Annotated in this window: 43 protein-coding genes and 1 pseudogene (2 of these 44 only partly in view); 32 read left to right on the forward strand and 12 right to left on the reverse strand. The window is 63.9% G+C overall.

The window, feature by feature from the left end; genetic code table 11:
* The 14 genes from BXE_RS07165 to rfbC all read left to right on the forward strand — a co-directional run.
* Positions 1-622: the 3' portion of a tetratricopeptide repeat protein gene (locus BXE_RS07165; protein ID WP_011487697.1), read on the forward strand. It extends 563 nt beyond the left edge of the window; the window shows 622 of its 1,185 coding nt (coding positions 564-1,185); its start codon lies beyond the left edge, outside the window; it ends in the stop codon at positions 620-622.
* A gap of 266 nt (positions 623-888) precedes the next feature.
* Positions 889-1,464, forward strand: coding sequence for a helix-turn-helix domain-containing protein (locus BXE_RS07170; protein WP_011487698.1), 576 nt, complete (start codon positions 889-891; stop codon positions 1,462-1,464).
* A 305-nt stretch (positions 1,465-1,769) separates the two neighbouring features.
* A complete protein-coding gene (locus tag BXE_RS07175) occupies positions 1,770-4,511 on the forward strand; it encodes a TonB-dependent receptor plug domain-containing protein (protein ID WP_011487699.1) in 2,742 nt (913 codons plus the stop codon).
* 282 nt (positions 4,512-4,793) lie between these two features.
* Entirely contained in the window at positions 4,794-6,671 is a 1,878-nt protein-coding gene (locus BXE_RS07180; protein ID WP_011487700.1) for an extracellular solute-binding protein, read from the forward strand.
* A gap of 8 nt (positions 6,672-6,679) precedes the next feature.
* Positions 6,680-7,732, forward strand: coding sequence for a microcin C ABC transporter permease YejB (locus tag BXE_RS07185; RefSeq protein ID WP_011487701.1), 1,053 nt, complete (start codon positions 6,680-6,682; stop codon positions 7,730-7,732).
* On the forward strand, positions 7,686-8,801 hold the full coding sequence (locus BXE_RS07190; RefSeq protein ID WP_007182466.1) for an ABC transporter permease: 1,116 nt from the start codon (positions 7,686-7,688) through the stop codon (positions 8,799-8,801). Before BXE_RS07185 ends, BXE_RS07190 begins: the two co-directional genes overlap by 47 nt.
* Entirely contained in the window at positions 8,798-10,477 is a 1,680-nt protein-coding gene (locus tag BXE_RS07195; protein WP_011487702.1) for an ABC transporter ATP-binding protein, read from the forward strand. The genes BXE_RS07190 and BXE_RS07195 overlap by 4 nt, the downstream gene beginning before the upstream one ends.
* The gene (locus BXE_RS07200; protein WP_011487703.1) at positions 10,470-11,906 is read left to right on the forward strand and encodes a TldD/PmbA family protein; all 1,437 of its coding nucleotides are present in this window, start codon (positions 10,470-10,472) and stop codon (positions 11,904-11,906) included. The genes BXE_RS07195 and BXE_RS07200 overlap by 8 nt, the downstream gene beginning before the upstream one ends.
* Entirely contained in the window at positions 11,906-13,267 is a 1,362-nt protein-coding gene (locus tag BXE_RS07205; protein ID WP_011487704.1) for a TldD/PmbA family protein, read from the forward strand. Before BXE_RS07200 ends, BXE_RS07205 begins: the two co-directional genes overlap by 1 nt.
* 7 nt (positions 13,268-13,274) lie before the next feature.
* A complete protein-coding gene (locus BXE_RS07210; protein WP_011487705.1) occupies positions 13,275-13,856 on the forward strand; it encodes a GNAT family N-acetyltransferase in 582 nt (193 codons plus the stop codon).
* Positions 13,857-13,860: 4 nt separating this feature from the next.
* Positions 13,861-14,409: a GNAT family N-acetyltransferase gene (locus tag BXE_RS07215; protein WP_011487706.1), complete on the forward strand. Its 549-nt coding sequence runs from the start codon at positions 13,861-13,863 to the stop codon at positions 14,407-14,409.
* A gap of 13 nt (positions 14,410-14,422) precedes the next feature.
* The gene (locus BXE_RS07220) at positions 14,423-17,629 is read left to right on the forward strand and encodes a multidrug efflux RND transporter permease subunit (RefSeq protein ID WP_011487707.1); all 3,207 of its coding nucleotides are present in this window, start codon (positions 14,423-14,425) and stop codon (positions 17,627-17,629) included.
* A gap of 678 nt (positions 17,630-18,307) precedes the next feature.
* Positions 18,308-19,303 (forward strand): GlxA family transcriptional regulator, encoded by a 996-nt coding sequence (locus tag BXE_RS07225; RefSeq protein ID WP_011487709.1) that lies wholly within the window; start codon positions 18,308-18,310, stop codon positions 19,301-19,303.
* Positions 19,304-19,413: 110 nt separating this feature from the next.
* On the forward strand, positions 19,414-19,965 hold the full coding sequence (gene rfbC / locus BXE_RS07230) for a dTDP-4-dehydrorhamnose 3,5-epimerase (protein ID WP_011487710.1): 552 nt from the start codon (positions 19,414-19,416) through the stop codon (positions 19,963-19,965).
* A 59-nt stretch (positions 19,966-20,024) separates the two neighbouring features.
* Here rfbC and BXE_RS07235 read toward each other — a convergent pair whose 3' ends face one another.
* The gene (locus tag BXE_RS07235) at positions 20,025-20,915 is read right to left on the reverse strand and encodes an EamA family transporter (RefSeq protein WP_011487711.1); all 891 of its coding nucleotides are present in this window, start codon (positions 20,913-20,915) and stop codon (positions 20,025-20,027) included.
* A 102-nt stretch (positions 20,916-21,017) separates the two neighbouring features.
* On the opposite strand from BXE_RS07235, the gene BXE_RS07240 reads away from it, so the two are divergent.
* Both BXE_RS07240 and BXE_RS07245 read left to right on the forward strand, forming a co-directional pair.
* Positions 21,018-21,932, forward strand: coding sequence for a LysR substrate-binding domain-containing protein (locus BXE_RS07240; protein WP_038456519.1), 915 nt, complete (start codon positions 21,018-21,020; stop codon positions 21,930-21,932).
* Between the two features lie 104 nt (positions 21,933-22,036).
* Positions 22,037-22,549 (forward strand): hypothetical protein, encoded by a 513-nt coding sequence (locus tag BXE_RS07245; protein ID WP_011487713.1) that lies wholly within the window; start codon positions 22,037-22,039, stop codon positions 22,547-22,549.
* A gap of 298 nt (positions 22,550-22,847) precedes the next feature.
* Here the strand turns inward: BXE_RS07245 and BXE_RS43960 are convergent, their stop codons facing one another.
* Entirely contained in the window at positions 22,848-23,009 is a 162-nt protein-coding gene (locus tag BXE_RS43960; RefSeq protein WP_007182451.1) for a DUF1328 domain-containing protein, read from the reverse strand.
* Positions 23,010-23,207: 198 nt separating this feature from the next.
* Positions 23,208-23,330, reverse strand: a complete 123-nt coding sequence (locus BXE_RS43965) for a spherulation-specific family 4 protein (protein ID WP_233518804.1) — start codon at positions 23,328-23,330, stop codon at positions 23,208-23,210.
* Between the two features lie 865 nt (positions 23,331-24,195).
* On the opposite strand from BXE_RS43965, the gene BXE_RS07255 reads away from it, so the two are divergent.
* From BXE_RS07255 to BXE_RS07305, 11 genes and pseudogenes are all read left to right on the forward strand, one after another.
* The gene (locus BXE_RS07255) at positions 24,196-26,967 is read left to right on the forward strand and encodes a sugar ABC transporter (protein WP_011487716.1); all 2,772 of its coding nucleotides are present in this window, start codon (positions 24,196-24,198) and stop codon (positions 26,965-26,967) included.
* A complete protein-coding gene (locus BXE_RS07260) occupies positions 26,960-30,958 on the forward strand; it encodes a tetratricopeptide repeat protein (protein ID WP_011487717.1) in 3,999 nt (1,332 codons plus the stop codon). The genes BXE_RS07255 and BXE_RS07260 overlap by 8 nt, the downstream gene beginning before the upstream one ends.
* Positions 30,959-30,995: 37 nt before the next feature.
* The gene (locus BXE_RS07265) at positions 30,996-31,547 is read left to right on the forward strand and encodes a hypothetical protein (RefSeq protein ID WP_011487718.1); all 552 of its coding nucleotides are present in this window, start codon (positions 30,996-30,998) and stop codon (positions 31,545-31,547) included.
* Between the two features lie 78 nt (positions 31,548-31,625).
* Positions 31,626-33,038: a PelD GGDEF domain-containing protein gene (locus BXE_RS07270; protein ID WP_038458112.1), complete on the forward strand. Its 1,413-nt coding sequence runs from the start codon at positions 31,626-31,628 to the stop codon at positions 33,036-33,038.
* Complete coding sequence (locus tag BXE_RS07275) at positions 33,031-34,041, forward strand: hypothetical protein (protein ID WP_011487720.1); 1,011 nt, start codon at positions 33,031-33,033, stop codon at positions 34,039-34,041. The genes BXE_RS07270 and BXE_RS07275 overlap by 8 nt, the downstream gene beginning before the upstream one ends.
* On the forward strand, positions 34,038-35,690 hold the full coding sequence (gene pelF, locus BXE_RS07280; protein ID WP_011487721.1) for a GT4 family glycosyltransferase PelF: 1,653 nt from the start codon (positions 34,038-34,040) through the stop codon (positions 35,688-35,690). The genes BXE_RS07275 and pelF overlap by 4 nt, the downstream gene beginning before the upstream one ends.
* A complete protein-coding gene (pelG, locus tag BXE_RS07285; protein ID WP_011487722.1) occupies positions 35,690-37,063 on the forward strand; it encodes an exopolysaccharide Pel transporter PelG in 1,374 nt (457 codons plus the stop codon). The genes pelF and pelG overlap by 1 nt, the downstream gene beginning before the upstream one ends.
* Before the next feature lie 135 nt (positions 37,064-37,198).
* Positions 37,199-38,386: an endo alpha-1,4 polygalactosaminidase gene (locus tag BXE_RS07290; RefSeq protein WP_011487723.1), complete on the forward strand. Its 1,188-nt coding sequence runs from the start codon at positions 37,199-37,201 to the stop codon at positions 38,384-38,386.
* Between the two features lie 56 nt (positions 38,387-38,442).
* Positions 38,443-39,348 carry an endo alpha-1,4 polygalactosaminidase gene (locus tag BXE_RS07295; RefSeq protein WP_322787370.1) on the forward strand — a complete coding sequence of 302 codons (906 nt, stop codon included), beginning with the start codon at positions 38,443-38,445 and terminating at the stop codon, positions 39,346-39,348.
* An 83-nt stretch (positions 39,349-39,431) separates the two neighbouring features.
* Positions 39,432-39,767: pseudogene (locus BXE_RS07300) on the forward strand (SIS domain-containing protein); the annotation flags it as partial.
* Positions 39,768-40,079: 312 nt separating this feature from the next.
* Entirely contained in the window at positions 40,080-42,341 is a 2,262-nt protein-coding gene (locus BXE_RS07305; protein ID WP_011487725.1) for a copper-transporting P-type ATPase, read from the forward strand.
* Between the two features lie 60 nt (positions 42,342-42,401).
* Here BXE_RS07305 and BXE_RS07310 read toward each other — a convergent pair whose 3' ends face one another.
* The gene (locus tag BXE_RS07310) at positions 42,402-43,019 is read right to left on the reverse strand and encodes a LysE/ArgO family amino acid transporter (protein WP_011487726.1); all 618 of its coding nucleotides are present in this window, start codon (positions 43,017-43,019) and stop codon (positions 42,402-42,404) included.
* A gap of 97 nt (positions 43,020-43,116) precedes the next feature.
* Here BXE_RS07310 and BXE_RS07315 point away from each other — a divergent pair, with 97 nt between their 5' ends.
* Positions 43,117-44,010: a LysR family transcriptional regulator ArgP gene (locus tag BXE_RS07315; RefSeq protein ID WP_011487727.1), complete on the forward strand. Its 894-nt coding sequence runs from the start codon at positions 43,117-43,119 to the stop codon at positions 44,008-44,010.
* Between the two features lie 64 nt (positions 44,011-44,074).
* Here the strand turns inward: BXE_RS07315 and BXE_RS07320 are convergent, their stop codons facing one another.
* The 4 genes from BXE_RS07320 to BXE_RS07335 all read right to left on the reverse strand — a co-directional run bounded on the left by BXE_RS07320 (position 44,075) and on the right by BXE_RS07335 (position 48,232).
* Positions 44,075-45,481: a heavy metal sensor histidine kinase gene (locus BXE_RS07320; RefSeq protein WP_011487728.1), complete on the reverse strand. Its 1,407-nt coding sequence runs from the start codon at positions 45,479-45,481 to the stop codon at positions 44,075-44,077.
* 47 nt (positions 45,482-45,528) lie between these two features.
* A complete protein-coding gene (irlR, locus tag BXE_RS07325; RefSeq protein WP_011487729.1) occupies positions 45,529-46,212 on the reverse strand; it encodes a heavy metal response regulator transcription factor IrlR in 684 nt (227 codons plus the stop codon).
* A gap of 22 nt (positions 46,213-46,234) precedes the next feature.
* On the reverse strand, positions 46,235-46,615 hold the full coding sequence (locus tag BXE_RS07330) for a hypothetical protein (protein WP_011487730.1): 381 nt from the start codon (positions 46,613-46,615) through the stop codon (positions 46,235-46,237).
* Positions 46,616-46,843: 228 nt separating this feature from the next.
* Positions 46,844-48,232: an NAD(P)/FAD-dependent oxidoreductase gene (locus tag BXE_RS07335; protein WP_011487731.1), complete on the reverse strand. Its 1,389-nt coding sequence runs from the start codon at positions 48,230-48,232 to the stop codon at positions 46,844-46,846.
* Positions 48,233-48,390: 158 nt separating this feature from the next.
* On the opposite strand from BXE_RS07335, the gene BXE_RS07340 reads away from it, so the two are divergent.
* Positions 48,391-49,362, forward strand: a complete 972-nt coding sequence (locus BXE_RS07340; protein ID WP_011487732.1) for a LysR family transcriptional regulator — start codon at positions 48,391-48,393, stop codon at positions 49,360-49,362.
* A 306-nt stretch (positions 49,363-49,668) separates the two neighbouring features.
* On the opposite strand, the gene BXE_RS07345 is transcribed toward BXE_RS07340, so the two are convergent.
* A complete protein-coding gene (locus BXE_RS07345; RefSeq protein WP_011487733.1) occupies positions 49,669-50,619 on the reverse strand; it encodes a LysR family transcriptional regulator in 951 nt (316 codons plus the stop codon).
* Positions 50,620-50,737: 118 nt separating this feature from the next.
* Here BXE_RS07345 and BXE_RS07350 point away from each other — a divergent pair, with 118 nt between their 5' ends.
* Together BXE_RS07350 and BXE_RS07355 are read left to right on the forward strand one after the other, a co-directional pair.
* The gene (locus BXE_RS07350; RefSeq protein ID WP_038456509.1) at positions 50,738-51,910 is read left to right on the forward strand and encodes a M20 aminoacylase family protein; all 1,173 of its coding nucleotides are present in this window, start codon (positions 50,738-50,740) and stop codon (positions 51,908-51,910) included.
* Positions 51,911-51,981: 71 nt separating this feature from the next.
* A complete protein-coding gene (locus BXE_RS07355; RefSeq protein WP_011487735.1) occupies positions 51,982-53,382 on the forward strand; it encodes an MFS transporter in 1,401 nt (466 codons plus the stop codon).
* A 59-nt stretch (positions 53,383-53,441) separates the two neighbouring features.
* Here BXE_RS07355 and BXE_RS07360 read toward each other — a convergent pair whose 3' ends face one another.
* Together BXE_RS07360 and BXE_RS07365 are read right to left on the reverse strand one after the other, a co-directional pair.
* Positions 53,442-54,695 carry an MFS transporter gene (locus BXE_RS07360; protein WP_011487736.1) on the reverse strand — a complete coding sequence of 418 codons (1,254 nt, stop codon included), beginning with the start codon at positions 54,693-54,695 and terminating at the stop codon, positions 53,442-53,444.
* Complete coding sequence (locus BXE_RS07365) at positions 54,692-55,687, reverse strand: PRC-barrel domain-containing protein (protein WP_011487737.1); 996 nt, start codon at positions 55,685-55,687, stop codon at positions 54,692-54,694. Before BXE_RS07365 ends, BXE_RS07360 begins: the two co-directional genes overlap by 4 nt.
* 455 nt (positions 55,688-56,142) lie before the next feature.
* On the opposite strand from BXE_RS07365, the gene BXE_RS07370 reads away from it, so the two are divergent.
* Positions 56,143-57,525: an NCS2 family permease gene (locus BXE_RS07370; RefSeq protein ID WP_011487738.1), complete on the forward strand. Its 1,383-nt coding sequence runs from the start codon at positions 56,143-56,145 to the stop codon at positions 57,523-57,525.
* A gap of 126 nt (positions 57,526-57,651) precedes the next feature.
* On the opposite strand, the gene BXE_RS07375 is transcribed toward BXE_RS07370, so the two are convergent.
* A protein-coding gene (locus tag BXE_RS07375; protein WP_011487739.1) for a hypothetical protein crosses the window boundary here: on the reverse strand, positions 57,652-57,671 show its final stretch. It continues 163 nt past the right edge of the window; only the last 20 of its 183 coding nucleotides appear in the window; its start codon lies off the right edge, out of view; its stop codon occupies positions 57,652-57,654.

Raw genomic sequence — 57,671 nt, forward strand, 5'->3', positions numbered from 1 at the left:
CGGCACGTGCGCGCAACGTGTGAAGGACGACGCCACGTATCGCAGCACGCTTGAAAAGCTGGTTGCTTACCATCCGAAACAGTCGTACTGGGACGATCTGTTCTCGGCGATTCGCAATAAACCCGGCTATTCGTCGAAACTCGATATCGACACGTATCGGTTGCGCCGTGCAACGGGCTCACTGTCCACCGCCGACGACTACATGGAAATGACCCAGCTTGCAATCGTGGCGGGCACCACCGCCGAAGGCAAACAGGTCATCGATCAGGGTTTTGCTTCGGGCGTTCTGGGACACGACGCGCAGGCGGACCGCGAGAAGCGTCTGCAGGCACTCGCGGCAAAACGCGCGCAGGCGGCGGCCGATCCGGCGAACCCTGTCGCACCGGTCGATCTGGGCTTCAACCAGGTTTTTGCCGGACAGGTAAAGCAGGGTTTGGCCGCGATGGATAGCGCGATCGCCAGGGGAGGACTCGACCATCCGGACCAGGCGCAGCTTCATCTCGGCGAGGCGTACTACGTGGCCGGCGACAAGGCCCGTGCGGTGCAAGCCTTCCGCGCCGTGAAGGGTACCGACGGTTCGGCGGATCTCGCCCGCTTGTGGGTGCTGGTGGCGTCGAAATAGAAGCACGCTGTTCCGTTATGTTCCATCAGACGAGGCGCGCTCGTCGCGGCGAAGGTGGGCCGCTTCCAATGCCGGAACGTGGTTGCATTCGCAACTATCGCCCGGCATCAGGAAGAGGCGGACATCTTCCGGAAAACACATTGATCGAGCTATCCACGGCGGCGTCCCGGCAGGCGTACCAGGGAGGCTTGAGGAGGGTTGCAGCGTTTGATGAAACTTAATTTGCTTATATCAAACTATTTTTGACTACGGGATTCTGTCTTGCTATGGTTTTGCCACTCAATAACAAGGCACACGTTGCAGTCGCTATAGGAAGCAAAATCCGCGCGCTTCGCCAACGGCTCAAGCGCACGCTGGATGAAGTGGCAAAGACTGCGGGCATTTCCAAGCCCTTTCTGTCGCAGGTGGAACGGGGTCACGCAACCCCTTCGATTACATCGCTGGTTGGTATTGCCCGAGCTTTAGGTGTCACGGTGCAGTACTTCGTCGACACGCCGACCGAAGACAAGTCGGTGTTGAGAGGGAGTGATCTGAAGTACTTCGGTTTTGACGGAAGCGCCAATCTGTTTGGGCGGCTCACGAATCTGTCGGTCGGCAGCAAGCTGGAGGTCATCCTCGTCAGAATGCCGGTGGGACAGAATCCGTCGGAGGTCACGACGCACGCAGGCGAAGAGTTTCTGTATGTAATGAGCGGCCAGATCTCGCTCACGCTGGAAGGTACGACGTTCGTGTTGCAGGCGGGTGACACCGCGCATTACGAGTCTACTGTGCCGCACTCCTGGTCCAATACCGCACGTGAAGAAGCGGTGATCGTGTGGGTGGGTACACCAAGATTGTTCTGATGCCGTAGGCCATGCTTCTGAAAAAAGCAGGCATTCTGTATTTGTAAGCATTACTTAAGTCTATATCCGCGATTTGGGAAAAACAGGCCGGCCAATGGCGGAATCCACTCGCGTGGCGGTAGGGATGACAAGAATTGGAAAAGCGCTGCGCGCTTCGATTGCAATAAATTAGTAGTCCGACACTGAGTTATTTGATGTTGCTTTAACGGAGCGCGGCGCAAGATCGCCGTATATCGAGTGGAGAGGTTCACAAGACCTCTCATCACATACTGCTGTGGCCTTACTGACGAGCGAGAAGGGGAAAAATGAAACAAAGGGCATTGGCGCTGGCCATTAGAAGAATAGTCTGGGCTGAACTGGCATTGTCGGCCGCAATCGCCGTTCCGGCGTTTGCGCAAAGCCAGCCGGCCACTACCGGCACCGCGGCGGGCGCGACGACGGAAAGCGCACCGGCAACGGGCGCTGCTGCCACACCGTCCACGGATAACAACACCGCGACGGCTGCCGGCAAAGGGGTTCAGCAACTCAAGAAATTTGAAGTGACCGGTTCGCTGATCCGCACGTCGGACAAGGTCGGCAACACGGAAGTGCAGACCATCACGCCCAAGGAAATCCAGCAAAGCGGTTATACGACCGTGGCCGACTTCCTGCGCGGCACATCCGCCAACTCGGGGAGCAGCTGGGGCCAAACGACGATGAACAGCTCCGCGCAAGGCGGCGGCGGCATTGCCTTGCGCGGTCTGAGCGAGAAATACACGCTGGTGCTGGTGGACGGGCAACGGGTGGCGAATTACGGCAAGGCGGTGAACTTCACCGACACGTTCTTCGACGTGAATTCGATCCCGCTCAACATGATCGACCACATCGACATCGTGAAGACCGGTGCGGTGTCGGTGTATGGTTCGGATGCAATTGCAGGCGTTGTCAACATCATCACGAAGAAGGACTTCCAGGGCTTGCAGATCGACGGCCAGCTCGGCAAGGCGCAGCATCCGGGCGACGCACAGGGCAACTTCAGCGTGCTCGGCGGTATCGGCGACCTGAATGGCGACCGCTTCAACGTGACGGCCGCCGCGAGCTATTACCGCGACACCGGCTCGTCGCTCGGCGATCGCGACATGACCGCGAATCAGGACTTCAGCCAGTTCCCGGGCGGCCTTGCTGGCCCGCTCGGTCCGAACCAGCAGTCGTACTGGACCACGGCCGACGGCACCAACATGGCGCTCAGCCCCTGTCCTCCGGGCAGCGTGTCGGCGAACGGCGCATCCACGTGTAAATCGAATCCGGCCAGCACCACCTCGCTGGTACCGGCGATCACGCGCCTGAACGCGAAAGTGCGAGGCACCTTCAAAGTCAACGACGATGTGCAGGCTTACGCCGACCTCTGGGTGAGCCGCAACGAAACCGTGCAGAACGAAGGCCCGGCTGTGCTGAGCAGCCAGACCAACGCGTTCAACCCGGCTACCGGTTCGGCGTTGCCGCTCTCGCGCACGGTCTCGGGCACCAACCCGTACAACCCGTTCGGCGTGCCCACGCTGATCAACTACACGTTCCCGAATACCGTGTCGGCGGATACGGTGTCGACGTTCTGGCGTGCGATGACCGGTGTGAAGGGCTCGTTCACCACCGCCAAATTCGGCGATTGGGATTGGTCCGCGGATTACGGCCATTCGCAGAGCACGGTCGACACGACTTACGGCAACGCGCTGAATGTGGCAGGCGTCGAGAACATTCTGCAGAACGGCGTGTTCAACTTCTCGAACCCGTCGGCCACGCCGAATGGTTTGAACGGCGTCTTCCAGAACGACTATGAGCAGGCGATCTCGAAGCTGGACAGCGTGACGGCGAAAACTTCGACGGGCAACCTGTTCAATCTGCCGGGCGGCCCAGTCGGCGTCGGCTTCGGTACGGAATTCCGTCACGAGAGCAACCTGATCAACTCGCGCACGGATAGCGCGCTGGGGATTACGGCGCCGGCCAACGTGCAGACGGTCGACGGCGAGCGCAACGTAGCCGCCGTGTACTACCAGGTCGATATTCCGATCATCCACAACCTGACGTTCACGCAAGCGGGCCGTTACGACCACTACAGCGATTTCGGCGGCGCCTTCTCGCCGAGCTTCGCGTTGCGCTTCCAGCCGGTCAAGATGCTCACGACGTATGCGTCGTACAGCCGTGGCTTCCGCGCGCCGACGCTGGTCGAAAACTCGCAGGCAACGTATCTGGCGCACCAGAACCTGGTGGACCCGAACGATCCGAGCGGCACGCCGACCAAGCACTTCACGACGGAACAGGTCAACGGCAATCCGGCACTGCAGCCTGAGCATACGAAGAACTACAACATCGGCTTCGAGCTCTCGCCGGATTCGTCGACGGATATCGGCGCGGCGTTCTACAAGATTCACATCGACGGCGTGATCGGCACGAACGATCCGAATGCGGTGATGGATGCGAACAACCCGTCGAACGTGATCCGCAATCCGGACGGCACGGTGGCTTACATCAAGGAACAGTTCGTCAACCTCGGTTCGCTCGATACCGACGGCTTCGACATGAACTTCCGCAAGTCGGTCGGCACGAAGTACGGTACGTTCACGCTGGCAGGCGACTGGGCCTACGTGTGGCACTTCAAGCTGAACAGCCCGGGTGCGCCCACGCAGGATTTCGCCGGCAACAACCTCGCGCTGCTGCAGCCGTTCGGTGCATCCAATCCGCGCTGGAAGGGTAATACCAGCCTCTCGTGGGATTACCGCAAGCTGACCACCACGCTGACATGGCAGTACACTGGTCCGTACACGAACGCGGTGGCGTCCGAGTTCGGCGACGGCGGCACGCTGTCGGTGGCGTCGTACAGCCAGTTCAACCTGATGGCCACGTATCGCGGCTTCAAGAACTGGACGATCTACGGCGGCATCAACAACATCTTCGATCGCAAGCCGCCGTTCGACGTGGAGTGGCAGGCCACCCCGGATATCACGGGCTACGACCAGTCGCTTTACACCAACATCGGCCGCTTCTTCCAGGTCGGTGCGTCGTACCGCTTCTGAAGTCTTTGAGGTTTGTGGTTCACCGGCGGTCTGTCCAGTCGGTCGGCCGCTCCGGTTTCCGTTCAACGGTACCGGAGCGGCGCAGTTTTGTCAGGGACGTACCTGGGAATTCCCCGTGCACAATGCCCGTTCGGAACTACTGCGAGCGGCGGCAGCCAGTCAGCGGCAGCGCAGCGCTAGCGGGGAAAGCTACGGGAGCGACGGCGTCATGCCGTCACTCGCGCCGATTCGACTTACCGCGCTCCGGCTTGAGGCCGGCGCGCGTCCTTACGCATTCCGAAGATGAGACTTGTGAAGTTTCGCTGGCCACGCGCCGCGCGAATCGCGCTGTGCACCGGTGCGTGTCTGGCATTGAGCACGGTCTGCGCGCAGGCCCGGCCCTCGATTGCGCAATACGACGAGCCTAAATATCCCGCCGATTTCACGCATTTCGATTACGCGAATCCCGACGCACCGGCCAATGGCACGCTCAGTTTCGAGAACTACAACGAACTGCAGACTTACGATTCGCTGAATCCGTTTCTGGTGCGCGGCGCGCCCGCACCGGACATTCTGAATCTGATGTTCGACACGCTGATGCAGCGGAGTTGGGACGAACTCGCGTCCGAGTACCCATTGATTGCGAACGACGTCGAGGTTGCGCCCGACCTGAGCTCGGCGACGTTCCATATCAATCCTGCCGCACGCTTTTCTAACGGCGATCCGATCACCGCTGCCGACGTCAAATACTCGTTCGACACATTGACGGGTCCGAAAGCGTCGCCGCTCTTCAATGCGCAGTTTTCGGTCATCAAGAATGCGATCGTGATCGACAGAAGCACAATCCGTTTCGACTTCAAACACGCGGAGCGAGACGCCCCGTTGATTGCCGGCGATTTACCAATCTTCTCGCCGAAGTGGGGCATGCAGCCCGACGGTAAACGTCCGCCATTCGACCAGATCGCGGTCGCCCCGCCGATCAGCAGCGGCGCGTATCTGATCGAAGCCCGCAAGAACGACAAGGAGATCGTGTATCGCCGCAATCCGGACTATTGGGCTGCCAATTTGCCCTCGCGGCGCGGCATGTTCCGTTTCGAGCGCATCACCTTCAAGCTGTATCGCGACCACTACACGCAACTCGAAGCATTCAAGGCGGGTGATGCCGACGCCGTCGTCGAATACAGCGCAACGCAGTGGGCACGCAAATACGTCGGCAAGAACTTTGACAATGGACTGTTGAAGAAGGGCGAATTCGCCGATGGTCCCGCGCAGATGCAAGGCATGCTCATGAACCTGCGCAAGCCGATGTTCCAGGATCCGCGCGTGCGGCACGCGCTGACGATGGCCTTCGACTACGACTGGATGAACCGCATGATGTTCTACGGTCAATACCGTCGCACGAGCAGCTATTTCGAAGCGAGTCCGTTCGGCGCGACCGGCATGCCCGGCCCGAAGGAACTGGCTTTGCTTGAACCGTTGAGGGCGAGCGTACCGCCGGAAGTGTTCGGTCCCATGCTGAAGCAGCCCGACACCATCGCGCCAAACTCCTTGCGCGGCAATCTGCGAGTCGCGCGCGATCTGCTGGCGCAGGCCGGCTGGCACTATCGCGACGGCGCACTGCGCGACGCCAGCGGCACGCCCATGACGATCGAAATCATGGACGACCAGCCCGGCATGGACCGCCTGATCCTGCCTTATATGCAGGCGCTCGGCATGCTCGGCATTCAGGCGCATATGCGCGAGATCGACAGCGCGTTGTACCAGAAGCGGCTGGATAACTTCGAGTACGACATGACCACCTTCATCTATCCGCCGGTGACGATTCCGGGTGCCGAACTGACGCGCCGTTTCGGCAGCGCTGCCGCGTCGGAAATCGGTTCGGAAAACTATCCGGGCATCCGCTCCAAAGCGGTCGACTCACTCATTCATTCGGCCCTTTCCGCCGACAACCTCGACGATCTGGAAGCAGCCACGCGCGCACTGGATCGCGTGCTGATCTATTCGTTCTACCTCGTGCCGGAGTACTACGCGCCTGGCGCGCGAATCGGCTACAAGGCGACGCTGGGTCATCCGGACAAGGTGCCCATGTCGTATCAATACGAAGACTGGGTGATCGATTACTGGTACAACAAGGCGCCTGCCGCCCAGGGCGCATCTTCCACCACGGCTACGGCCCACTGAGGCACCGCATGCTCGCCTACATTCTCAGACGATTACTGTTGATGGTGCCGACCCTGCTCGGCGTAGTCACACTGACCTTTGTCGTCACGCAGTTCGTGCCGGGTGGGCCGGTCGAACAGGTGATGACGCAACTCCGCCACGGCGCCGGCCGTGGCGGAGAGGCGGGGGCGGGTGGCGGCGGCTATCACGGCAGCCAGGGCGTCGATCCGCAGCAGATCGAGCAGATCAAGAAGCAGTTCGGCTTCGACAAGCCACCGCTCGAACGCTATCTGCTGATGCTCAGGCGCTACGCGACGTTCGATCTCGGCCAGTCCTACTATCAGCACGACAGCGTGTGGGACGTCATCAAATCGAAGCTGCCCGTATCGATCACGCTCGGCTTATGGACGGTACTGCTCACCTATCTGATATCGGTGCCGTTGGGGATCGCGAAAGCGGTGCGCAACGGCTCGCGTTTCGATACCGTCACGAGCGTGCTGGTACTCGCCGGCTACGCAATTCCCGGTTTCGTGCTCGGCGTCTTGCTGCTGATGTTATTCGGCGGCGGCACGTTCTGGCAGGTGTTTCCCATGCGCGGTCTCACATCGGATAACTTCAACGATCTCAGCGCATTCGGCAAGATACTCGACTATCTCTGGCATATCGTGCTGCCGGTCACGGCTTCGGTGGTCGGCAACTTCGCGATCGTCACGATTCTGACCAAGAACACGTTTCTGGAAGAGATCGGCCGTCAGTATGTGTTGACGGCACGAGCCAAGGGTGCCCCGGAGCGCGACGTGCTGTGGAAACACGTGCTGCGCAACGCCGCGATTCCATTGCTCACGGGCTTGCCCGCGGCCTTCGTCGGGGCGTTTCTGAACGGCAATCTGCTGATCGAAACGCTGTTCTCGCTCGACGGCATGGGCCAACTGTCGTACGACTCGGTGATTCGCCGTGATTATCCGGTCGTGCTCGGATCGCTCTTTCTCTTCACGCTGATTGCCCTCGTAACCAAACTCATTGCTGACGTCTGCTATGTCCTCGTCGACCCCCGCATCCAATTCAACCGCCTGGACCGCTGACGCGGCCGGCGCGGCGCACGCGGCGTCGCCGTCTCCGTGGCGGCGTACGTGGCTGCGCTTCAGGCAGCAGCGTCTGGGCTACTGGAGCCTCGTGATCTTCGTGTCGCTGTTCGCGATCAGCCTGCTTGGCGAGGTGCTGTCCAACGACCGTCCGTTGATCGTCCGTTACGACGGGCACTATTACTTTCCCATCGTGAAGGACTATCCGGAGACGCTGTTCGGCGGCGACTTTCCGGCGCGTGCGAACTACCTCGATCCGTATATCCGTTCGCGGCTCGAATCGAACGGCAACTTCGCGATCTATCCGCCGAATCATTTCCACTACGACACGATCGACTATTTCGCCGCGCATCCTTATCCTGCGCCGCCCACCACGAGTAACTGGCTCGGCACGGATCAGTTCGGGCGCGACGTGCTGGCGCGACTGCTCTACGGCTTTCGTTTGTCGGTGTTGATGGCGCTCGCGCTCACGGTGTCTGGAGTCGTGGTCGGCGTGTTGACCGGTGCGATACAGGGCTTTTATGGCGGACGTACCGATCTGATCGGCCAGCGGTTGATCGAAATCTGGAGTTCGATGCCGGACCTGTATCTGCTGATCATCTTTGCGTCGATCTTCGAGCCCACGCTGTGGCTGCTATTCATCCTGCTGTCGATGTTCGGCTGGCTCGTTCTGTCGGACTACGTGCGCGCCGAATTCCTGCGCAATCGTTCGCTCGATTACGTGAAGGCGGCGCGCACGATGGGGCTGAGCAACTGGCAGATCATGTGGCGCCACGTTCTGCCGAACAGCCTGACACCGGTGATCACCTTTCTGCCGTTCCGCATGAGCGCCGCGATCCTGTCGCTGACCAGTCTCGACTTTCTCGGCCTCGGTGTGCCGCCGCCCACCCCGAGCCTCGGCGAGTTGTTGCAGGAAGGCAAGAACAATCTCGACGCGTGGTGGATCTCGATGTCGGCGTTTGCCGCACTGGTGATCACGCTGCTGTTGCTGACTTTCATGGGCGACGCTTTGCGCAACGCGCTGGACACACGCTCGCGCGGTTCGGCTTTCGGCGGAGGTCCGCGATGACGACCATTCAGGCACCTACCCAGGCACCTACCGGCCGGCCGCTACTGGAAATCGACCGTTTCTCCGTGCGTTTCGGCGACAAAGTGGCCGTGCATGAACTCAGCCTTTCCATTGCTCGCGGCGAGCGCGTTGCGCTGGTCGGCGAATCGGGTTCGGGCAAGAGCGTCACCGCGTTGTCGATTTTGCGGCTCGTGGAGCACGCCGAATTGAGCGGCCGCATGCTGCTCGACGGTGAAGACCTGCTGCAGAAAACCGAGCAGCAGATGCGTGGCCTGCGCGGCGCGGACGTGGCGATGGTGTTTCAGGAACCCATGACCGCGCTCAATCCGCTCTTCACGATCGGCAAGCAGATTGCCGAGAGTTTGCGTCTGCATGAAGGTTTGCGGCCAAACGCGGCGCGCGAGCGCGGCATCGAGTTGCTCAGGCGCACCGGTATTCCCGAACCGGAGCGGCGTATCGACAGCTTTCCGCACCAACTGTCCGGCGGCCAGCGGCAGCGCGCGATGATCGCAATGGCGCTCGCTTGCCGTCCGCGTTTGCTGCTTGCCGACGAACCCACCACGGCGCTCGACGTCACCGTTCGCCAGCAGATCGTCGATCTGTTGATCTCATTGCAGGAGCAGGAAGCGGCCGAACGCGGCATGGCCGTGCTGCTGATCACGCACGATCTGAATCTGGTAAAGCGCTTTGCGCAGCGCGTCGCGGTGATGGAAAAGGGCGTACTGGTCGAAACCAATACGACCGGGGCGCTGTTCGCGAACCCGCAGCATCCATACACGCGGCGCCTGCTGGACAGCGAACCGCAACGCGCGGTGGCGCCCATCGAGCAGGGCGCGCGCCGGCTGCTGGAAGTGCAGGGATTGGCCGTCGACTACCGCACCTCGGCGAAAGGCTGGCGTTCGCTGTTCGGCCGCTCGACATTCCGCGCGGTGCATGACGTCGATCTGAGCGTGCGGCGCGGCGAAACGCTCGGCATTGTGGGCGAATCCGGTTCGGGCAAATCGACGCTGGCGGCAACCGTGCTTGGTCTGCAACAGCCGGCCGCCGGCCATATCCATATCGACGGCTTGCCGCTTTCCACGCTCAAAACAGCGAGTTCGCGCCGGGCGCTGTATTCGCGCATGCAAGTCGTGTTTCAGGATCCGTTCGGCTCGCTGTCGCCACGCATGACGGTCGAGCAGATCGTCGGCGAAGGCCTTGCCGTGCATCGGCCGGAAGTGGATGCGAAAGCGCGGCGCGCGCGCGTCGGCAGCCTGCTCGAAGAGGTCGGCATGCCCGCCGACGCGATGCTGCGCTATCCGCATGAGTTCTCCGGCGGGCAGCGTCAACGCATTGCGATTGCGCGCGCGTTGGCGGTCCAGCCGGAATTGCTCGTACTCGATGAGCCGACCAGTGCGCTCGACGTTTCGATCCAGAAACAGGTCCTGAATCTGCTGACAAATCTGCAGAAAAAGTACAAGCTAAGCTATTTGTTCATTACGCACGATCTGGCGGTGATGCGAGCTATGGCGCATCGCGTGATCGTGATGAAGTCGGGACGCATAGTGGAAGCCGGCGACACACTCGACGTGTTGCATGCGCCGTCGCATCCTTACACCCAGTCGCTGCTGGCGTCGTCGCTCAATGTGCCGGAGCCGGGCGCCGCCGCGACTCAGACGGGAAAAGCCAATGATTGACGAACGTTGGGCGCAGGCCGCCCGCACGCTGAAAAGCCGCGCGGCATTCTGGTCGCTGCGCATAGTCGACGAACAGATCGACGATCATGAGATCCGCAACGATATCGCGCAACCGCTGCGCACGGTGCGGGATCGCGGAGCGATGCTGATCGCCTGGGTGGGCGCCGGCGCGGGTTATGCCGCAACCGCGAATCTGTCGGCCGCGGGCTTGCAGGCGGCGCTCGATATGGCCACTGCACGCGCAGAAGCGAGCGCGGCCTTGTCGTTGATCGACCATCGTGAAGTCGCGCGCCCGGCGGCGAGCGGTGAATACGTGTCGCCGAACGCGCAACATGCGTTGCCGGGCCGCGCCGAATGGCTCGACCGTTTGAGCGCTGAATGCGCCGCGGCCAATCTCGACGAAAGAATCGTGGAGCGTGTGGCGGCGGTGCAGATCACGCATACGGATCAGCTCTACATGACGGGCGACGGCGTGCGGATCGACCAGCAATTCCGCTTCGTGATGCCGCAATTGAGCGTGGCCGCGCACGCGAACGGCGACACGCAGGTGCGCACGCTCGGCGGCAACTACGGCACGCTCGGGCAGGGCGGCATGGAAGTGCTGGCGCGCTTTAACTTCGAAGGTTCGGGCGCGCGCGTCGCCAACGAGGCGCTGCAATTGCTGGCCGCGCCGAATTGCCCCTCGGGCAGGCGCGACCTGTTGCTGATGCCCGACCAGATGATGCTGCAGATTCACGAGTCGATCGGCCATCCGCTCGAACTGGACCGCATTCTCGGCGACGAGCGCAATTTCGCGGGCTGGAGCTTCGTCAAGCAGGACATGTTCGGTTCATACCGATACGGTTCCGAATTGCTGAACGTCACCTTCGACCCGGAGCTGCGCGAGGAAGCGGCAGCCTACGCGTTCGACGACGACGGCACCGAAGCGCACAAGCAGTACCTGATTCGCAACGGCGTGCTGGAGCGTCCGCTCGGCGGCGCGCTGTCGCAACAGCGCGCCCGCATGCCGGGCGTGGCGAATTCGCGCGCGTCGAACTGGAACCGGCCGCCTATCGACCGCATGGCGAATCTGAATATCGAGCCCGGCGAGAGCTCGCTGGAAGAGATGATCGGCAACATCGAACACGGCATTCTGATGCGTACCAATACGTCATGGTCGATCGACGATCACCGCAACAAATTCCAGTTCGGCTGCGAGTTCGGTCAATTGATCGAAAACGGCAAGCTCACGCAGATCGTCAAACAGCCGAATTATCGCGGCATTTCGGCGAATTTCTGGCGCAGCCTGAGCGCGGTGGGCAATGCGGCCACGCGTGAAGTGTATGGCACGTCCATGTGCGGCAAGGGTGAACCGGCGCAGATCATTCGCGTGGGCCATGCGTCGCCGGCCTGCGTATTCAGCAATATCGATGTATTCGGAGGCGCATGATGAGCCAGTTCATCTCTTCGCGCACCGCCACGTCGGTGGATTGGCAGCGGCATTTCACGGCGCTCGCCGACGCAATCGGGCGCCTGCAACAAGGTGGTGAAACCACGCTCAGTTCGTTCGCCGGCGAGCAGTCCGATTTCATTCGTTTCAATTCGGGCAAGGTGCGGCAGACCGGCAGCGTGTCGCAAGGCAAGCTGACCTTGCGTCTGATCGACGGCGCACGCCAGGCGTATTCCACGCTGACCGTGTGCGGCGATCTGCAACAGGATCTCGATGAAGTGAGCGCCGCGCTCGTCACCTTGCGGGAGGGGCTGCGCGACGCGGCGGACGATCCGCATCTGCTGTTCGACACGTCGAAATGGGAGCGAACCACGCAGCGTTCAGGCAAGCTGCCGGACCCTGACGGCTTGGCGAGTGTCGTCGCGCAATGTGCGCAAGGGCTGGATTTCGTGGGGTTTTACGCGGGCGGCACGATCGTGCGCGGTTTCGCGTCCACGAGCGGCAGCCGTGGCTGGTATGAAGTGGACAACTTCAATTTCAGCTGGTCGCTGTACGACCCGAGCGGCCGCGCGATCAAAACGACCTACGCCGGCGACGACTGGAGCGACGCCGTGTTTGCGCGCAAAGTCGAACAGGCCGCGAACCGGCTTGCCGTGCTCGCGCGCGCGCCGCGCACGTTGGCGCCGGGACGCTACCGTTCCTATCTGGCACCCGCGGCGTTGTCCGAACTGCTCGGCGTCACCGCGTGGAACGGTTTTTCCGCTCGCGCGCAGGCGAGTTCACGCAGCGAGTTGTACAAGCTGCATGTGGGAGAAGTCGTAGTCGACCCGCGCGTGACGATCAGCGAAGATCTGAGTCTCGGCATCACGCCAGGCTTCAACGACGACGGCTATCTGCGCGACAGCGTCCCGTTGATCCAGGCTGGCCGCAGTGCGGAACGGCTGACCAACGCACGCAGTGCACGCGAATACGGCTTGACGCCCAATGGTGCGCTCACCGGCGAGTCACCGGCCGCGCTTTCCATGCAGGCGGGCGATCTGCCGGAAGAAGACGTGCTGGCGAAACTCGGCACCGGGCTCTACATCGGCAATCTCTGGTACGTGAACTTCTCGGACCGCATGAATTGCCGCCTCACCGGCATGACGCGCTTCGCGACTTTCTGGGTCGAGAACGGAGAAATCGTCGCCCCGCTCGAGGCCATGCGTTTCGACGACAGCCTGTACCGTTTGCTCGGCAGTGAACTCGAACAACTCGGCGCACAGGCCGAACTGCTTTTGAGCGACTCGACGTGGGGCGAGCGTGCCACGGGCGGCATGCAATTGCCCGGCATTCTGGTGAGGTCATTCGAATTGACGTTATGAGTTGCCTATGGATCGACAGGAAAAAACAGAATCAAAACCCGGCGGCTTGCCCGAGGGACTGACGCTGCGCGCATTGCGCGTGGCGGACACGGAACAGTTTCACGCCATGCTGCAAATGCCCCTGGCGATGAACGGCAATCCGCAGGTGCCGTTTCGTACCAGCGCCAGCACACGGGAGTACCTCGAAAAATTCGAGGCGCCCGGAGTCGCGATCGCGGCGACGGTCGGCGAGACGCTGGTCGGACAGGCGAGCCTCAGTCCTTTCAAGGGACGCCGCGCGCATGCCGCGTCGCTTGGAATCGGTGTTCACGACGAATGGCAGCGGCGCGGCATCGGTCATGCGTTGATGGCCGAGTTGCTGGATCTCGCCGACAACTGGCTCGGCCTGCGCCGCGTCGAGTTGCATGTCTACACGGACAACCACGCGGCACTCGCGCTCTATCGCAAGTTCGGCTTCGAGGCTGAAGCGCGTCAACGCGGTGCGGTATTACGCCGCGGCGTGCTGATCGACTGCTATTTCATGGCGCGTCTGCGCGAGCCGGCGCCCTGGATGTCGCCACCTTCAGCCACCCGTGTCGCAGTGGAATAAGACCATGAACGAAACAAGGTTGCCGGACGCGCCCGTACATTACAAATGTATTATGGTGCGCGCGCTCGAATCGTCGGACATGGAGGCGTTCGCCGAGATCATGAGCTTGCCCGGCGTGCGGCGCGGCACACTGTCGGTCGGCTATCGCAGTCCTGAACAACTCGCGGCATGGTATGAGCGGCGCCTCAAGACCGGCGTCAATGTGTGCGCCGTGATCGGCGAGCGGGTGGTCGGCCACGCCAGCCTGGAGATTCACGCGCAGAGCCGCTCGCACAGCGCGCATTTGGGTCTCGCGGTGCACGATGCGTATCATGGCCGCGGCGTCGGCTCTGCGCTTCTGCAAAGCCTGATCGATTGCGCGGATGCGGCGCTCGGTTTGCGCCGCATCGACCTCACGGTGTTTTCGGACAACGCGCCGGCCATCGCGCTGTATCGCAAGTCCGGTTTTGTCGAAGAAGGTGCTTCACGCGGTTTTGCCTTGCGCGACGGCGTGCTGGCCGACGTGCTGCATATGGCACGCCTCGTCGACGCTCCGCGCTTCCAGACAAACTGAACGGATTCTTTGAGTGCCATTTTTCTTCATCGACCGCCCGGTCTTCGCATGGATCGTCGCGCTCGCCATTGTCGTGGCGGGCGCGCTGGCTATTCCGCAACTGCCGGTGTCGCAGTATCCGCGTCTTGCGCCGCCGCGCATCGTGATCTCCGCCACGTATCCGGGTGCTTCGACCGAAGTCGTGGACGCCAACGTCGGCAGCATCATCGAGGAAAGTCTCGATGGCGCCGACAATATGCTGTACTACGAAACGACGAGCGACAGCCTGGGTGAACTCGAAATCGACGCGACCTTCGCGCCCGGCACCAATCCCGATCTCGCGCTGGTGGACATTCAGAACCGGCTCAAGCAGGTCGAGCCGCGCTTGCCGCAGCAGGTCGTGCAGCAGGGCATCAGCGTGTTCAAGGCGGCCAACACGTTCCTGATGCTGGTGGCGCTCACCTCCACGGACGGCACGCGCGACTCCGTGCAATTGAGCGATTACCTGAGCCGCTACGTGTTGCGCGAACTGAAGCGCGCGCCAGGCGTGGGCTCGGCCCAGCTCTGGGACGCGGACGAAGCGCTGCGCATCTGGCTCGATCCGATGAAGCTGCGCGAATACGGCCTCGGCGCCGCCGAAGTGAACGCCGCCATTGCCGCGCAGAATGCGACCGTCACGGCCGGAACGCTGGGTGACGCGCCGTTCGTGCCGGGCCAGCAACTCACCGCCTCGGTAAGCGTGAAAGGGCAATTGATCTCGCCGGCCGAATTTGGCCAGATCGTGCTGAAGGCGCGGCCGGACGGTTCGGCCGTGCGCCTGCGCGACGTCGCGCGGGTCGAAGTCGGGCGCGACAATTACTCGTTCTATTCGCGCCTGAACGGCAAGGCCGCGGCGACGGTCGGGATTCAACTCGGGCCGCGCGGCAATGCGCTCGAAACGTCGAATGCGATTCGTGCGCGGCTTGCCGCGTTGTCGAAAGGATTGCCGTCGGGCGTCTCCATCGAGATCCCGTTCGACAACGCGCATTTCGTGCAGATTGCAATTCACGAGGTGCTCGTCACGCTCGCGGAAGCGGTGGTGCTGGTGTTCTTCGTCATGTGGTTGTTCCTGCGCGATCTGCGCTACACGCTGGTGCCGACCGTGGTGATTCCGGTCACGCTGATGGGCGCGTTTCTCGCCATGTACGCGTGCGGTCTGTCGATCAACGTGTTCACCCTGTTCGGCCTCGTGCTCGCCATCGGGATTCTCGTCGACGACGCGATCGTGGTGGTGGAGAGCGTGCACCGCGTGATGGAAGAAGAGGGCCTGCCGCCACGCGAGGCTACCCGCAAGGCGATGTCGCAGATCGGCGGGGCGATCGTCGGCGTGACCGCGGTGTTGACGGCCGTGTTCGTGCCAATGGCGTTTTTCCCCGGCGGTGTGGGCGGTATTTACCGGCAGTTCGCGGTGGCCATGATCGCGTCGATGCTGGTGTCGTCGTTCATGGCCTTGTCGCTGACGCCCGCGTTGTGCGCAAATCTGCTGAAGGCGCACACGCAGTCGGTGCGTCAACGTGATGCGCGCCGCGGCGTTCTGGGTTTCGCGGCGCGCGCGGCAAGCCGCTTCACATCCGGTTTCGATCGTGCGGCGCGTGGCTATCGCGGCTTGACCGCGCGCACGCTGCGCCGCATCGGCCCGATGCTGGCGGTCTACGCGGTGCTGGTCGGCGTGTGCGGTCTGCTCTACTGGCAGATGCCCGGCGGTTTTCTGCCGAGCGAGGACCAAGGCCAGTTGCAGGTAATGGTGCAATTGCCCGCGGGCGCCACCCAGGCACGCACGCTGGCCGTGGTGGAGCGCGTGGAAAAGATTCTGCATGCGGAGCCCGCCATCGCCAACGTGACGAGTGTGATTGGCTGGAGCTTTTCGGGCAGCGGTCAGAACGTGGCAATGGGCTTTGTCGAACTCAAGGACTGGGGCAAGCGCGACGTCGACGCACTCGCTCTGCGCGACCGGCTCAATGCAAAGTTCGACAGGATTCTGGATGGCAACGTGGAGGCGCAATTACCGCCTTCGGTGCCGGGCGTCGGGCACTCGGACGGTTTCGTGTTCCGTCTGGAGGATCGCGGCGGCGTGGGGCTCGACGCGCTGAAGGCCGCGCGCGAGCAACTGTTCACGCAGGCCAGGGCGAGTCCGGTGCTGGCGTCCGTGCATTCCGAGGACCTGCCCGACGCGCCGCGCGTCGAGCTGATCGTCGACCGTGCAAAAGCGTATGCGCTCGGCGTGTCGTTCGATCGTATCGCCGACGTGCTGGGCAGCACCTTCGGCTCGACCTATATCGACGATTTCCCCGCCGGTGGCCGCATGCGTCGCGTGATGATCGCCGCCGACGCCGCCACGCGCATGACCGAAGACGACCTGCTGGCGCTCGCGGTGCCCAACGCGACGGGCGGCATGGTGCCGCTCTCGGCCATCGCGACGCGCCAGTGGACGATCGGCCCGGTGATGCTGACACGCTACAACGGTTATCCGTCGCTCGACGTGAGCGGTCACGCGGCGCCCGGCTACAGTTCCGGCGCGGCGATGGCGGAGATGGAGCGGCTCGCCGCTGCGTTGCCGGTCGGCGTGCAGTACGACTGGGTGGACGCGGCGCGCGAGGAAACCGCGGCCGCGAAACTCACGCCGCTGCTGATCGGCCTTTCGTTATTGGCGGTCTTCATGGCGCTGGCGGCGCTCTATGAAAGCTGGACGATCCCGTTGGCCGTGCTGATGGTCGTGCCGCTCGGCGTGATCGGCGCGGTCGCCGCGGTGCTGTTGCGCGGCATGCCCAACGACGTGTACTTCAAGGTCGGCATGATCACGGTGATCGGCCTCGCGGCGAAGAACGCGATCCTGATCGTGCAGTTCGCCCGCGATCTGCATCAGCGTGGCCTGCCGTTGACGCGTGCGGTGGCCGAAGCCGCAGGCGCGCGCTTCCGGCCGATCGTGATGACCTCGGCGGCGTTTCTGCTCGGCGTCGTGCCGCTGGTGGTGTCGAGCGGCGCGGGCGCCGAAAGCCGTCGCTCGATCGGCACCGGCGTATTCGGCGGCGTGCTGGCAGCCACGCTGTTCGGGCTGGTATTCGCGCCGGTCGCATTCCATGCGGTCGCGTCGCTCACGCACGGCCGGCGCCGGCTTGCGCAACTGCATCGCAAGCGCGAGGAGCGGCGGTTGCGCCGTGCCACGATCGAACGCGCGCCGCTCGACGAATCGCCGACGGCCTGAGGACCGCTCCGGCCGCGCTTCGTTCACGCGCGCCGGGGTTGCGAGGCGCGTGTAATCCTCTGAAGATTGCGCCCGTCTCCTTTGGAAAAACTTTTTCAGGTCAGACGTATAAATACGCGATGTTTCAATATAGAAACGTTTTTAGATGTTCGAGAAAAGCGTTTATAAAACCCTAATCGGCATCGGTTCTATAAATACTGGCCGGGCGGCATTCGTGCCGACGTTAAATTCCCGGTTTGCGAATAAAGCCGCTATGGAACGGTCATTATCTGCGAGGTTTGGAGTTCAGGTTTGAAACACTTCTGGCAGCCGCCGCGACACACTCAGGTCACAAAGCCGCGCGCCTAACAGAAGCGCAAGCCGTGCGTGATGATGCCCCGGAAGCAAGGCTGCAAGCCGTTGTCGGCGCTGAAGCGGAAAATTCGCGCCGGCATGATTCACTGCCGCGACGGCAGAGCCGGGGTGAGACATATGAAACGCGGGATAATGGTTTTCTTCATACATTCCGAATCCCGATAGTATTTGTTTTTCAAATTTACTATAGCGAGGTGTTCGGCTAACATCACGCTTAATCCGTTAAGCGGCATAGTTCGCAATCACCACTTTCATAATCATTGCGCTCATATCGGCCGCCGACGGAATCGGGGTCCACAATGTACGACAGTCTGGGGAAATATCATGCCGCACATGCACCTTGATACTGCGAGGATCACCTGGCTGCATACGCCCACGCTGAGCGCGCGTAGCGCAACGCGGCGAATCGGCGTGTTGCTGTTCGACGGTTTCTGGCTGCTCGGGCCGGGCACGGTGGTGGAGATGTTCCAGACCGCCAACGAACTATCGGGCTCAGGAGCCGGTGAAGAACAGCCTTACGAAGTGCAATTCCTTTCAATGGACGGCGGCAGCGTCGCCAGTTCTTCTTCCGCGCGCATCTGGACTGACCGTATCGACGCGCGCTTCGGCAGCGGTTTCGACGTGCTGTTCATCGCGGGCGGCTACGGTGCGCATGTGGCTGCGCGCGACGAGCGGGTGCTCGGCTGGCTGCGTTCGGTGCAGTCGCGCACTCGCGCGATCGAAACGATCGGCGAAGGGCGGCTCGTCCTGGAAGCGGCGGGGCCGTCGGATCACGACGCACCGCACGTGAACCGTTATCTGAACAGCGTGACGAGCGAGTCCGCGCTCAGCGCGTCCAATGATCGTCATGACTGTGCGCGCAGCGCGCTCATGTTCATCAAACGCGACCTTGGCGCTGAACTTGCCCGCAGCGTCGCCGATCGCGTGATGCCCGGCATGGCGGCCACCTGGGTGCCGCTGCCGGCGGAAGGCGGCACACTCAGCGTGGCCGAGAAAATCCGTGCCGCGGCGCGCTGGATGGAAGCGAATTGCGACCGCCCGGTTTCGGTAGCGGACGCCGCGCAGGTCGCGGCGATGAGCGAGCGCAATTTCCTGCGGCGCTTCAAGCATGAAATGCAGCTCACGCCTTCGGACTATCTGTTGCAGATACGGTTGCGCATTGCCTGCAACTTCCTCACCGAAACCGAATTGCCGGTCGACAAGATCGCTCGCCGCAGCGGAACGGGCAACGGCGATCGTCTCGCGAAGATTTTCCGCAAGCGCATGGCGTTGTCTCCAACCGAATATCGCGCCCGCAGCCGGATCACGACGCAGGCGTAGTATTCATGGAGGCGCCCGTGCCGGCAGCAGCGGCGCGCCTGATGAGAACTGGACGCGGCCGTCGTGTTGGCCGCGTTTTCGCCGGTCAGGCTTCTTGAGAGTGCAGCGGCATGGGCAACAAGGTGATCGCGACGGCATTGCCGGAGGTAAAGCTCATCGAGCCCGAAGTGTTCTGCGACGAATTCGGCTTCTGCTTCGAGAGCTTCAGCGAGGACGAGTTTATCGCGGACGTCTCGCAAGCGTTCCAGTTCGTGCAGGACCGCCATTCGAGCGCGGTGCGTGGCGTGTTACGCGGGTTGCACTATCAGGTGCAGCGTCCTCAAGGGCGGCTCATGCGGGTCGTCGTGGGCGAAGTGTTCGGCGTTGCGGTGGACGTGCGGCTCAATTCGCCGAACTTCGGCAAGTGGTGCGGGGCGGATCTGAGCGCGGCCAACCACCGCCAGATCTGGGTGCCGCCGGGCTTCGCGCATGGTTTCGTGGTGCTGTCCGACGTCGCCGAGTGTTTGTGGAAGACCACGGAATACTGGTTTCCCGAACTGGAGCGCTGCATTCTGTGGAGCGATCCCGACATCGGCATTGAATGGCCCATCGATTTCGAGCCGATTCTCGGCGCGAAGGATGCCGCGGGCCGGCGCCTTTACGAAGCGGAAAACATCGCCTGAGCGCAGCGTAGTGCCGCGCGTTGCAACGGGCGTGCACCGCCTCTGTCCTGCAACGCGATTCAGCGCGTCGCGACCACGGCACCGACGCTCGCGGTCACCACCAGCAGCGTGCCGGCGACCTGCAAAACCCCCATTGGCTGATGCAGCACGACGAAGCCCGCCAGCGCGCCGATTGCCGGTTCGACACTCATCAGGATCCCGAACGAAGCGGCCGGCATGTGGCGCAACGCCACCATTTCCAGCGCGTACGGCAGCAGCGGGACCAGCAGCGCGAGCCCCGCGGTTGCCGCGATCTGGGCGCCCGCCACGTGCAGCCCGCTTTGCGCCAGGCCGAACGGCGTGGCCGCGAGCGCCGCCGCGATCAGCGACACCGACAGTCCTTCGAGCCCCGCGAACAGGGTGCCGGTCTTTTTCATCAACACGATATAGCTGCCCCAGCCGAGCGCCGCGCCGCACGCGAGCAACACGCCGAGCGGTTCGCCGATCCAGCCGGCACGATCGCGCGAAAGCAGTGTGACGCCGGCAATCGCCAGCGCGGGCCAGAGCAACGCTCGCGCGCGGCGCACCGCGAATGTCGCCACGGCGAGCGGCCCGAGAAAGTCGATCGCGACGGCAAGCCCTAACGGAATACGCTGGAGCGCCGCGAAAAAGCACAACGTCATGCCGGCCATCGCCGCGCCGAGCACGCCGGCCGCAAGCCAGTGCGAGCGCGAGTAGGTCCGCCAGCGCGGGCGCACCAGCACGGCGAGCACCACGGCCGCCCAGCACAGCCGCAGCCACGTGGTGCTGAGCGAACCGTATGCGGCCATGGTCGGTGCGGAGAGCGCGGCGCCGAATTGCACGCTCGACATCGACAGCACGCACAGCAATGCCGCCCCGGCCGCCGTGCGGGCGGGCTTCGCGTTGTTCTGCGCGGGAGTCAGCGCGGGTTGAATGGTCGTGTCCTGCATAGGGGTGGCCTGGTGCCCGATTGGAATTCGCTGACGCTATCTTATCGGTGCAGGCAGTATTAAGATAACTTGATATTTCTTATGCCCACTTCAAGAACCCTTATGAGCCGAGATCTCGACAGCAGCTTGCTGCGCACGTTCGTCACCGTGGCGGAGACGGGGGCGATGGGTGTCGCGGCAACGCGGCTCGCGCGCACTCAGGCCGCGGTGAGCATGCAATTGCGCCGGCTCGAAGACGAACTCGGCCAGCGTTTGCTCGACCGCTCGCCGCGCGGTGTGCAACTCACCGAAGCCGGGCATCTGCTGCTGCCCTACGCGCACGCGATTCTCGGCGCGGGTGCCGACGCGCGCCGCGCGCTGAGCGCCGGGCAGGTGTCCGGCACCGTGCGGCTCGGCATGCTGGAGGATATTGCGGTCGGTCGCTTGCCGCGCGCGCTGCGGCGCTTTTCGATTGCTTATCCGCAAGTGGCGCTGGAAATCGTGGTCGACAGCAGTGTCGCGTTGTCGAACCGGCTCGCGGACAGCAGCCTCGATGTCGTGGTCGGCGATCCCGCGCTGGTCGACGCGGCGCCGCTGCTGACCTGGCGGCAGCCGCTCTTCTGGGTCGGCGCTCGCGGCTTTGGCCGGGAAGTGGAGGCGCCTTTGCCGGTGGTGGCATTCGGCGGTGCGTGTCTGTGGCAGCAGCAGGTTCTGGCGGCGTTGCGGCGCGCGGGAATTGCGTGGCGCATCGTGTGCACCAGCACCAGTCTGCCGGCCGTGCAATCCGCCGTTGAAGCCGGGCTCGGCGTGTCGGTGCTGCTCGACGGCAACATCCGTTCGGAATCGATGCGCGTGCTGGGCCAGGCCGATGGTTTGCCCGACGCGCCCACCGCGGACTTCGGGCTTTTCACGCGCGAAGTGCCGGGCGCACAGGCAGCGGCCGTGCAAACCCTGCAAACGTTCCTCTGCGAGGAATTGCATCTCGGCCTGCGCGAAGGCGAGCCGTCGCTCATGCCGGTTTCGTCCGCATCGGGATGATGCGCGGGCCGCTCTTTTTACGTGGGTTTTTACGACATTTTTTCTTGAGACGCACCCACGCGAAATCTACACTTCGGGCATCCTGATTCCGCGAGGTGCTCAACGTGAAGCGACGTGCAACGACACAACAATCCGTTCGTATCGACTACGTGTGTCACGGCGTGGGCCGCGTCGAATTGCGCCGCTTCGATCCGGCGCGCGATTCGTACGTCGCGTTGACGGCATTGTTGCATCGCGCATTCACGCCGCTCGGCGCGATGGGCCTCAATTGCACATGCGTCGATCAGACCGTCGAGACGACACGGCTGCGCGCCACGCGGGGCGATTGCTATGTGGCGGCGTGCAACGGACGCATCGTCGGCACGATGACACTCTATGCGCCGGATCGTGAATCGGCTTGCGAGCTATACCGGCGCGACGATATCGCCAGCTTGCGGCAATTCGCGGTCGAACCGGTGTGGCAGGCGCGAGTGTCTCTTCGGTCGTGGCCACGATTCCGGCCGCCCGCGCGGGCGCTGACTGCTTGCGAAATTCGCATCGAGCGCATTATTTCGCGTTGGAGTTTGCGGACGCGACGACGGGCTGAGCGACTTCTGAATCGATCAGCGCGTCGATGACCTCATTGAGATCGGTGCCGCTTTTCGCGGGCGATGTGCGTGCCCGAACGAAGCATGCAAAGCCCCGGACCAGGGCCATTGATTGTCCTTATGGTTGCGTGTGATCTGAACGTCCAATGTGGCGAAGCGTTCACACATGCGAACCAACTGAAGTTCGAAGTCAAAGCAGTTCTGGCGCTATTGCAGCGCAAAAAGCCCCGGCACAACCAGCAACAATTGCAATGCCATGTGGCAGGTATTGCAAGCGCGCGCCGCTGTCGTGCCGGGGCCTGTCTCCGCCTGAATGTCGAAGCGCCTGTCAGCGTCGCATCACGCCCATCAGCAAGGTGACGAGGAAGATCACCACGAAGATGAAGAACAGCACCTTGGCGATTTCCGTGGCGCCGGCGGCAATGCCGCCGAAGCCGAATACCGCGGCGATGATCGCGATGATGAAAAAGATTGCAGCGTATCGAAGCATGGGGCCTCCCACCGATGGATTGCTGGATTGAAGCTGAAAACGGCGACTCGTCGTGGGCACTGCGTGCCTTGACGGGGCATCTGCCGGCGAGCGGAATACAGCAATAGGTGTGCCCAGCACCCGCGGCATGAGATGCGCCGGGCAGTGGCCGCGCGGATTGCGTGAATGGGCGGGATGGAGTGACGGCAGCTCTGCCCGTCAAGGTGCGGCGGCGTCCGCCGCTTCGTCGTTCCAGTAGGGCGGCAGCGCCTTATACGGATTGCCGCCGGCAAGCGACGTGACATACACGCCGCCCGCGCCATGCGTGTTCGCGTATTGCACGACGCCGGGCAGCTACGCAGCAGTCGCTGCCGTACACCATGTGCACGAAGCAGTTCTTCGGATAGCCGGGTTGCCAGCTCATCGGCTGGTATTTCGCGTAGCGCTTCACAGTGCTTTCGAACACGATGTCGGACGTCATCTCGTGATTGGGCCGCCGTGGATACGGCGGGCAATTGGCAAACTCTCGCAAGGAAGTCTCTGTAGTTTTGCGTCGCCGGATCGCTCCGGGTTTGCCCAAACTGCGCTAACGGCATCCTCTTGAGTTTTCTTTAAGGAACCAGTTTAATTTTTGCCGCGTTTGAGGCGAGTGCGCTTGCCGGCTTTCCCGGAATGATTTTCGTTTTTTGCATTCCGGTATTTGTTGCCGCACTCGCGGTCTTGTCTGCCCGATTTAAACCGAATCAAACTTTTTTAGAAAAAAGCACGTTAGTGCATTTTTATCCGGTGATTATTGATCGGAAGATTGGTGTTCAGCGGAGTTTGATTCGCGCTGGATGCGGCGATTTTCCAACACATTCGCGAATCCCTTGACGGATCGGTTTTCCAGCAATGGGCCGGTTAGTATCCCTTGCCCCCGGGCGCGCAATCGTTTGCTTTTGAATTCAAGCGGATGCGTTTTTCACTATTTAACTGTCCGGAATGGCCCAATGGCATAAGTCAGCTTGAGACCGTCCCATATGATGTGATATCTTCGTCGGCCTTGACAGGAAACAAACAAAAAGTCGGTTTCGCAGCCGGCGCAACGTCGAATTTGCGCCGTGTAAATAATGCAAAATAGGCTGGCTCAAAAATCAGCTAGCGGGAAATCTCTTCACACGGGATAACGCCGCTCGCGTTCAGACAGAACGGGGAAAAGATTTTGGCGATGAAGAAGCGGACCCGGGCACGCGCCGGCGGGGACTCTTGCAGGGTTGTCGAAAGTGCGGTCGAACAATTTCTCACGCGCACCTTGATTGCGGTAATGCTCGGCACGGCCGGTATCGCGCCGCTTCTCGCGCATGCTGAAGTCGCGCCATCGCAGTCCGCTGCCGCGGTGGCCGGCGCCGCTTCCTCACAGCCGAACCTCGCGTTCTTTTACGCAGCCAATCCGCCTGTCGGCGAGTTGCAGGCATTCGACGCCGTCGTGGTCGACCCGGCCACCGGTTTTGATCCCGCGGCTCATCCGCTGGCTCATACCACCTGGATCGCACGCACACACGGCGCCGAGTCCGCTGGTTCGGCCGAAGCGTTCCTCTCCAGCCAGATCGAACCGCTGTGGCAGCGTGGCTACCGTGGCTTCCTGCTCGATACGCCCGCGGCCGTCGCCGCCGCCGGCCGTATTCACGACGCGCATCCGGACGCACGCCTCGTGGCGGGCGGCGCCGACGTCATGCGCAATGCGCTGCCGTATGCAAAGTCGCTCTACGCGGTGGTGGGCGAGTCGCTGGTGCGCGGTGTGGACGACAGCGGCCAGTTTCTCGACGTGCCGGAATCGTTGCGCGCACAACGCATTGGCGAAGCGCGCGCGTTCACGCAGCAAAGCGGCGTGCCCGTCGTGTCCGTGGAGTATTGCGAGCGCACCGACCGGCAGTGCGCGCGCGAGACCGCGGCGCGCGTCGTCGCGGCCGGCATGCTGCCGTATGTCACCAGCCGGGCGCGCGACGTGGTCGGCATCGGCAGGATCGAAGTGCTGCCGCGCAAGATTCTGATCGTGCAGGACCGCGACACGAAGGAGCCGCTCGATCTAAGCCCTGGCGTGCGCGATCTCGCCACGCCGCTCAATTACATGGGTTACGACGTGGAGTACGCCGATTTCTCCACGCGTTTGCCCGACGGCATCACGCCCGATCGCTACGCCGGTGTGGTCGCGTGGATTCAGCGCGGCGCGGTGCCCGATCCCGAGGCATGGCAGCGCTGGGTGACTTCCCGCATGGCGGCGCACGTGCCGGTCGCATTTCTCGAACAGTTTGGTTTCGACGCCGCCGGCTCGGCCGGCGCGGCGCTCGATCTGCAAGCGGTGAGCGGCCCGCTGTCCGCACCGCTCACGGTGGCGAAGAACGACCCGATGGTCGGCTTCGAGATCCATCCGAAGCCCGAGCCGCGCGATCTGCAAGCGTTGCGCGTGGGCCCGCACAGCACGCCGCTGCTACGCGTCTCAGCCAACGGCGTGATGGTCGATCAGGTTGCGCTCACGCCGTGGGGCGGCTATGCGCTCACGCCATACACGCTTGCATCGCTCGACGGTATCGAGCAGGAACGTTGGGCGATTCAGCCGATGGCCTTCATGAAAGCGGCTCTGCATCTGCAGGACATGCCGTCGCCGAGCGTCACGACCGAAAACGGCCGGCGTCTGTTCATGAGCCACGTGGACGGCGACGGCTTCGCCTCGCGCGCCGAATTTCCCGGCCCGGACTATTCCGGCGAAGCGCTCTACGAGCAGATTTTCACGCGCTACCAGGTGCCGATGACGCTGTCGGTGATCGAGGGCGAAGTGGGTCCGAAGGGCCTGCATCCGGATATCTCGCCGCGTCTCGAGCAGATCGCGCGCAAGATGTTCGCGCTGCCGTACGTCGAAATCGGCACGCACACGTATTCGCATCCGTTCCAGTGGGAGCAGGTGGACGGCAAGACTGGCTCGCAGGTGGATCGGGGCGGTGGCGATGCGGCGTTCTCGCTGAACATTCCGGGCTACCACTTCAACATCGACCGCGAGATTACGGGCTCGATCGACTACATCAACTCGCGTCTCGCGCCACCCGATAAGAAGACCGTGATACTGCAATGGTCGGGCGATTGCCTGCCGCCCGCGTTCGTCGTGCGCAAGGTCTACGAAGCGGGCGTCTACAACTTCAACGGCGGCGACACGGTGATCACCAGGTCAGCCAGCAGCTGGACCAACATCGCGCCGATCGGTGTGGACAAAGGTCCGAACGCCTATCAGGTGTACGCCCCGAATCAGGACGAAAACGTTTATACGAATGATTGGCAAGGCCCGTTCTACGGTTTCTCGCGCGTACTCGAAACCTTCGATCTAACCGATCAGCCGTTGCGTTTCAAGCCGATCGACATTTATTACCACATGTATAGCGGCACCAAGGTCGCCTCGCTGCGCTCGCTCGACAAGATTTTCTCGACGGTCCTCAAGCAGCCGGTCATGCCGATCTACGTGACCGAGTACATCCGCAAGGTGCTCGACTGGCGCAACTTCGCGGTGGCGAAAGAGGTGGGTCCGCAAGGCGGCGACTGGGTGGTGCGCGGCAACGGCGAAGTGCGGGAACTGCACTGGCCGCTGGCGACGAGGCCGACGCTGGACAAGTCTTCGGGCGTGACCGGTTACGCAAGCGGCCCCGACGGCACCTACATCCACATCGACAACGGCAGCGCCCGCTTCGCGATCGGCGGGGCCAACACCGCGCCGTATATCGGCGAAGCCAACGGTTTCGTGCGTAACTTCGAGCGCACGCCGCAGGGCATGCGCTTCGACTTCGCCGGCCACTATCAGCCATTCGTCAAGCTGGCGAACGCGATGCAGTGCAAGGTCAGCGTCAACCATCAGCCTGTCGCGACCCGTCGCGACGGTGATTTCCTGCGTTTCGATACGCCGGCCGACGTCGGACAGAAGCTGAATTACAAGTCTGTCGAGGTCGCCTGTGGTTGATCATCGCCCGCGCATTGCGCCCACGTGGATCGTCCTGCTGCTCGCGGGCGTCGTGTTGATTACGCTGTATCTCGTGCACCCGCGCGGCGGCTTGCGCAGCCGCATGACCTCAACCAGAGAGGCGAGCAATCTGAGTACCGCGTATCTGGAAGCCTGGTTGCGCGTGCAGCCGGATAACGAGGAATTCCTCTCGGTGCTTAGCGCGCAATACGTGCGCCTGGGCCGCGACGACGACGCGCGGCGCATCGCCGCGCGTATGGCGGCCATGCCCGATGTGCAGATGCAGCGCTCGGCGCAACTGCTGCTGCTGACCGTGGACATGCGCGAGACCTTCGCGCTGCCCGCCGGCGATGCAGCCCGCGAACCGGCGCTCGCGCACCTGCGCACGCAGCTCGCCGATGCGGCCAACCAGACGTGGTCGAACGCCGATCTGCAGACGCTGGCCGAGATGGCGGCCGCGGTGAATGCGCAGCAACTCGCCGGTCAGCTATATGCGCGCCTCGCGACTCAGGACCCGGCGCAACAGGCGCGCTGGAACCGCGAAGTCGTGCGTTTCGCGATGTACGGCGGCGACTATCGCGGTGCGGCCAACGGCTGGTTCCGCCAGCAGGCGGGTGCGGCGACCTTTGCCGCGCAGCGTTACTGCTTTATCGAAGGCATCAAGGCCTTGCAGTCGGGCAACCTGCTCGATGAAGCGCTTGCTGCCGCCGAGCAGCACGGCGCCGCGTTCGCGCACGATCACGAATCGCTCGTGGTGCTGCTGAACCTGGCGCGCGCGGCGCATCGCCCGGATCTGGTCGACCGTTACGCGCGGGCGCTGGCGGGATACTCGCAAGTCCAGCCGGACCGGGACGGCGCGCTGCGGCTCGTCGCCTACTTCCGCGAGCGCGCGAATGAAAACGCGTTGCAGGAGCCTATCGCCTATATGGACGGCCCGCTCGTAACACGCAGCGCCGTGCGCGAGCGCAAGGCCGGTGTGCCGCCGCTGCGCGTCGTGCGCGTGGCCGCGTCCGTGATGGCGGCGCCTGTTGTGCCCGTGTCCGGCTCGGTGGCGGCTTCGAGCGTCGCCGCGTCCGCAGCGCCGGCTTCCGCCGTGGCCGCCTCGAACGCCGCGGTGGCCTCCGGCGACGTCCCCGGTTTGCTGTACCAGTCCTTCCTGGAATCGAGCGATCTGGCGAACGCGCAGCGCGTCGCGACCGGGCAGGTCGCTAAAAATCCCAACTCGACGGTGTGGACCCGGCGCCTTGCCCAGGTGGCGGAATGGAATCACGCGTCGCCGCTCGCCTTGCAGATGTGGCTCGCCTACGCGCGGGCGTCGCACGATCCCGACGGCTGGAAAAACGTCATGCGTCTCGCGCCGATGCTCAACGACGACAACGCTTATCTGGCCGCGTTGGTTCAAACCTCGAACGCGTCGCCCGGCGATCTCAAGCTGGTCGATGCGGTGATCGCCGCGTACGAGCGTCTCGGCCGTCCCGACGACGGGTTGACGTTTTTGCGCGGCCGTCAGCGTACCGCGCCCGCCGAGGCGATCGATCTGCGTCTGGCGGTGCTTGCCGAGCGCGCCGGTCACGACGAGGACGCGCTCGCCTATTATCGCAAGCTGCATCAGCTCGATCCGGGCAACACGCAATATGCGCTCGGCGCGGCGAGCATCCTGTATCGCCAGGGCGACTACAAGGGCGCGCTGAACGCGCTGCTGGCAGCCGGCAAGAATGCCAAAGACAGCGACGTGCTGTTCTGGCGCAACGCCGCGCAGCTTGCCCGCCTGCTGCAACGCGACGACATCGCCAACGACGCCTACAAGCATCTGCTCGCGAGCGGTGCGGCCGCGCCGGAAGACCTGAGCGCGATGACATACTTCTACGACGCCTATCCGATCGACGCGGCCCGCACCTCCGAGTTGCAGTTCCGCCGCGATCGCAGCCAGCGCTCACTCGAAAGCGCGATTCACTACTACACCGACGCCGAGGAGTACGACCGTGTCGAGGCGCTGCTGAAGACCGTGACGCCCGACGAACTGAAGGCCGCCGAAGGCGATCCCGCGTTCCTGCTCGTGCGCGCCGAATACTATCTGCAAGTGGACCGTCCGTTCGATGCGCTGCACGACCTGCAACGCGCGGTGGCGCTACCCGGCGCGACACCGGAACTGCGCGCTGCGCTGCTGTGGACGCTGGTGGACTACGGCAGCGATGCGCAATTGCGCGCCGCCGTCGCCGCATGGCGCGATGCGCCGCCGCAGTCGGCAATTTTGTGGGGGCCGCTGGCCGCCGCGCAGATGCGCCTGAACCGGCCGGAAGCCGCATTGCAATATTTGCGTCTGCAAACCGCCTCGATGTCGCGCGATCCGCTCTGGCAACTCACCTACGCCGAAGCGCAGGAGATGGCGGGGCGCACCGATCTCGCATGGTCGATCCGCCGCAATGTGTGGCGTCAGATGCAGGACGAGGAGGCGGCGATTCGCGCCAACGCCGCGCAGGCGCACGTGGTGCTGCGCACCCGTACCGCGCAGGGCGCGGATATGCGCGAGCAGTTGCTGGGCCGCCGCGTGGCGCTGGCGGCGATCTTCGAGAACGCCGACGTGTCGAAAGCATTCCTGAACGATCTGCTCGCCACCGACGCCGGCCGCAAGGACAACCCGATTGCGCGCCGCACGTTGCTCGGCGACACGACCGGTTTGCCGCCCACGCAGACGCGGACGCAGCCGAAGGCCGACTCCGCGGAGCAGGCAAAGCTGACTTCGTCGGTGGCACGCGACGTCGCGCTGGCGTGGGCGGTCTCGCATGAAGCGAATCCGCTTGCGAGGCGCTGGCTCGCGCGCCAATACGCCAACGTGCTGATCCAGCCGTCGGAGCAGTTGATCGCGATCGCGCTTGCTGAGAACGACAAGCCGGCGATGAAGCGTCTGCTCGACGACCAGGGCAGCCGGCTGCCGCTCTATAACCGCATCGACGCATCGATCGTGGTGGACCGTCCGGGCTCGGCGGAACAGCTCGCGTTCCGGGGGCTCGAAGGTGCGCCGAACGATCCGGAAATGCACGGCCGTCTGGAGCAGACCGCGTTGTCGTGGCCGCAATCGCTCGACACGAGCGTGACCAGCTATGTCGAACATCCGCTCGATTACACCGAACAGACGTTGTCGGGCAGCCTCAAGATCGCCGATCTGTACATGATCGGCGTGAACGGCATGCAACGTTTCCAGCATTCGACGGATACCACGCAGCTCGTCAACGTGCCGTCGGTGGACCGTTCGGTGGAATTCTTCGCACGCCGGCAAACCTACGACACGGCCTTCATGGTCACTGCCGGCCGGCGCGAGGCGCTCGACGGTTTCTACAGCGTCGCGCTGGATGCGGAGTGGGGCAGGAATTCGCCGCTCTCGCTGGTGCTCAACGCGGGTCGCAACCAGACGGCGCGGGAGTCGCAGGCGTTGCTGGTGGGCGGCATGAAGGACAACGTCAGCGGCACCATCACCTACCGCATGACGCAGAACGTGTATGCCACCGGCACCGTGGAAGCCGACCGCTTCTACAGCCAGGCGCGGCATTACCTTGGCAGCGGCGTGCTGTCGACGGGTGAAATCGGCTACAAGATTCGCACCGATTATCCGGACTACACGCTGCGGCTGATCGGCGCGCATGGCGACTACGGCGCGAGCGGCGAGGCTGACAGCCTGATTTCGCGGCTGATTCCCGTGAGCGCCGGCCCGGTCAGCGCGTCGACGTTCATCCCGCAGACCTACTCGCAATACGGCGCTTTCTTCGGCTTCGGCAACGATCTGATCGATCAGTACACGCGCGCGTGGCGGCCGTTCCTCGACGTCGGCGTGCTGCACGACTCGCTCCAGGGCTGGGGTCCGTCAGTCAGTCTGGGCCTCGCGGGCACGGTGTTCGGCGGCGATCACGCGGCACTCTTTTTCTCGCATCAGCGCGTCTCGCGTCTCGGCACGCCGGTGACCCAGATCGGCGCTCGCTATAGCTGGTTTTATTGAACCGGATTTCGCATAGTTATCCCAAGGAGAATTCTTCATGTACGGCATTAAACGATTGGCTCGTACGAGCGCCTGGTGTGTCGCGGCAACCGCGCTGGCCCTGCTGGTGAGCGCATGCGGCACGGTGCGCCAGACTTCGGGCCCGGCGCTCGCGCGCGGCGACAAGGTGGCGGTGGTGTCGATCGCCAACTACACTGAAACGCCGGATGCGGGCAAAAGCGCCGAATCGATCGCGGCCAACACACTGCGCGCGGGCGGCATCGCCGACGTGCGCATCGCTCCGACCGATTCGAACCGCAACTCGCTGTTCGACACGACGCAGCGTGCCGACGGCGACAAGGCTCTGGAATGGGCGCGTTCGCAGAACGCCCGCTATGTCCTCTCGGGTGCGGTCGAAGAATGGCGCTACAAGACGGGCGTGGACGGCGAGCCGGTGGTCGGCGTGACCTTCGAGCTGATCGACGTGTCGAACGGCGCCGTGGTGTGGAGCGCGACGGGTACGCGCACGGGCTGGAGCCGCTCGGGTCTGTCGGGCGTGGCGACCTCGCTGATCGCCAGGGTCCTGTCGCCGTTGCAAGCGCGTCAGTAAGCTTATCCCCAAGGTTGCCGGCCGGCGCCCGAAACACGGGCCGCGAACCGGCACCCGACATGTGAAAAGGAAATGGCCGTGAATACCGCAGCCGTGGAAAACAATCCGGGCGCATCGAAACCGCGCCACGCGCATCCGTTCGGCAATCTCGGACGTGTGCGCCGCTTTCTGGCGCCCGCGGTGGCGCGGCCGTTTGCGATCGTGGAGACCGTCGTGCTCGTGCTGGTCGTGCTGGCCGTGGCCCGCTGGCTTCATCCGGAAGACCCGTTGCTGTTGCGCGCCGGTTTTCCGTGGCTGTGGCTGGTGTCGTTGCTGGTGGCCTTGCGGTACGGCAGCCTGCTCGGTCTGCTGAGCGGGGCTTTCATACTCGGCGCATGGGCGCTGTTCTATCCGCATGGCGGCCCGTTCCCCACGCTGTATTTCGCGGGCGGCCTGATCCAGACGATTCTCGCCGGACATTTCGGCGACACGTGGGGCAGCCGCGCGCAACGCGCGTCCTCGCTGAACGATTATCTGAACGACCGTCTCGTCGCTTTGACCAACAGTCACTACCTGATGCGCCTGTCGCACGAGCGGCTCGAAAAGGATCTGCTTTCGCGGCCCACCACGCTGCGCGATTCGATTACCGAATTGCGCCGGCTATCGGTCTCCAGCGAGACGGCGCTCGCCGTGCCGGCGGTTGCCAGAGAGGGGCACCCGCTGGGCGGCGCGAGCGGTTTGCTCGAATTCGTCGCGCAGGCCTGCCAGATCGAAGTCGCCGCGCTGTACCCGGTGCGTGACAACAAGCTCGACAGCGAGGCGATCGGCCGGATCGGCGATCCGTTCGAACTCGAAGTACACGACGAACTGGTGATGCATGCGCTCAACACGCTGAGCGTCGCGCATCTGAAGAACGAAGACACGGTCGTGCCGGTCAGCCAGTACCTGGTCTGCGCGCCGCTGGTGTCGGCGGACGGTGAACTGCGCGCGCTGCTCGTCGTCAAGCGCATGCCGTTCCTGTCGCTCAACTTCGACAACCTGCAATTGCTGCTGGTGTTGCTCGGTTATTACGCCGACGGCGTCGAGCATTCCGCCTTCGTGCAGCGCATTCTCGACAGCGTGCCGAATTGCCCGTACGAATTCGCGCTCGATCTGAGCCGCCTCGCGCGTCTTCAGCAGAAGGCGGGGGTAGCGTCGTCACTCGTCGCGCTGGCGTTTCCGCGCGACGAAGAGGGCGACTCGCTGTTCGAGCATGTGATGCGCCGCCGCCGTTCGCTCGACGTGATGTGGCCGGTGCAGACGGCGAAGCAGTCGGTACTGGTGAATCTGATGCCCGCCACCGACACGACCGGTATCGACGGCTATCTGGCCCGGATCGAAGCCAGCCTGACGGCGCAGTTCAACACCGACCTGGAGCGTGCGCGCGTAGGTGTTCATACGCTCCACCTGGAGGGCGACGAGCCCGGCGCGGCGCTGATGCGCCTTCTCAAACGAAGCGGCCTCGATGTCTAAGACCCTTTCTTTCATCGTCGGCGCGCTGGCGGCCGTGGTGGCCGTGATCGTGCAATACCTGGCGATCGCGAGCCTGCTGCAACCGGCCGGCGCGATCGACCCGCTGCTGCGCTTTTTCGCGCTGCAGGCGTTGGCCGGACTCGCCGAAGCCGTCGCGTTCCGCTCGTGGCTGCCGCTGAACTATCGCGAGCCCCGGGCGCTCTCGCTGCTGTTCCTGTGGCTCGCCTGCACCTTCGTGCCGCTGTTCGGCGGCCTCGTGGTGCTGAGCAGCTGCATCTGGGCGGCGCTCTTTCCGGCCAGCAAGGACAGCGATCAACTCGCCGACGTGCCGCGCCCGGAATTCGTCACGTATCTGGTGTCGCGCGTTTCGCACGGCGGCGGCGCGCGCTTGCAGGCGCGGCTCGCGAATACCCAGGTGTCGCCCACCGACCGCTTGTCGGCGCTCGTGGCGATCCAGAGCATGCCCACCCGCACCACCGGCACGCTGCTGCGCGAGTTGCTGGCCGATCCGCTCGAAGACATTCGCCTGGTCGCTTACGGCACGCTGAATCACGCCGAAAACGAAATCATGCAGAAGATCTTCCGGACCAGCAAGGCACTGGAAGCGACTGGCAACGACACCGAGCGGCACGCGCTCAACCGCATGCTGGCCGAGCTGTATTTCGAACTCGTGTACCAGAACCTCGTTCAGGGCGCGGTCTATCGCCACACGCTGCAACAGGCCGATCGCTACGCACGGACGGCACTCGAAACCGATCCGGCCGATGCAGCGCTGTGGCTGATTCGCGGCCGTCTCGCGCTGGCGAATGCGCTGCCCGATGTCGCGCACGAATACATTGCGCGCGCGCTCGAACTCGGTTTCCCGCGTGAGCGGCTGGTGCCGTGGCTCGCGGAAGCCGATTTCCTGCGCGGCGACTACGCTCGTGTCTCGCAGCTTCTCGCATCGCTGGGCAACGCGGCCGCGTTGCCCACACTCAAACCGGTTGTGAAGTACTGGTCATGATGAAAGAACTCCCGATCCGACGCGCCGCCGATGCCGATGTCTGCCTGCTGCTGGAAGGCACGTTCCCGTTCGTGCGTGGCGGCGTGTCGAGCTGGGTCAACGAAATGATCCGCTCGTACCCGGAGATCCGTTTCGCGATTGTCTTCATCGGCAGCCGGGAACAGGACTACGCCGGGGTTGCCTATGCGCTGCCGGACAACGTCGTTCACCTCGAAACGCACTATCTGTACGAGCAGGCGGTCGCGGACTTTCAACCGCGTGCCGTGGACGGCGACGCCGCCGCTTTCGCGCACTCGCAGGCATTGCACGACGCGCTGCGCGATCCGCGCAACGGCAGGGACGCCGGCGAGCTGATGGCCAGCATGATCCCGATGCTCGGCGCACACGGTGCGCTGAACGAGGAACAGTTCCTGTCGAGCCGCGCGGCGTGGGACACCATTGTCGATCAGTATCAGAAGTACTGTACCGATCCGTCGTTTACCGACTACTTCTGGACCGTGCGGATCATGCACAAGCCGCTGTGGCAACTCGCGCGCGTCGCCGAGAAACTGCTGCCGGCGAAGGTCTATCACACGGTATCGACAGGTTATGGCGGCTTTCTCGGCGCCTTGATGCATTACCGCACGGGCCGCCCGCTGCTGGTCTCCGAACACGGCATTTACACGAAGGAACGCAAGATCGACTTGCTGCAGAGCCAGTGGATTCGCGACAACCGCGGGGTGTTCGAACGCGATATTTCGCGCGTCAGCTATTTCCGCGAGCTGTGGGTGCGTTTCTTCGAAGCGATCGGCAAGCTCGCTTACGACGCCGCCGACGACATCGTCGCGCTATACGAGGCGAACCGCCAGCGCCAGATCACGGACGGCGCGCGTGCCGAGCGTACGCAATGCATACCGAACGGTATCGACGTCGACGCGCTGGGGCCGCTGGTGGCCGAGCGCAAGCCGCGCTCGCACCGCGTGGTGGCGCTGATCGGACGCGTGGTGCCGATCAAGGACATCAAGACCTTCATTCGCGCGATCTTCATTGCGTCGCGGACCATGCCGAATCTGGAAGGGTGGATCATCGGGCCGGAAGAGGAAGATCCCGCCTACGCGCTCGAATGCCGCGCGCTCGTGGAGAGTCTCGGGCTCGGCCGCAATGTGAAATTCCTCGGTTTCCAGCGCATCGACGACATGCTGCCGCAAGTGGACGTGATCGCGCTGACCTCGATCAGCGAGGCGCTGCCGCTGGTGGTGCTGGAGGGCTTCGCGGCCGGCGTGCCGGCCATCACGACGGATGTGGGCTCGTGCCGCCAGCTGATCGAAGGTGTGGATGATGAAGATCGCGCGCTCGGTTCGGCCGGCATGGTGGTTCAACTCGCGGACCCGGCGGCGTTTGCCCAGGCGGTGCTGTCGCTGCTCGCCGACGAGACCCGCTGGCATGCCGCGCAGCAGGCCGGACTCGCGCGCGTGCGCAGCTACTACACGAAAAAGCAGATGATCGACCGCTATCGCACGCTGTATGACCGGCTCTCCGCCATGCCCGATCGCGAGCGCAACGGCACGGCCACCGACGCGGCGCGCTGCCCGATGCATCACGGCACTCAATCCAGGGCAGAGCCGCGTGTGCAGCCGGCGCAGTCCGTTCAATCGCAGGAGACACGCTGATGGCGGGTATCGGCTTCGAATTGCGCAAGATCATGCGCCGCGACACGCTGACCGGCGTGGCGCGCGCCTACGCCTACGCGGGCCTGATCAGCTCCGGTCCGCTGATCCTGTCGATCTTCGGTATCCTGATCATCGGGCTGATCAGTCTCACCTCGGTGATCCCGACTTTCGCGATCGTGCAGTTTCAGGTGTCGGTCACCTATCTGATCGCGCTCAGTCTGATTCTCACCGGGCCGCTGCAACTGTCGTTCACGCGTTTCATTTCCGACCGCCTGTTCGAAAAGCGCGACGACCTCGTGCTGTCGAACTACAACGGCGTGGTGCTGGTGTCGACGATTCTCGCCGGCGTGGTCGCGGTAATCGCGATGCTGGTGGGTTTCCGCGAGGAACCGCTGATCTATCGCCTGCTGATGATTACGGGCTTCGTCGTGGTCAGCAACATCTGGATCGCCGTGATTTTTCTGTCGAGCGTGAAGCAGTATCGGCAAATCCTGCTGGTGTTCGCCGTGGGCTATGCGTGCGTGGTGTGCCTCGCGCTCGCGTTGAATGGTTATGGACTTGTCGGATTGCTCGGCGGGTTCGTGGCGGGGCACATCGTGCTGCTCGCCGGCCTGTCGGGGCTGATCTACCGTAACTACCGCAGCGAGCGTTTCGTTTCGTTCGAAGTGTTCGAGCGGCGCTTCGCCTATCCGAGCCTCGCGCTGGTCGGCCTGTTGTTCAACATCGGCGTGTGGCTCGACAAGTTCATGTTCTGGTATGCGCCGGGTACGGGCACCCGGGTTATCGGGCCGCTGCACGCGTCGGTGATTTACGACATTCCGATTTTTATCGCCTACGTGTGCGTGATGCCCGGCATGGCGACCTTCCTCGTGCGCATCGAGGCGGACTTCGTCGAGTACTACGACGCCTTTTACGACGCCGTGCGCAGCGGCGCGACGCTGCGCCATATCAACGAAATGCGCGACATGATGGTGGGCAGCGTGCGGGCCGGTCTGTACGAAATCATCAAGGTGCAGGCGGTCGTGCTGCTGCTGATCATCGCCTTCGGCGAGCGCGTGCTGGGCTCGCTGGGCATTTCGCCGCTGTATATGCCGCTGCTGGTGGTGGACGTGGTGTCGGCGAGTCTGCAGGTGCTGCTGCTCGGGCTGCTCAACGTGTTCTTCTATCTCGACGGGCGGCGCGTCGTGCTGCGGCTCACCGGCGCCTTCGTGGTGCTGAACGGAGTGTTCACGGGCATCACGCTCAGGCTCGGACCGGATTTCTACGGCTATGGATTTGCGCTGGCGCTGCTGGTCGTGGTGGTGGCCGCAGTGAAAGTGCTCGACCGCAAATTCATGTCTTTGGAATACGAAACGTATATGTTGCGGGGTTGAAGCGGAGGCGCCGCTGTTTTCGACCCGGCCGCGTGGCCAGGCCTGCCGTTCTGAAACGGCGGCGCCTCGCGCGTGGCGAGCCGGACCGGCGCGCCCGCACCCTCGGCCTGACACCGTTCGACTCCGGATTCCACCATGCATCAGTATGACTTTGGCCCGCTTCAGCGGGCCGCCCGCGCGCGCCTTGCGTTCAATGTCCATTGTGCCGGACGGCTCGCGCATCGATGGATCGGCGCGGCTGTCGTCGTCGCCGCTACCGGCTTGATGGCCGCTTGCGGAGGCGGGTCGGGCGGCAGCGGGGCTAATTCGGCTAACGCTTCGAGCTCTTCCAACTCGAACAATCCGGCGAGTCCCGCGACGAACGCAAACAGCAACACCAGCACGAACACCAACACGAACACGAACAGCAACACCAGCACGAACACCAACACCCAGCCGACGAGCCCCGCGCCGGCGATCCCCGCGACTCGCGCGTTGCCGGCCTCGCCGGTGTGGGCGGCCTATTACGGCCAGGGCAGCGCACTCGACATCGCCCAGGCCGCGGCCGCGTTCAAACTGATCGTGATCGACGCGGATCCCGGCAACGGCTCGCCCGCCTTCTCCGCGTCGCAGATCGCCGCGTTGAAGGCGAATGGCGCGAAGGTGCTCAGCTACCTGAATTTCGGCGCCTGCGAGAAGTCGCGCACATACTGGAACACCGTCCCGTCGGGTTTCGTGTCGTGCGGCGCGAACACGTCGGCGCAAATCGGCAAATATCAGGGCTTTCCGGAATACTGGATGAATCCCGCCAACGCCGACTATCAGAATCTGATCGTCAACTACGTGGCGGCGCGGCTCGCGGCGACCGGTGTCGACGGCTTCATGCTGGATAACTTCGAGATCGTCGGACACGGCGCCGGTTCGTCCACCGCTCCGTGCGACGCGGCCTGTGCGCAAGGCGGCCTCGATCTCGTCAGGCAGCTGCGCGACCGTTTTCCGGATCTCGTGCTGGTGCCCAATGCCGCGCCGGTTCAGGCTATCGGCGGGACCACGGGAGGCGTATCGTTTCCGTGGCTGATCGACGGCGTGATCGCCGAGCAGGTCTTCCTGCCGTCGACGAGCACGTCGATCGTGCAGCAGTTGAAGTCCTGGCGGAGCGCGGAGCAGGACCTCGGGCGCAACGGCTTCTTCGCGGGGTCGCTCGACTACGTGTCGTCGTGCACGGCGAGCTCGACCGCGCAAACCGCGTGGACGGCCGCGCAACAGGCGGGGTTCAGTCCGTCGATCTCGACTGAGTCGCTCGACAGTATCTGCTGGTGGTCGTTCCTGCCGCGGGGCAGTTAGCACCGGCCGCCTGAAGCGGGCCGGCTGGCCTGCACAACATGAAAGAGGAGCCGGGCTTGCCTGAGCACGATCACGATCACCACCGACGCCCCACACTGCGCGCGCTGCTGCGCCGTGTGAGCCGGCTCGCACGCATGGCCGCGCTTGGCGCGCTGGCTTCGGTAGCGCACGCGCAGGGCGCGGCGGACGCGCCGGCGGGACCATCGGTGGCGCTGTACTACGGCGCGAATCCGCCGGTAGAAGAACTGTCCGCATTCGATGTCGTAGTGGTCGATCCCGACGCGCATTTCGATCCGCGCGTCCATGCAAAGACGCACCCGGCGTGGTTCGCGTATGTGAGCGTGGGTGAGGTGAACCCGCATCGTTCGTACTACAGCGCGATACCGTCGGCGTGGCTGCCGGTTGTCAACGAGGCGTGGGCGTCGCATGTGGTGGATCAGACGGTGCCTGAATGGCCGGCCTTTTTCGTGGACAAGGTGATCGCGCCGCTGTGGAAAAAAGGCTATCGGGGCTTCTTCCTCGACACGCTCGACTCTTACCACCTGATCGCCGGAACCGATGCCACGAGAGCCGCGCAGGAAGCGGGACTGGTGCGCGTGATCCGCGCAATCAGGAAGCGTTATCCGGGGGCGAAGCTGATCTTCAATCGCGGGTTCGAGGTATTGCCGCAGGTCCATGATCTTGCGTACGTGGTGGCGTTCGAATCGCTGTATCGCGGTTGGGACGCAGGCAAGCAGCGCTATACGGAAGTGCCGCAGGCCGATCGCGACTGGCTGCTCGCGCAGGCGGCGATCGTGCGCGATCAATACAGGCTGCCGGTGCTGGCCATCGACTATTGCGCGCCCGCCGACGAGCTCTGCGCACCCGCCACGGCCGCGCGTATCGCGCAAGCCGGGATCGTGCCTTACGTCACGGACGGCGGGCTCGCGACCGTGGGCGTCGGTCCGGCCGGGCGGCAATGAGCGGGCGAGCCGCCCGAGTCGAATCGATGCTGCGTTATTTCAATCCGGTCGGTGCGCACGAGAGCGGTCTGATCGGCGAAGACCCGGCCGGTGAGCTCAAGCATGGCCCGCTGGCTCTCGTTACGGACGCGATGCCGGTCGTGACGATCGCGCCGAACGACGCGCTGCTCGAAAAGCTGAAGTCGAATCTTCAGGAAGTGAAGGCGCGAGGCGGCGAACTGTATGTGTTTGCCGACGCCGACACGCGGATCGGCAGCGAGCCAGGCATTCACGTCATCAGAATGCCGGAGCATTACGGCCCGTTGTCGCCGATTCTGCATGTGGTGCCGTTGCAGCTACTCGCTTACCACACGGCGTGCGCGCGCGGGACCGATGTCGACAAGCCGAGAAATCTGGCGAAGTCCGTCACGGTGGAGTAAAAGCGTAAGCATGTAAGCGCCGTTTCATGGATTCCGTCGCCCGTTTCGCCGGCCGGAAATATTCACGTCGACGCTTCTTCCTTGCGTCAGGTCAAAAGGGTCCGGAAGCGCGCCGGTACAGTCGGACGAATGATTACGGTCGTCTTCAGCAGAAAAGACACCGGCAGAAAGCGCAAGGCCGATGGGCGAACACATGCGAGCCATGCTCGCGCGGGCGTGGCTCGATTGCGCCGCGGGAACACCGCGTTTCGTCCCGAAGCTGTCCAGCAACGATACTGCGCAGGTCCACTAGCGCATCGCGGAGGGCTTTCCATGTCTGAACCGCACGGCCACGTTCACGGCCACGCTCACGCCCGCTCACCGGGTCCCGTCCCCGTCGATTCCGCGCACGCGTCCGGGCCGCAACGCCAGGGCGAACCGGGCGCCGTTTACACGTGCCCGATGCACCCGCAGATACGGGCATCGGCACCGGGCAACTGCCCGATCTGCGGCATGACGCTCGAACTCGTGACTCCGCTCGCGGTCGAGGAGCGCAACGTCGAACTCGAATCGATGACGCACCGCTTCTGGTTCGCGCTCGCGCTGTCCATACCACTACTGGTGATGACGATGGGGCCGATGGTTTCGTCGTTCGACCTCGGTGCCGCCGTGAACCACATCGGAGCCCGCCTGGCACGGCCACACTGGATGTCTGCATCGTGGGCACAGTACGTCCAGGCGGTGCTCGCCACGCCGGTCGTCGTGTGGGCAGGATGGCCTTTTCTGCAGCGCGGCTGGACCTCCTTCACGACGTGGCAACTGAACATGTTCAGTCTTATCGGACTGGGCGTGGCCGCGGCGTACGGGTTCAGCCTGTTCGCGCTGTTCTTTCCCGAGACGTTGCCGCAGGCGTTCCGGCGCGGGCATGAGTTGCCGCTCTATTTCGAGGCCGCTTCTGTCATCGTCACGCTTATTCTGCTCGGGCAGGTGCTCGAACTTCGCGCGCGTTCACGTACGTCGAGTGCTATCAGGGATCTGCTCGAACTGGCGCCGCATACGGCGATTCGCGTCAGGTCCGACGGAACCGAGGAAGCGGTGCCGCTGGAAGACGTCGCTGTGGGCGACTTGCTGCGCGTCAAACCGGGCTCCAAAGTTCCGGTGGATGGCGTCGTCACGGACGGCAGTTCGAGCGTCGACGAATCCATGATTACCGGGGAATCCATTCCGTCGGAAAAGGGCGCGGGCAGCAAGGTGACGGGCGCGACGGTCAATCAGACCGGCACGTTCCTGATGCGTGCGGAGAAGGTCGGCTCGGATACGCTGCTGGCCCGAATCGTTCAGATGGTCGCGCAGGCCGGCCGCTCCCGTGCCCCCATCCAGAAGCTGGCCGACAAGGTGTCGGGCTGGTTCGTGCTGACGGTTCTCGCAGTCGCGGTCGCCGCGTTTGTGGTCTGGGCTGCCGTCGGGCCGGCTCCTGCGCTTGCGAACGCGCTGGTCGTCGCCATCAGCGTGCTCATCATTGCGTGCCCTTGTGCGCTGGGCCTGGCGACGCCTGTTTCCATCATCGTGGGAGTCGGGCGCGGCGCGAAGGAAGGCGTTCTGATCAAGGACGCGGAAGCCCTCGAACTGATGGAGAAAGTCGATACGCTGGTGGTCGACAAGACCGGCACGCTGACCGAAGGCAAACCTCGCGTGCAAACGGTCGTGGCGCTGGCGGAGCAGTCGGAATCCGTCGTGCTGAGCTATGCGGCCAGCCTTGAAGGGCCGAGCGAGCATCCGTTGGCGCAGGCCATTGTGGCCGAGGCGCAAAAGAAAAACGCGCAGACGAAGCCGGTCGAGGCATTCAACGCGATTGTCGGCAAGGGTGTGAGCGGCCGGATCGACGGTCACACCGCAGTGCTGGGCAACACGGCGCTCATGGAGGACACGAAGGTCGATTGCGCCGCCGTACGTACGGAAGTGGACCGGCTGCGCGAAGCCGGCCAGACCATCATGTACCTTGCAATCGACGGCACGCTCGCGGGCTATATCGGCGTGGCCGACCCGGTCAAGGAAACGACCGCCGAGGCGGTCCGGTTGCTGAGGGCCTCGGGTATCCGGATCATCATGCTGACCGGCGACAACCCCGTCACCGCGAATGCAGTGGCGAAAACGCTGTCGCTCGACGGCGTCAAAGCCGGCGTGCTGCCGCAGGACAAATACAAGCATGTTCAGGAGCTGCAGCAGCAAGGGCATATCGTTGCAATGGCGGGCGACGGCGTCAACGATGCGCCGGCTCTCGCTCAGGCCAACGTGGGCATTGCAATGGGCACCGGCACCGACGTGGCGATGAACAGCGCCCGTGTGGTGCTGGTCAAGGGCGACCTGCGCGGCATTGCGCGAGCCCGGGCCTTGAGCGTCGCGACGATGAAAAACATCCGCCAGAACCTGTTCTTCGCCTTTGCGTACAACGTGATTGGCATTCCGGTCGCCGCCGGCGTGCTGTATCCGTGGCTAGGCGTGCTGCTGAGTCCGGTTCTCGCGAGCGCCGCGATGGCGTTGAGCTCGGTCTCGGTGATCGGCAACGCGCTTCGTTTGCGGGCTGTGCGAACGTAGCGGCGCCGATAAATCCGCTGACAAGGTGCTGACGAAGCCGCTGACGAAGCCGCTGAGCCTTCACCGCAACTGCGTTACCGCGAGCAGCAACACCATGCTGCCGATTGCGCCATCCAGCACGCGCCATGCCGTCGCCCGCCTGAAGAGCGGCGCGAGGGCGCGCGCGCCATAACCCAGGCCGATGAACCAGATGCCGCTGACCGCCATCGCGCCCAGTGCGAAGGCAACCCGCGCGCCTTCGGGTTCGCGCGCGCCGGCCGTGCCGATCAGCAGGAACGTGTCGAGATACACATGCGGATTGAGCCACGTGAAGGCGAGCGTCATCAGAATGATCGGTACGGCGCGCTGCACGGGCGCCGCGCCGCCGCCCTCGCTTTCCAGCACCGCGTGTTGCGGCCGCACCGCGCGGCGCAGCGCGTTGATCCCGAACCAGGCCAGATACGCGAGCCCGACATACAGCATGGCGTGCACGAACACGGGATAGCGCTCGACCAGTACCGAGGCGCCGCCGACGCCCGCACCGATCAGAATGAAGTCAGACAGCGCGCACAGTGCGACGATCTTGCCGACGTGCGAGCGCATGATGCCTTGCCGCAGCACGAAAGCGTTTTGCGCGCCGATGGTGACGATCAGGGATGCGCACAGGGCGGCGCCGTGCGAAAAAGACAGCCAGTTCATAATCGATCCAGTAGACGGGAGAAGCGAACGGGGCTAGTCTGCGGGTTTACTTGTCGTAAGAGAAGCTAATTTACTTAATGCCGATTAAGGAACGCTAATGCTCGACTATGCGTTGCTCGACGCACTGGCCGCCGTGGTGCGCCACGGCTCGTTCGATCGCGCCGCCGGCGAACTCAACGTGACGCCGTCCGCGGTGTCGCAGCGGGTCAAGCTGCTGGAAGAGCGCGTGGGCAGCGTGCTGGTGAAGCGCGGCCAGCCATGCGTCGCGACCACCTCGGGCGCGCTGCTGTGTCGCCATACCGAACGCGTGCAATTGCTGGAAGCGGAGCTGACCGGCCGCCTGCCGGCGCTGCCCGGCGCGCTGGTCGAACCGTGGCCCGCGCTGCGCGTGGCCGTCAACGACGACAGCGTGGGCACCTGGTTTATCGACGCGGTTGCGCAATTCTGCGTAGAGCGGGAAATGCTGCTCGATCTGGTGATCGACGATCAGGACCATACCGCGCAGCGGATTCGCGACGGCAGCGTGCAAGGCGCGGTCACCACGCAGGCCGAGCCGGTGCAGGGCTGCCGCTCCACGCGTCTTGGGCGGATGCGCTATCTGGCGGTGTGTTCGCCGGACTTCCTCGCACGTCACTTTGCCGGCGGTGTTACGCGCGAGAGTTTGCGGCGCACGCCGTGCGTCGACTTCAATCCGAAAGACCAGTTGCAAAAGCGCTTCATGCGCCGCATCACGCGCGCGGAACTCGATCCGCCGCTGCACTGGATTCCGCATGTCGCCGGTTTCTTGCGCGCCTGCGTGACGGGCCTTGGGTGGGGCATGTGCCCGGAACGCATGATCGCCCCGCATCTGGCGAGCGGCGAGCTGGTGGAAATGGCGCCCGGCAAGCCCATCGATGTCGACCTGTACTGGCAGAGCTGGCGTTTGTCGATTGGCTGGCTCGACGATTTCGGCGCGGTGCTGCGCAAGCGGGCAGCGGAGTTTCTGGACTGAAAGTCCAGCACGCACGATCAGGTGGCCGGCGAAAATGCCGCATACGTGCCGGTGCGTGCTTCGCTCAACTGCCGGGCAGATGCTTCGGAAAACGCAGACTGAATGTGGTGCGCGTGTGTGCCACGCTTTCCACGCTGCATTCGCCTTGATGTTCGTCCATGATCGATTTGACGATGGCGAGCCCGAGGCCCGTGCCGCTCGCCGAGTTGTGCCGCGATGGATCGACCCGGTAGAAACGGTCGAAGATGCGCTCCAGGTGCGGACTGGCAATGCCGACGCCGGTGTCCGACACCGATAGCTGAACGTAGCGCCGGCGCTCGCCGCACTGTATGTTGACGGTGCTGCCGCGCGGCGCGTGGCTCAATGCGTTGGAAATCAGATTGCTCAGCGCCCGTTGCACCAGCGGCACATCGCCTTCAAAACGCGCATGGCCCGATACCACGATCTCGACGCCGGCGTCCGCGGCCATGATTTCGTAGTAGCCGGCGATCCGCATCGCCTCGTTGCGTGCGTCGACAGACTGCAGCGTCAGCCGGCGGTGACCGCTGTCCGCGCGCGCGAGAAACAACATGCTGTCGATCAGGCGCGCGAGCCGCTGGAATTCGTCCACACTCGATTCGATCACGCCGCGATATTCATCGGCCGAGCGCGGTTGCGACAGCGCGACCTGCGCTTCGGCCAGTAAATTGGTGAGCGGGGTGCGCATGTCGTGGGCAAGGTCGGATGAAAATTGCGTGAGACGTGTGAACGATTCATGCAGGCGTGCCAGCATCCGGTTGAAGGCGCGGCTCAGTTCCTTCAGTTCGCCGGGCATGTCGTGCTCCGGCAGCGGCTGCGCAAGATGGCTGCTGCAGATCCGCTCGGCGCGCGCGGTCAAACAGGCCAGCGGCCGCAGCCCGAGGCGGGCAAGCGACCATGCAAGCAGCGCATTCACCAGCGTCCCGGCCGCGATCACGACCAGCACGTTGAGCGCGTAGGCGCGCAGCAACGCGCGTTCGCCGCGCGTGTCGTATTGCACGACCACGCGCACCTGCGTGCCGGACAAGTCGCCAAGCGGCGCCATCGCCACCAGAAAACGCAGCGGCTGTTTGTCGGCCGAGACGGACACGGGGGCGACGCCGGCGCGCACCGTCATCGTCTCCGCATTTGGCCGGTAGCCGCTGGTGCGCACGAGCGGTGCGCTTCGCGCGTCGAACAATGCGACATCGAGGTTCTTGTGTCCGTACAACTGGCTGTGCCAGGTCTCGCGATCGGCGCTGACCGCTGCGATGTTCGGCATGCTCCGCAGGCGTGTTTGCAGCGAGTCGACGATGGTGGCCATTTCACGCGCCGACGTGGCCTCCAGACGCGTTTGCAGGCCGCGGTGCAGCAGGACGCCGTTGAATATCAGCAGTGCCGAAGTCGAAAGGGCGAACAGGACCGATAGCCTGGCGCGCAAGGTGCGCAGCAGAAATCGCGCGGGCGGCTTCATGGGCCGTGTTTTCGCGCGCAGACGCAGCGCCGTGAACAGACGTCGCATCATGGCGGCAACGCGTGGCGCTCTTCCAGCACGTAGCCCATGCCGCGTACGGTGTGTATCAGCCTGGGTTCGTAGTTGTCGTCGACTTTCGCGCGCAGGCGCCGGATCGCGGCATCCACGACGTTCGTGTCGCTGTCGAAGTTCATGTCCCACACCTGCGAGGCGATCGTCGAGCGAGGCAGGATTTCACCCTGACGACGCATCAGCAGCCACAGCAGCGCGAATTCCTTGGCCGTGAGCAGGATCGTGTCGCCCTGGCGCGTGGCCTTGCGGCGCGTCAGATCGAGCACGAGATTCGACACCTGCAGCGAGGCGGCGTCGCGGGGTTGTCCGCGTCGCAGGATGGAACGGACACGGGCCAGCAGCTCGGCAAAGTCGAACGGCTTGCCGAGATAGTCGTCGCCGCCCATTTCGAGGCCGCGCACCTTGTCGTCCACCTCGTCGCGCGCGGTGAGCAGCAGCACCGAGGTCGAATGCGTGCGGCGCAGGTTTTTCAGCACTGTCCAGCCGTCCTGGCCGGGCAGCATGACGTCGAGGATGATCAGGTCGTAGTCTTCCGTCAGCGCGCGATGCTGGCCCGTCACGCCGTCTGCCACCCAGTCGACGATAAAGCCCGCCTCGGTCAATCCCTTTCGAAGGTACGTGCCGGTTTTGATTTCGTCCTCGACGATCAGGATACGCATGGGTTCTCTCCGATGACGCTTGTCAGCGACCGATGCGCGTGGCGGAACTGCATGACATGGGGACGCGGAATGCATCGAGGTGATGATCGGCGGCAGACGGCGGGCTCGATGCCTGCGAGCGCGGCGATGCGCGTGTTATCGCGGAAGACACTTCAAGCGATAGCAGGCCGCGCGTAAGCACTGGGCCGTTCTGGCCGCCCGCTTGCCCGGCTGCGGCCGCGGATGCGGAGACGACCGCGCAGGACGGTTCGCCGCCGTCGAACAGCCCGTCAGGCTGATTCCACCAGAACGCCAGAGAGCTGATCGCAATGACAACCAGGGCGGCTGCCAGTGAGACGGGCTGTTCGATCTGAAGCCGCTCCCATTGCGCGGGGAAGCCCGCACCAAAATGGGTGATGCGCATTGTCAGGCTTCGCATTCTTTGAAAATGCCGCATACCGTACGAGTCGAAAGTAAAACGGTTTCATCGTACGGTTACCTGATCTATATCAACATGAGAGCTAGATGACAATTTCGTCATATATGGCGCGTGCATATTTTGTTTCGGTATCCGACGCGCCCGCCCGGTTTCGCATGGCCCGCTCATGCTTATGCTCATGTCTGGCGAGCCGCGCGTGCGGCCATGCGTTCGTCAGTGCAGACGGATCACCGGATGCACGCGCCTGCGCAGCCAGTGGCTCGCCGTATCGAGCGCCATGCGTGCGAATCCGGTCAGCGTCATGACGTGCCGGCGATAAATCAGCTTGTAGACCGCGGTAGCGAACCAGCCGTCGACGAACACCGGCTGCGTGAGCAAGCCGCCGCTGAGACTGCCGATCGTGCCTTCACGCCCGAAGCCGACCAGCGTGCCGGCGTCGCGATACACGAATTCGGGCAGCGCTTTGCCTGCCACGCGGCACTTCAATGCACGCGCGAGAAACAGCGCCTGCTGATGCGCGACCTGCGCACGTGGCGCGAGGAAGGCACCGGGGTTGTCGGCGGGGCAGGCCGCGCAATCGCCGAGACCGAATACGTTCGCGTCGTTCGTGCATTGCAGGGTGCGATTCACGCTTATCTGTGCGTTGCGGTTGACCGCGATATCGTCCAGCGTGCGCAAAAGCGGCGGCCCCGCGATACCCGCGGTCCAGATCGCGATGTCGCTGGCGAGTGGGGAACCGCCGTCGGTCAGTACCGCGTCGGCGCGCACTTCGGTGACGCGCGTCGCGCTCAACACTTCCACGCCGAGGCTTTCGAGCATCCGTTCAGCGCGCGCGGAGATCGTTTCGGACAGGGCAGGCAGCACGCGCTCACTGCTTTCGATCAGACGGATGCGAAAGTCGCGCACGGGATCGAGCGAAAATGGACTGTAGCGATTCAGCAAACGCACCGTGTCGCGCAGCGCGGCGGCAAGTTCGACGCCGGTCGCCCCCGCACCGACGATGTTGATCGACACCGGCGTGTCCGCTTGCGCGGTGCGTGCGCGGCGTGCGTGGCTGGCGCGCAGGCAGGCGTCGAGCAGCTTGCGGCGGAAGGCTTCCGCATGCGCGACCGATTCGAGCGGCAACGCATGTTCGGCGGCGCCCGGCACACCGAAATACTGCGTGACGCTGCCCACGGCCAGCACCAATGTATCGAAGGCGATCTGACGGGCGGGCAGGATTTCGCGGCCGTCCGCATCACGCAGCGCGCTCACGGTGATGTGGCGTTGTGTGCGGTCGAGCGCGGTGAGTTCGCCCTGTTCGAATTCGAAGCCGTGCCGTTGCGCCTGTACCGCGTATTGCAGTTGATGCGTGGCGGGATCGAGCTGGCCCGAAGCGGCTTCATGCAGCAGCGGCTTCCAGAAGTGCGTGGGCCAGCGGTCGACCAGCACGATCCGCGCGAGTCCGGCACGCCCGAGCGATTCGGACAGGCGCGTGGCGAGCCCAAGTCCGCCCACGCCGCCGCCGACGATGACGATCCGATGCCCGGCCGTGTTTTCGTTACGTTGCGCACCTTGCACGCGTTGCGTTGTTGCGCCTGCCTGCTGTTCGATCTGGATCATGATCGCTACCCTCCTGACGTTGTTCGCACCGGGGCGAGTGATGGCGCGGCGTGGAGCGCGCTACCGAAGATTCCCCGGCTCATCTGTCAGGCCAGTATAAAATCGGCAAAAACCGCAGCACAATTTAATGTTTATGCAGAATATATAGGTTTTCACTTATGTTAAAAGCCGCTACGTTTCGTCAGTTGAAGGCCTTGCATACGGTGGCGAAGCTCGGCAGCGTGTCGCGCGCGGCCGAAGAATTGCGGCTCACGCAGCCGGCTGTTTCGCTACAGGTGCGTTTGCTGGAAGAGGCTGCGGGTGCGCCGCTATTGCAGCGCGTGGGACGTGGCGTGCAGTTGACCGCGGCCGGTGAGATTCTCGCCCGCTATGCGCTGGAAATCCTCGACCTGTGGAACGGCGCGGCGGACGATCTGGCCGCGTTGCACGGCGAGCAGGGCGGCACGCTGCGCATCGGCGCGATCACCACGGCCGAGTACCTGATCCCGCCGTTTCTCGTGCGTTTCACCGAATTGCGTCCGCAGGTGAAGGTGCAGTTCAAGGTCGGCAATCGCGCCGACATCATCCGTATGCTGGCTACGCATGAAATCGATCTCGCGGTAATGGGCAGCGCGCCGCGCGAATTGCGCACGGTGGCGACCGCGTTCGCCAAACATCCGATGGCGTTCGTCGCCTCGCCCGCGCATGCGCTGATGAAGAAAAAGCGCCTGTCGCTCGACGATCTGCAAAGCGCCAATCTGTTCGTGCGGGAGCGCGGTTCCGGCACGCGCTCCACCGTCGAGAATCTGTTTCGCCTCGCGGGCCTCAAGCTTCATATCGGCTCCGAACTGTCGAGCAACGAGGCGATCAAGCAGTTGGTCGAGGCCGGCCTCGGCATCGCGTTTCTGTCGCTGCACGCATGTTCGCTGGAGTTTCAGGCAGGCCTGCTCGCGTTGCTGCCGCTGCCCGCCAATCCGATCGAACGCGACTGGTATGTGATGCATGTATCGGATAAACGACTGCCGCACGTGGCCAGTCTGTTCCGCGATTTTCTGATCGAGCACGGCATGTCCGGCGCGGTGCCGGTGCCGTTGCCGACTGTCGCGGCGGCAAGGAAGCGCCGCCAGGCGCGTCAGGCAGGTGGTGCTTAAGCCGTGTGAAAGGCGCGTGAGAAGCGAGTGAGAAGCGCGTGAATTCTCGCTATTCGCTTCGACGTTTGTATTCACGCTGCGTCATTACGAGGCGCCAGGCGGGCTTCCAGCACGTCCGGCGATTCTTATGCGACGGCGCTTGCCGGTTACGTCGCCGGCGATGGAAGTGAAGGTTGGGCGGACGATATGTTTGCCCGCGGCGATTGTCTTTACCGTGGCGTCCGCGGTGTGGAGCGCGAGCCTGCTGTTCGTGGCCGGCTACGGCGCTCGAGCGGGCGCAGCGGCATGACATCACGCATGCCGCAACTAAAGCAGCAACTCGATCGAATGAAACAGGCGGCGTTGCTCGGGGTCTGGCGAGCGCGCGCCTTCGTCGATTACTTCATGCAGGCATTCGAGAAAACACGCGGCCGCCGGACTCGTCGGCGCGCCGCGCCGTGACGTGATGCTGACGATGGTTTCGTCCACCGTCTCGCGCAGCGGCAGCGCCCACAATTGCTCCTTCGCGAGCGTCACTTCCACGAGCGGCCACGGAAAAATGCTGAGCATGTCCGTATGCGCGAGCAGACCCAGCACGACCGCCAGCGAATGCGCGAGATGAATGGTGTGCGGCACCTGCATGCCGCGCTTGCGAAACACATTGTCCGAGATCGACTCGCGGCTCGCCGGATCCCAGTTCAATACCCATTCCGCGTCTTCCAGTTCGAGCAGCGTGCGGCAACCGGCTTTCGGATGATCGCGCCGCGCAACCACGGCCGAATGCGTGGAAAACAGCGGCACGTTGTGAAATTCCGATTGCGGCGATGCGGGCGGCGGCCGGCCGATCGAAAAGTCGAGGCTGCCGTCGCGCAAACGCGGCTGCACGACCGCGAGCAGTCCTTCGAAAAATTCCAGCTGCACTTCCGGCATGCGCTGCCGGAACCGCAGCACGGTGGGCGGCAGAAACGTCAACGCGACCCACGGCGTGACGCCGACTGTCAGTTTGCCGGCCGCGGCGCCGCGTAACGCTTCGATCTCGGCATGCGCGCGCTGCAATTGCCCGAGCACCACGCGTGCATGCACGACCAATGCGCGGCCGAACTCGGTGAACGCGACGCCGCTCGCGCTGCGTACCAGCAGCGGCGCTTGCAGATCGGCTTCCAGTTCGCGCATGGCCTTGGTCACCGCGGCGGGCGACAGGTCCAGCGAGCGGGCGGCGGCCCGGATACTGCCAGTATCGGCAATCGCCGCCAGGGTGCTGAGCTGATGCAGTTTCATCTGATGAGGCGGGGATAAGGTGGCAACCGACGGTTGCTGCCGCAACGATTCTACGCCTGCCGCTGGAAAATCGGCGTCGTTATGCTGGGTTCACGCTTTTCATCGACGGAGACAGCACGTGAACACTATGGCCATTCCGGCGGGCATCGCCGAACTCGAAGACGAAATGATCGCGCTGCGGCGCCGTATTCACGCGCAGCCCGAACTGGCTTACGAAGAGTTCGCCACCGGCGATCTGGTCGCCGAACGCTTGCAGGAGTGGGGCTACCGCGTGCATCGCGGGCTGGGTCAAACGGGTGTCGTCGGGCAACTGAAAGTCGGCACCGGCACGCGCAAACTGGGGCTGCGCGCGGACATGGACGCGCTGCCGATTCACGAAACCACCGGCCTGCCGTACGCGAGCAAGGTGCCCGGCAAGATGCACGCATGCGGCCACGACGGCCACACGGCCATGCTGCTTGCCGCGGCCAAACATCTGGCGCGGGAAAGGTGCTTCGACGGTACGTTGAATCTGATTTTCCAGCCCGCCGAAGAGGGTCTCGCCGGCGCGAAAAAAATGCTCGAGGATGGTCTCTTCGACCAGTTTCCGTGCGACGCCGTGTTTGCGATGCACAACATGCCGGGCTACCCGACCGGCAAGTTCGGCTTTTTGCCGGGCTCGTTCATGGCCTCTTCGGATACGGTGATCATCAAGGTGACCGGCCGCGGCGGTCATGGCGCGGTGCCGCATAAGGCAGTCGATCCAGTCGTGGTGTGCGCGCAGATCGTGCTGGCTCTGCAGTCTATCGTCTCGCGCAACATCGCGCCGCTCGATATGGCGATCATCACCGTCGGCGCGATTCACGCGGGCGAAGCGCCGAACGTGATTCCGGAGACGGCCGAGATGCGCCTCTCGGTGCGCGCATTGAAACCCGAGGTTCGCGATTACTTGCAGGAACGCATCACGGCAGTGGCGTGCGGCCAGGCGGCCGTGTTCGGCGCGCACGCGCATGTCGACTATCAGCGTCGCTATCCGGTTCTCGTCAACGATGCGGCCATGACCGTTCTGGCGCGGCAAGTCGCGCTCGACTGGCTCGGCGAAGGCGGCCTGATTGCCGACATGCAGCCGCTCACCGGCAGTGAAGATTTCGCGTTCCTGCTGGAGCGTTGTCCGGGCAGCTACCTGATCATCGGCAATGGCGACGGCGAGGGCGGCTGCATGGTCCACAACCCCGGCTACGACTTCAACGACGATTGCCTCGCCACCGGCGCGGCCTACTGGGTAAGACTCGCGCAGACGTTTCTGGTCTGAGGCCGGGGCTTCTGCATAAGCGGGCAGCGCCGCGTATGCGCATCAGCAGCAAGAACATCACGGAGACACAGATGGACTATTCCGCCACACCGCGGCCTGCCGGCACTGAAGCGTTGGCCATGCAGAGCGCGTCGGCAGTGCAGCCCGCGAGGCGCGCGAGCCACGCCAAAGCGATTGCCGCGATTACGCTGGGCAACGGCCTCGAGTTTTTCGACTTCACGATCTACAGTTTCTTCGCGACGATCATCGGCAAACTGTATTTCCCGGTGGAAGGGCAACTCGCGCAACTGATGCTGGCGGTCGGCACGTTCGGTGTTGGCTTCATCATGCGTCCGGTGGGCGGCATCGTGCTCGGTGCGTACGCCGATCGCGCGGGTCGCAAGGCCGCAATGAGCCTCACGCTGTGGCTGATGACGCTCGGCTCCGCGATCATCGCATTTGCGCCGACTTACGCGGCGATCGGCATTGCCGCGCCGCTGCTGGTGATTCTGGCGCGGCTGATTCAGGGTTTTGCGCTGGGCGGCGAGATCGGCGCGTCGACGTCGCTGTTGCTGGAATACGGCAGCAACAGCACGCGCGGTTTCTATGGCAGTTGGCAGTTCGTGAGCCAGGGCTTGAACACGGTGTGCGGATCGCTGCTGGGTGTCGCGCTGGCGGCGGCGCTTTCGACCGCGGCGCTGGAGAGTTGGGGCTGGCGCGTGCCGTTCGTGATCGGCATGGCAATGGGGCCGATCGGCATCTATATCCGGCGACATCTCGATGAGACGCTGCCGGGTGTCGAAGACGGCCCGGCGCCGCAGCCGGGCGAGGGTGCGGCGGCGGCTTTACAGCCTGGCTCGCAGCCGGTCCCGCGGGCTGTCTCGCAGCCGGTGCGCACGCTGTTTCGCGAGCATTCACGCGTCATCACGACGGGCGTTCTGACGACGATCGGCGGCACGGCGGCAAACTATATCGTGCTGTTTTATCTGTCCACCTACGCGATCAGGATCCTGCATCTGCCGATGTCGTCGGCACTCTGGGCCGCGTGGACTGCCGCGATGGTGACGGTGATCTGTTCGCCTTTTGCCGGCGCGTTGTCGGATCGCGTTGGGCGCAAGCGGGTGTTGTGGGTTTCTCGCGTGCTGCTGATCGTCGCCGTGTATCCGGCGTTCATGATGATCAATGCGTGGCCGACAGTGCCGGTTCTGCTGTCGGTAGTTGCCGGCCTGGCCGTGCTGGTTGCGTTGACCGCCGTGCCGAATATCGTCATGTTGCCGGAGATGTTTCCCCGCGAAATTCGCGCGACCGGCATGTCGATTGTTTATTGTCTCGGTGTTTCTATTTTCGGCGGATTCGCCCAGTTTTTTGCTACCTGGCTGATTCAGGTTTCAGGGAGTAACCTCGCGCCGGCGTGGTATCTGATCGGCTGCGGGCTGGTTTCCTTGTTGCCGTTGCCGTTTATGCAAGAGACTGCCGGGCGGGATATCGGGTAGGGTTTTTTTGCCCGCGCGGCGGTGTTCTTCCGGATGCCGCGCAGGCAAAAAAGCGGCAGTCACCGAGCCGCCGACTTCCCTCCGTCCGCCACCGGCGCTTCGTCTTCAGCCGCCGCGTCGCGCGTCTCCGGCATGGCCGCCCACACCAGCAAAACCGCCAGCGCGCCGGCCGCGGCCAGACCAAAAAAGCTCACCGCATTGCCGAAATGATCGGCCACGAACCCGGCGGCGGTGGTGCTCAACGTAGCCCCGATCCCGGCGGCCAATCCGAACAGGCCGATACACAGGTTATAGCGTCCCTTGCCGCCCGCCACGTCGGCGGCAATCAGCGGCAGCATCACCCCGAACACGGCCGCGCTCAAACCGTCGAGCATCTGCACCGGCACGAGCAGATAGGGGCTGCTGATTCCGGCGAACAATAGCGCCCGTATCGGCAGCGCCGAAAAGCCGAGCAGCAGAATGGGCCGGCGTCCCCAACGCTCGGCGGAGCGCCCGACCCACGGCGACATGATCGCCACGATCGCCTGCGGCACGATGATGCACGCCGCGATCACGAGCTGCACGTTGTCGCCCATGCCGGCCGTCACCTCGCCGGCGGCGAGATTGAGCATCGCCGCGTTCGACAAGTGGAACAGCACGATGCACGCCGCGAACAGCAGCATCCGCCTGTCGCGCAACAACTCGCGCAGACTTTCGCGCCGCTCGATCTGCTGCGGCGTCGGCGCGGCCTTCGGCAATTCGACGGTGTCGGTGCGCTGGATCATCGTCAGCGCGAACAGGGCGGGCACGGCGAGCGCGGCGGTCAGCCAGAACACCGCGCGTGGCGAATAGTATTCGCCGAATACGCCCATCAGGCCGGCCGCGACCGCGCTGCCGATCGACGCCCAGCGCGCATTGCGCCCCAGCCGGTCGCCGAGATTCGCGCGTCCCACCAGTGCGAACGAGATCGCTGCGAGCGCCGGCGTCAGCATGCAACTCGCGAAGCCGTGGAACACCTCGGCGGCGATCACCGGCAGCACCGTCGGACTGACGGCCAGCAGCACCGCGCTCAGAATGATCGCAATGATTGCCCACGCCGCCGCGCCTTTCTTGTTGCGCAACGCATCGACGGCGGCGCCGCCGGGCACCTGGCTCACCATCGCGCTGATCGTGCCCACGGAGAGCGCCATGCCGATCTCGCCCTGGGTCCACTTATGCGAGGCGAGATAGGACGCGATGAACGGTCCAAAACCTGTTTGCACGTTGGCGACGAAAAAATTCAGCCAATCGAGCGCGCGCAAGCTGCGCGCCGTTACCAGAGTGCGGCCTGTCATCGGGCCGCCCGTGCGTTGGAAGCCGCCGTGGTCGTGGCTGCGGCGGCAGGCGCCGCGACGGCGGCGGGCGCGGAAGCAGGAGCGGGCGCTGGCGCGGGAGGTGGTGCCGGCGACACCGCGCGGATCGGTTTGTCGCTGGCATAAGGCGGTGACGCGTTGATCTGCGCATCGCTCAATTCGAGCAGAGGATGCAGCTCCTTGTCTTTCGTGACGAAGCGCAGCGCCGACCAGTTGGCGGCAATCGTGCGCCGTTCGGGGCTCACCATGCCGTTGACGTCGAGCACGACTGCCTGCGGCTGCGCATTGGCGTCGACCAGCACGTCGATCACGCGGCCGACCTTGGCCCCGTTCGAGCGCTCGACCGTGGCGTCGATCAGCGGCAGTTGCAACGCGGCCGCGGCCGCCTTGGCCGGGTTCGCCGGAACCGCGGCGGCGTTGAGCGTGATGGGAGCGGTTTTCGCAGTCGGCGTGAAGCGGAACGCGCCCCACGGGAAGTTCACCTTGCGGTCGCCGACGCCGAGGAAACCCTGCAGATTCACGACCATCTCACGCGGCTTGCCGCCGGCATCCGCGATCAGATCCACCGCGCGTCCGACCACCTTGCCGTCGGGCTTCTGCACTTCGCTGTCGAGCAGCGCACGCGCCTCGTTGCGCTCGATCGTGCGCACCACGATCAGCGGCGGGGGCGGCGGAGGCGGCGGCGCAGGCGTGACGACGGGCGGTGGAGGCTCGACCTTGTGCGGCTTGACGACCGGTTTCCTCGGCTTTCTCGGCTGCTCGGGCTCGGCCGCTTCGGTTTCGACCGGTTCGGGCGCGGAGGCGGCCACCGGCGCGCTGGCGGGTTCGACCGGCATGACCGTGGCGTCGACGATCGGCGCCTGCTGCGGGCCCCACAGCAGGCTGCCGCAACCGGACAGCGCAAACAGCGCGAACAATGCGAACCCGGCATGAATCAGGTGACACCAGGCAGGACGCGAAAAACCGCCGCTCATCAAGAAGGACTCCAAGGGCCGGTGCGGACGGGCCCAGTGGGCTGCCGCGGTTAAAACGGGTACGGGCCAGAGTGTAACCCGCGACGTTGGGCGGCTCCGGTTTTGCAGGCAATCTGACAGGTGGCCCCAAGCACGGTTCATGCCGCTGCGCCGATGTGTCGGCGGGCCGCGCACCGCATGGGCAGTGTCGAAACTCTCAAAACCCTTTCATCCGTTCGTGACGGATCGTAGGTGTTAACGCGCGGCCTGCGAGGCTGCTTTGCCGTGCCTTAAACGATATAAGCGTCGCGACATGCCGGGCATGCCATTCATGCGATGGGAGACATATTTGTGTTGCCCTACATTTCGAGACAGCAAAAAAGACCCCATCCCACACTAAACCAACGCAACGAGACGAACCTGATGACGACCGTATCGACGGCCGTTTCAGCACGCTGATAAAGGAGGCACTCATCATGATGGAACCCCACGCCCAACCGATTTCCGAAGTCGGCGCCGAATCATTCGACGCAAAGGGCTTTCTCGACCGCTACTTCGAAATCTCTTCGCGCGGCAGTTCGCAGCGTCAGGAAATCGTCGCGGGTATCACGACCTTTCTCGCGATGGTCTATTCCGTGTTCGTCGTGCCGGGCATGTTCGGCAAAGCGGGCTTCGACACCAGCGCGGTGTTCGTCGCCGTGTGTCTGACCACGGCGTTCGGCTCGCTGCTGATGGGCGTGTGGGCGCGTTTGCCGATTGCGATCGGCTGCGCGATTTCGCTGACGGCGTTCACCGCGTTCGGCCTCGTGCTCGGCAGGGGCCTGCATCCGAATGTCGCACTCGGCGCGGTGTTCCTGATGGGTGTCGTGTTCACCGCGATCTCGGTGACGGGCGTGCGTTCGTGGATTCTGCGCAACCTGCCGACAGGCATCGCGCACGGCACGGGCATCGGCATCGGCCTCTTCCTGCTCCTGATCGCCGCCAACGACGTGGGTCTCGTCGTGAAGAATCCCGGTGCCGGTCTGCCGGTGTCGCTCGGCAATATCACGGCGTTGCCGGCGCTGATGTCGGTGGCGGGACTCGCGGCCATCTTCGGTCTGGTGCGCCGCCGCGTGCCGGGCTCGATCCTGATCGTGATCGTGGCGATTTCGGCGATCGCGCTCGCCGTCGATCCGGCCGTGTCGTTTCACGGCGTGTTCGCGGTGCCGTCGCTGAGCGCGCCGGGTCATGCTTCGCTGATCGGCGCGATGGACCTCAAGGGCGCCTTGTCGATGGCGGTCCTGCCTAGCGTGCTGGCGCTCGTGATGACCGCGGTGTTCGATGCCACGGGCACGATCCGCGCCGTCGCGGGACAAGCAGGGCAGCTCGATGAAAACGGCCGCATCATCAACGGCGGCCGCGCGTTGACGGCCGACTCGCTGAGCTCGATTTTCTCGGGCCTGCTCGGCGGCGCACCCGCTGCGGCCTATATCGAATCGACGGTCGGCGTGGCGGCAGGCGCGAAGACCGGCATGGCGGCCGCGGTGGTGGGGCTGCTGTTTCTCGTGGTGATGTTCTTCTCGCCGCTCGCCGGTCTCGTGCCTTCGTATGCGACGGCGCCCGCGCTGATGTACGTGGGCCTGCTGATGCTCTCGAACGTCAGCAAGCTGCACATGGACGACATGGTCGACTCGATGTCGGGCCTGATGTGCGCGGTGTTCATCGTGCTGACCGCCAACATCGTGACGGGCATCATGCTCGGCTTCGCGACGCTGGTGATCGGCCGCGTGGTCAGCGGCGAGTATCGCAAGCTGAACGTGGGCACGGTGGCTATCGCGATCGTGCTGGTGGGTTTTTATCTCGGCGGCTGGGCGATCTGATGGTGCCGGGTGCGCAGCGGGGCGTCATGCATTCCGGCGTCCCGCTTCGGCGAACAGCCCGAATGGTTCCGATTGCGAGTTGACGTTCAACTTCGCACGCGGCGCCGGCCTCGAAGCGCCCACGCTTCAAAGCGCCATGTCGAAGG

Source organism: Paraburkholderia xenovorans LB400, assembly GCF_000013645.1.
GTDB classification, from domain to species: domain Bacteria; phylum Pseudomonadota; class Gammaproteobacteria; order Burkholderiales; family Burkholderiaceae; genus Paraburkholderia; species Paraburkholderia xenovorans.

Bases quoted from the DNA above. Each gene is read 5' to 3' on its own strand.
- BXE_RS07170 (WP_011487698.1), top strand. From the start codon at position 889: ATGGTTTTGCCACTCAATAACAAGGCACACGTTGCAGTCGCTATAGGA.
- BXE_RS07175 (WP_011487699.1), top strand. From the start codon at position 1,770: ATGAAACAAAGGGCATTGGCGCTGGCCATTAGAAGAATAGTCTGGGCT.
- BXE_RS07180 (WP_011487700.1), top strand. From the start codon at position 4,794: ATGAGACTTGTGAAGTTTCGCTGGCCACGCGCCGCGCGAATCGCGCTG.
- BXE_RS07185 (WP_011487701.1), top strand. From the start codon at position 6,680: ATGCTCGCCTACATTCTCAGACGATTACTGTTGATGGTGCCGACCCTG.
- BXE_RS07190 (WP_007182466.1), top strand. From the start codon at position 7,686: ATGTCCTCGTCGACCCCCGCATCCAATTCAACCGCCTGGACCGCTGAC.
- BXE_RS07195 (WP_011487702.1), top strand. From the start codon at position 8,798: ATGACGACCATTCAGGCACCTACCCAGGCACCTACCGGCCGGCCGCTA.
- BXE_RS07200 (WP_011487703.1), top strand. From the start codon at position 10,470: ATGATTGACGAACGTTGGGCGCAGGCCGCCCGCACGCTGAAAAGCCGC.
- BXE_RS07205 (WP_011487704.1), top strand. From the start codon at position 11,906: ATGAGCCAGTTCATCTCTTCGCGCACCGCCACGTCGGTGGATTGGCAG.
- BXE_RS07210 (WP_011487705.1), top strand. From the start codon at position 13,275: ATGGATCGACAGGAAAAAACAGAATCAAAACCCGGCGGCTTGCCCGAG.
- BXE_RS07215 (WP_011487706.1), top strand. From the start codon at position 13,861: ATGAACGAAACAAGGTTGCCGGACGCGCCCGTACATTACAAATGTATT.
- BXE_RS07225 (WP_011487709.1), top strand. From the start codon at position 18,308: ATGCCGCACATGCACCTTGATACTGCGAGGATCACCTGGCTGCATACG.
- rfbC (WP_011487710.1), top strand. From the start codon at position 19,414: ATGGGCAACAAGGTGATCGCGACGGCATTGCCGGAGGTAAAGCTCATC.
- BXE_RS07235 (WP_011487711.1), bottom strand. From the start codon at position 20,915: ATGCAGGACACGACCATTCAACCCGCGCTGACTCCCGCGCAGAACAAC.
- BXE_RS07240 (WP_038456519.1), top strand. From the start codon at position 21,018: ATGAGCCGAGATCTCGACAGCAGCTTGCTGCGCACGTTCGTCACCGTG.
- BXE_RS43960 (WP_007182451.1), bottom strand. From the start codon at position 23,009: ATGCTTCGATACGCTGCAATCTTTTTCATCATCGCGATCATCGCCGCG.
- BXE_RS07255 (WP_011487716.1), top strand. From the start codon at position 24,196: ATGAAGAAGCGGACCCGGGCACGCGCCGGCGGGGACTCTTGCAGGGTT.
- BXE_RS07265 (WP_011487718.1), top strand. From the start codon at position 30,996: ATGTACGGCATTAAACGATTGGCTCGTACGAGCGCCTGGTGTGTCGCG.
- BXE_RS07275 (WP_011487720.1), top strand. From the start codon at position 33,031: ATGTCTAAGACCCTTTCTTTCATCGTCGGCGCGCTGGCGGCCGTGGTG.
- pelF (WP_011487721.1), top strand. From the start codon at position 34,038: ATGATGAAAGAACTCCCGATCCGACGCGCCGCCGATGCCGATGTCTGC.
- pelG (WP_011487722.1), top strand. From the start codon at position 35,690: ATGGCGGGTATCGGCTTCGAATTGCGCAAGATCATGCGCCGCGACACG.
- BXE_RS07290 (WP_011487723.1), top strand. From the start codon at position 37,199: ATGCATCAGTATGACTTTGGCCCGCTTCAGCGGGCCGCCCGCGCGCGC.
- BXE_RS07305 (WP_011487725.1), top strand. From the start codon at position 40,080: ATGTCTGAACCGCACGGCCACGTTCACGGCCACGCTCACGCCCGCTCA.
- BXE_RS07310 (WP_011487726.1), bottom strand. From the start codon at position 43,019: ATGAACTGGCTGTCTTTTTCGCACGGCGCCGCCCTGTGCGCATCCCTG.
- BXE_RS07315 (WP_011487727.1), top strand. From the start codon at position 43,117: ATGCTCGACTATGCGTTGCTCGACGCACTGGCCGCCGTGGTGCGCCAC.
- BXE_RS07320 (WP_011487728.1), bottom strand. From the start codon at position 45,481: ATGAAGCCGCCCGCGCGATTTCTGCTGCGCACCTTGCGCGCCAGGCTA.
- irlR (WP_011487729.1), bottom strand. From the start codon at position 46,212: ATGCGTATCCTGATCGTCGAGGACGAAATCAAAACCGGCACGTACCTT.
- BXE_RS07330 (WP_011487730.1), bottom strand. From the start codon at position 46,615: ATGCGCATCACCCATTTTGGTGCGGGCTTCCCCGCGCAATGGGAGCGG.
- BXE_RS07335 (WP_011487731.1), bottom strand. From the start codon at position 48,232: ATGATCCAGATCGAACAGCAGGCAGGCGCAACAACGCAACGCGTGCAA.
- BXE_RS07340 (WP_011487732.1), top strand. From the start codon at position 48,391: ATGTTAAAAGCCGCTACGTTTCGTCAGTTGAAGGCCTTGCATACGGTG.
- BXE_RS07345 (WP_011487733.1), bottom strand. From the start codon at position 50,619: ATGAAACTGCATCAGCTCAGCACCCTGGCGGCGATTGCCGATACTGGC.
- BXE_RS07355 (WP_011487735.1), top strand. From the start codon at position 51,982: ATGGACTATTCCGCCACACCGCGGCCTGCCGGCACTGAAGCGTTGGCC.
- BXE_RS07360 (WP_011487736.1), bottom strand. From the start codon at position 54,695: ATGACAGGCCGCACTCTGGTAACGGCGCGCAGCTTGCGCGCGCTCGAT.
- BXE_RS07365 (WP_011487737.1), bottom strand. From the start codon at position 55,687: ATGAGCGGCGGTTTTTCGCGTCCTGCCTGGTGTCACCTGATTCATGCC.
- BXE_RS07370 (WP_011487738.1), top strand. From the start codon at position 56,143: ATGATGGAACCCCACGCCCAACCGATTTCCGAAGTCGGCGCCGAATCA.